Annotated in this window: 52 protein-coding genes and 1 other RNA gene (1 of these 53 running past the window's edge); 12 read left to right on the top strand and 41 right to left on the bottom strand. The window is 36.1% G+C overall.

Annotation, left to right across the window (positions count from 1 at the left end):
• Positions 1-135 carry the start of a ParB/RepB/Spo0J family partition protein gene (locus BUC12_RS17540; protein WP_062178568.1) on the bottom strand. Its footprint begins 774 nt before the window's first position, so the window shows 135 of its 909 coding nt (coding positions 1-135); it begins with the start codon at positions 133-135; the stop codon falls past the left edge of the window.
• Between the two features lie 125 nt (positions 136-260).
• Positions 261-1,025 carry a ParA family protein gene (locus BUC12_RS17535; protein ID WP_062178565.1) on the bottom strand — a complete coding sequence of 255 codons (765 nt, stop codon included), beginning with the start codon at positions 1,023-1,025 and terminating at the stop codon, positions 261-263.
• Positions 1,026-1,328: 303 nt separating this feature from the next.
• Here BUC12_RS17535 and BUC12_RS17530 point away from each other — a divergent pair, with 303 nt between their 5' ends.
• The gene (locus tag BUC12_RS17530; RefSeq protein WP_073357333.1) at positions 1,329-1,865 is read left to right on the top strand and encodes a methylated-DNA--[protein]-cysteine S-methyltransferase; all 537 of its coding nucleotides are present in this window, start codon (positions 1,329-1,331) and stop codon (positions 1,863-1,865) included.
• A 4-nt stretch (positions 1,866-1,869) separates the two neighbouring features.
• Here BUC12_RS17530 and BUC12_RS17525 read toward each other — a convergent pair whose 3' ends face one another.
• The 5 genes from BUC12_RS17525 to BUC12_RS17505 all read right to left on the bottom strand — a co-directional run bounded on the left by BUC12_RS17525 (position 1,870) and on the right by BUC12_RS17505 (position 5,743).
• Positions 1,870-2,724, bottom strand: a complete 855-nt coding sequence (locus BUC12_RS17525; protein ID WP_062178562.1) for an alpha/beta hydrolase — start codon at positions 2,722-2,724, stop codon at positions 1,870-1,872.
• A gap of 11 nt (positions 2,725-2,735) precedes the next feature.
• Positions 2,736-3,572 carry an alpha/beta hydrolase gene (locus tag BUC12_RS17520; RefSeq protein ID WP_062178559.1) on the bottom strand — a complete coding sequence of 279 codons (837 nt, stop codon included), beginning with the start codon at positions 3,570-3,572 and terminating at the stop codon, positions 2,736-2,738.
• 7 nt (positions 3,573-3,579) lie between these two features.
• The gene (gene ybeY, locus BUC12_RS17515) at positions 3,580-4,002 is read right to left on the bottom strand and encodes an rRNA maturation RNase YbeY (protein ID WP_062178556.1); all 423 of its coding nucleotides are present in this window, start codon (positions 4,000-4,002) and stop codon (positions 3,580-3,582) included.
• A gap of 80 nt (positions 4,003-4,082) precedes the next feature.
• Positions 4,083-5,315, bottom strand: coding sequence for a nucleoside recognition domain-containing protein (locus BUC12_RS17510; RefSeq protein WP_062178553.1), 1,233 nt, complete (start codon positions 5,313-5,315; stop codon positions 4,083-4,085).
• Between the two features lie 98 nt (positions 5,316-5,413).
• Complete coding sequence (locus BUC12_RS17505; RefSeq protein ID WP_139262110.1) at positions 5,414-5,743, bottom strand: hypothetical protein; 330 nt, start codon at positions 5,741-5,743, stop codon at positions 5,414-5,416.
• 377 nt (positions 5,744-6,120) lie between these two features.
• On the opposite strand from BUC12_RS17505, the gene rnpB reads away from it, so the two are divergent.
• The 3 genes from rnpB (at position 6,121) to BUC12_RS17490 (ending at position 8,850) form a co-directional block, all read left to right on the top strand.
• An RNA gene (rnpB, locus tag BUC12_RS17500) (RNase P RNA component class A) lies at positions 6,121-6,491 on the top strand.
• A 322-nt stretch (positions 6,492-6,813) separates the two neighbouring features.
• Positions 6,814-8,133 (top strand): YihY/virulence factor BrkB family protein, encoded by a 1,320-nt coding sequence (locus BUC12_RS17495; protein ID WP_062178548.1) that lies wholly within the window; start codon positions 6,814-6,816, stop codon positions 8,131-8,133.
• 21 nt (positions 8,134-8,154) lie between these two features.
• Positions 8,155-8,850 (top strand): type 1 glutamine amidotransferase, encoded by a 696-nt coding sequence (locus tag BUC12_RS17490; RefSeq protein WP_062178811.1) that lies wholly within the window; start codon positions 8,155-8,157, stop codon positions 8,848-8,850.
• A 68-nt stretch (positions 8,851-8,918) separates the two neighbouring features.
• Here the strand turns inward: BUC12_RS17490 and BUC12_RS17485 are convergent, their stop codons facing one another.
• From BUC12_RS17485 to BUC12_RS17370, 24 genes are all read right to left on the bottom strand, one after another.
• Positions 8,919-9,773 (bottom strand): NAD(P)-dependent oxidoreductase, encoded by an 855-nt coding sequence (locus BUC12_RS17485; RefSeq protein WP_062178545.1) that lies wholly within the window; start codon positions 9,771-9,773, stop codon positions 8,919-8,921.
• A 9-nt stretch (positions 9,774-9,782) separates the two neighbouring features.
• Positions 9,783-10,805: an NAD-dependent epimerase gene (locus BUC12_RS17480; RefSeq protein ID WP_062178542.1), complete on the bottom strand. Its 1,023-nt coding sequence runs from the start codon at positions 10,803-10,805 to the stop codon at positions 9,783-9,785.
• Positions 10,806-10,926: 121 nt separating this feature from the next.
• Positions 10,927-12,111 (bottom strand): glycosyltransferase family 4 protein, encoded by a 1,185-nt coding sequence (locus BUC12_RS17475; RefSeq protein ID WP_139262109.1) that lies wholly within the window; start codon positions 12,109-12,111, stop codon positions 10,927-10,929.
• A gap of 48 nt (positions 12,112-12,159) precedes the next feature.
• Positions 12,160-13,296, bottom strand: a complete 1,137-nt coding sequence (gene wecB, locus BUC12_RS17470; protein WP_062178536.1) for a non-hydrolyzing UDP-N-acetylglucosamine 2-epimerase — start codon at positions 13,294-13,296, stop codon at positions 12,160-12,162.
• 7 nt (positions 13,297-13,303) lie between these two features.
• Entirely contained in the window at positions 13,304-14,446 is a 1,143-nt protein-coding gene (locus BUC12_RS17465) for a polysaccharide biosynthesis C-terminal domain-containing protein (protein WP_062178534.1), read from the bottom strand.
• A gap of 9 nt (positions 14,447-14,455) precedes the next feature.
• Entirely contained in the window at positions 14,456-14,890 is a 435-nt protein-coding gene (locus BUC12_RS17460) for a WxcM-like domain-containing protein (RefSeq protein ID WP_062178531.1), read from the bottom strand.
• Positions 14,891-14,894: 4 nt separating this feature from the next.
• Positions 14,895-15,908: a polysaccharide biosynthesis protein gene (locus tag BUC12_RS17455; protein WP_062178528.1), complete on the bottom strand. Its 1,014-nt coding sequence runs from the start codon at positions 15,906-15,908 to the stop codon at positions 14,895-14,897.
• A 47-nt stretch (positions 15,909-15,955) separates the two neighbouring features.
• Entirely contained in the window at positions 15,956-17,083 is a 1,128-nt protein-coding gene (locus BUC12_RS17450) for a glycosyltransferase (RefSeq protein ID WP_062178525.1), read from the bottom strand.
• Positions 17,084-17,131: 48 nt separating this feature from the next.
• On the bottom strand, positions 17,132-18,313 hold the full coding sequence (locus BUC12_RS17445; RefSeq protein ID WP_062178522.1) for a hypothetical protein: 1,182 nt from the start codon (positions 18,311-18,313) through the stop codon (positions 17,132-17,134).
• A 42-nt stretch (positions 18,314-18,355) separates the two neighbouring features.
• Positions 18,356-19,600, bottom strand: coding sequence for a lipopolysaccharide biosynthesis protein (locus tag BUC12_RS17440; RefSeq protein WP_062178519.1), 1,245 nt, complete (start codon positions 19,598-19,600; stop codon positions 18,356-18,358).
• Positions 19,600-20,841 (bottom strand): polysaccharide pyruvyl transferase family protein, encoded by a 1,242-nt coding sequence (locus tag BUC12_RS17435; RefSeq protein WP_062178516.1) that lies wholly within the window; start codon positions 20,839-20,841, stop codon positions 19,600-19,602. The genes BUC12_RS17440 and BUC12_RS17435 overlap by 1 nt, the downstream gene beginning before the upstream one ends.
• Complete coding sequence (locus BUC12_RS17430; RefSeq protein ID WP_062178512.1) at positions 20,838-22,454, bottom strand: hypothetical protein; 1,617 nt, start codon at positions 22,452-22,454, stop codon at positions 20,838-20,840. The genes BUC12_RS17435 and BUC12_RS17430 overlap by 4 nt, the downstream gene beginning before the upstream one ends.
• Before the next feature lie 126 nt (positions 22,455-22,580).
• Positions 22,581-23,276: an acylneuraminate cytidylyltransferase family protein gene (locus tag BUC12_RS17425; RefSeq protein WP_062178509.1), complete on the bottom strand. Its 696-nt coding sequence runs from the start codon at positions 23,274-23,276 to the stop codon at positions 22,581-22,583.
• On the bottom strand, positions 23,276-24,319 hold the full coding sequence (locus tag BUC12_RS17420; protein WP_062178506.1) for a nucleotidyltransferase family protein: 1,044 nt from the start codon (positions 24,317-24,319) through the stop codon (positions 23,276-23,278). The genes BUC12_RS17425 and BUC12_RS17420 overlap by 1 nt, the downstream gene beginning before the upstream one ends.
• Complete coding sequence (neuC, locus tag BUC12_RS17415) at positions 24,316-25,476, bottom strand: UDP-N-acetylglucosamine 2-epimerase (protein WP_062178504.1); 1,161 nt, start codon at positions 25,474-25,476, stop codon at positions 24,316-24,318. The genes BUC12_RS17420 and neuC overlap by 4 nt, the downstream gene beginning before the upstream one ends.
• A gap of 10 nt (positions 25,477-25,486) precedes the next feature.
• Complete coding sequence (neuB, locus tag BUC12_RS17410; RefSeq protein ID WP_062178501.1) at positions 25,487-26,494, bottom strand: N-acetylneuraminate synthase; 1,008 nt, start codon at positions 26,492-26,494, stop codon at positions 25,487-25,489.
• Between the two features lie 2 nt (positions 26,495-26,496).
• Positions 26,497-27,123: an acetyltransferase gene (locus BUC12_RS17405; protein WP_062178499.1), complete on the bottom strand. Its 627-nt coding sequence runs from the start codon at positions 27,121-27,123 to the stop codon at positions 26,497-26,499.
• A complete protein-coding gene (locus tag BUC12_RS17400) occupies positions 27,120-28,262 on the bottom strand; it encodes a LegC family aminotransferase (RefSeq protein ID WP_062178496.1) in 1,143 nt (380 codons plus the stop codon). The genes BUC12_RS17405 and BUC12_RS17400 overlap by 4 nt, the downstream gene beginning before the upstream one ends.
• Positions 28,255-29,232 carry an NAD-dependent 4,6-dehydratase LegB gene (locus BUC12_RS17395; protein WP_062178493.1) on the bottom strand — a complete coding sequence of 326 codons (978 nt, stop codon included), beginning with the start codon at positions 29,230-29,232 and terminating at the stop codon, positions 28,255-28,257. Before BUC12_RS17395 ends, BUC12_RS17400 begins: the two co-directional genes overlap by 8 nt.
• Before the next feature lie 7 nt (positions 29,233-29,239).
• Positions 29,240-30,304: a dTDP-glucose 4,6-dehydratase gene (rfbB, locus tag BUC12_RS17390; protein WP_062178808.1), complete on the bottom strand. Its 1,065-nt coding sequence runs from the start codon at positions 30,302-30,304 to the stop codon at positions 29,240-29,242.
• Between the two features lie 16 nt (positions 30,305-30,320).
• Positions 30,321-30,890 carry a dTDP-4-dehydrorhamnose 3,5-epimerase gene (rfbC, locus tag BUC12_RS17385; protein WP_062178490.1) on the bottom strand — a complete coding sequence of 190 codons (570 nt, stop codon included), beginning with the start codon at positions 30,888-30,890 and terminating at the stop codon, positions 30,321-30,323.
• Positions 30,891-30,950: 60 nt separating this feature from the next.
• Complete coding sequence (locus BUC12_RS17380) at positions 30,951-32,024, bottom strand: Wzz/FepE/Etk N-terminal domain-containing protein (protein ID WP_062178487.1); 1,074 nt, start codon at positions 32,022-32,024, stop codon at positions 30,951-30,953.
• Positions 32,025-32,028: 4 nt separating this feature from the next.
• Positions 32,029-34,434 carry an SLBB domain-containing protein gene (locus BUC12_RS17375; RefSeq protein WP_062178805.1) on the bottom strand — a complete coding sequence of 802 codons (2,406 nt, stop codon included), beginning with the start codon at positions 34,432-34,434 and terminating at the stop codon, positions 32,029-32,031.
• A gap of 31 nt (positions 34,435-34,465) precedes the next feature.
• Positions 34,466-35,785: a UDP-glucose dehydrogenase family protein gene (locus BUC12_RS17370; RefSeq protein WP_062178484.1), complete on the bottom strand. Its 1,320-nt coding sequence runs from the start codon at positions 35,783-35,785 to the stop codon at positions 34,466-34,468.
• A 192-nt stretch (positions 35,786-35,977) separates the two neighbouring features.
• Between BUC12_RS17370 and porZ the strand changes: the two genes are divergently transcribed.
• The 4 genes from porZ (at position 35,978) to BUC12_RS17350 (ending at position 41,708) form a co-directional block, all read left to right on the top strand.
• A complete protein-coding gene (porZ, locus tag BUC12_RS17365; protein ID WP_157257507.1) occupies positions 35,978-38,320 on the top strand; it encodes a type IX secretion system anionic LPS delivery protein PorZ in 2,343 nt (780 codons plus the stop codon).
• Between the two features lie 155 nt (positions 38,321-38,475).
• Positions 38,476-38,823, top strand: coding sequence for a hypothetical protein (locus tag BUC12_RS17360; RefSeq protein ID WP_062178478.1), 348 nt, complete (start codon positions 38,476-38,478; stop codon positions 38,821-38,823).
• Positions 38,824-38,966: 143 nt separating this feature from the next.
• Entirely contained in the window at positions 38,967-41,249 is a 2,283-nt protein-coding gene (gene tamL, locus BUC12_RS17355) for a translocation and assembly module lipoprotein TamL (protein WP_062178475.1), read from the top strand.
• Positions 41,250-41,360: 111 nt separating this feature from the next.
• The gene (locus BUC12_RS17350) at positions 41,361-41,708 is read left to right on the top strand and encodes a cupin domain-containing protein (RefSeq protein WP_062178470.1); all 348 of its coding nucleotides are present in this window, start codon (positions 41,361-41,363) and stop codon (positions 41,706-41,708) included.
• 9 nt (positions 41,709-41,717) lie between these two features.
• On the opposite strand, the gene BUC12_RS17345 is transcribed toward BUC12_RS17350, so the two are convergent.
• A complete protein-coding gene (locus BUC12_RS17345; RefSeq protein WP_062178465.1) occupies positions 41,718-42,164 on the bottom strand; it encodes a GNAT family N-acetyltransferase in 447 nt (148 codons plus the stop codon).
• Between the two features lie 546 nt (positions 42,165-42,710).
• Here BUC12_RS17345 and guaB point away from each other — a divergent pair.
• The 3 genes from guaB to BUC12_RS17330 all read left to right on the top strand — a co-directional run bounded on the left by guaB (position 42,711) and on the right by BUC12_RS17330 (position 45,866).
• Positions 42,711-44,186 (top strand): IMP dehydrogenase, encoded by a 1,476-nt coding sequence (gene guaB, locus BUC12_RS17340; RefSeq protein ID WP_062178462.1) that lies wholly within the window; start codon positions 42,711-42,713, stop codon positions 44,184-44,186.
• A gap of 170 nt (positions 44,187-44,356) precedes the next feature.
• On the top strand, positions 44,357-45,196 hold the full coding sequence (gene dinD, locus BUC12_RS17335; RefSeq protein ID WP_175552647.1) for a DNA damage-inducible protein D: 840 nt from the start codon (positions 44,357-44,359) through the stop codon (positions 45,194-45,196).
• A 25-nt stretch (positions 45,197-45,221) separates the two neighbouring features.
• The gene (locus BUC12_RS17330) at positions 45,222-45,866 is read left to right on the top strand and encodes a WbqC family protein (RefSeq protein WP_062178454.1); all 645 of its coding nucleotides are present in this window, start codon (positions 45,222-45,224) and stop codon (positions 45,864-45,866) included.
• Positions 45,867-45,906: 40 nt separating this feature from the next.
• Here the strand turns inward: BUC12_RS17330 and BUC12_RS17325 are convergent, their stop codons facing one another.
• The 4 genes from BUC12_RS17325 to BUC12_RS17310 all read right to left on the bottom strand — a co-directional run bounded on the left by BUC12_RS17325 (position 45,907) and on the right by BUC12_RS17310 (position 50,249).
• On the bottom strand, positions 45,907-46,512 hold the full coding sequence (locus BUC12_RS17325) for an outer membrane beta-barrel protein (protein WP_062178450.1): 606 nt from the start codon (positions 46,510-46,512) through the stop codon (positions 45,907-45,909).
• A 325-nt stretch (positions 46,513-46,837) separates the two neighbouring features.
• Entirely contained in the window at positions 46,838-48,061 is a 1,224-nt protein-coding gene (locus BUC12_RS17320) for a M16 family metallopeptidase (RefSeq protein WP_062178448.1), read from the bottom strand.
• Positions 48,062-48,075: 14 nt separating this feature from the next.
• On the bottom strand, positions 48,076-49,533 hold the full coding sequence (locus BUC12_RS17315) for a glycosyltransferase family 39 protein (protein WP_062178445.1): 1,458 nt from the start codon (positions 49,531-49,533) through the stop codon (positions 48,076-48,078).
• 8 nt (positions 49,534-49,541) lie between these two features.
• Positions 49,542-50,249 (bottom strand): DNA alkylation repair protein, encoded by a 708-nt coding sequence (locus BUC12_RS17310; RefSeq protein ID WP_062178442.1) that lies wholly within the window; start codon positions 50,247-50,249, stop codon positions 49,542-49,544.
• A 111-nt stretch (positions 50,250-50,360) separates the two neighbouring features.
• Between BUC12_RS17310 and BUC12_RS17305 the strand changes: the two genes are divergently transcribed.
• Positions 50,361-50,690 (top strand): hypothetical protein, encoded by a 330-nt coding sequence (locus BUC12_RS17305; RefSeq protein WP_062178437.1) that lies wholly within the window; start codon positions 50,361-50,363, stop codon positions 50,688-50,690.
• A gap of 43 nt (positions 50,691-50,733) precedes the next feature.
• Here the strand turns inward: BUC12_RS17305 and cysS are convergent, their stop codons facing one another.
• The 5 genes from cysS to dapB form a co-directional block, all read right to left on the bottom strand.
• A complete protein-coding gene (gene cysS / locus BUC12_RS17300; RefSeq protein WP_062178435.1) occupies positions 50,734-52,206 on the bottom strand; it encodes a cysteine--tRNA ligase in 1,473 nt (490 codons plus the stop codon).
• Between the two features lie 71 nt (positions 52,207-52,277).
• The gene (locus BUC12_RS17295) at positions 52,278-53,843 is read right to left on the bottom strand and encodes a glycosyltransferase family 39 protein (RefSeq protein ID WP_062178433.1); all 1,566 of its coding nucleotides are present in this window, start codon (positions 53,841-53,843) and stop codon (positions 52,278-52,280) included.
• Positions 53,844-53,899: 56 nt separating this feature from the next.
• Entirely contained in the window at positions 53,900-54,856 is a 957-nt protein-coding gene (gene lepB / locus BUC12_RS17290) for a signal peptidase I (protein ID WP_062178430.1), read from the bottom strand.
• 74 nt (positions 54,857-54,930) lie between these two features.
• Positions 54,931-56,523: a signal peptidase I gene (lepB, locus tag BUC12_RS17285; RefSeq protein WP_062178427.1), complete on the bottom strand. Its 1,593-nt coding sequence runs from the start codon at positions 56,521-56,523 to the stop codon at positions 54,931-54,933.
• Between the two features lie 91 nt (positions 56,524-56,614).
• The gene (dapB, locus tag BUC12_RS17280; RefSeq protein ID WP_062178423.1) at positions 56,615-57,328 is read right to left on the bottom strand and encodes a 4-hydroxy-tetrahydrodipicolinate reductase; all 714 of its coding nucleotides are present in this window, start codon (positions 57,326-57,328) and stop codon (positions 56,615-56,617) included.
• Positions 57,329-57,671 lie beyond the last annotated feature (343 nt).

The following is a 57,671-nucleotide window of genomic DNA, read 5'->3' as shown; positions in this document are numbered from 1 at the left end:
ACGTCTAGGCTGGTCAGGATTAGGCTGAATTTGAGATAAGGGCACCTCACTGATAGACGACGAACCCGAAGTTGTCACTTCGTCCATAGTAATAAGCGCATCCAATCCTCTCCCTAAAGCAGGTTTTTTTGCCATAATTTAATTAAGTAAAAATAAGTATTAATGATATAAACCTATATCTATACTTTAAATATCTGTATTTATTCTCTGTCTAAATAAATCCTCAAGATACTTCTAAAATATTGAGGATAACGACAAAGTTACGAATTTTTTTCGATTAGTTCTTTCGCTAACTGCATGTAGTTGACCGTTCCGCGTGACGCTGCATCATAAGCAAGCACAGGTTGAGCAAAACTTTGCGATTCACTCAGTTTGACATTACGCTGTATAACAGTAGTGAACACTAGTTCCTGGAAGTGTTTTTTCACCTCTTCGTATATCTGGTTTGCCAAACGCAGACGTGCATCATACATTGTCAGTAGAAATCCTTCGATCTCTAGTTGTGGATTCAGTTTAGACTTGATTATCTTAATAGTATTCAACAGTTTACTAATACCTTCCAAAGCAAAATACTCACATTGTACAGGAATAATCACCGAGTCGGCAGCAGTCAGTGCATTTACAGTAATCAGGCCCAGTGAAGGAGAACAGTCTATCAAAATATAATCATAATTTCCTTTTATTGGAAGCAAAACAGAAGCAAGCCTTTTCTCACGGTTCTCGATATTCAGCATTTCCAGTTCAGCACCCACTAAGTTGATATGCGAAGGAATAATATCCAGCCGTTCGTATTCTGTTGCAACAATAGCTTTTTCGGCGGTAGACGCCCCGATCAAGCATTCGTAAATAGTATTTTTTATTTGCTTAATATCCAGTCCCAAACCCGAAGAGGCGTTTGCCTGAGGATCAGCATCTACTACCAGAACTTTTTTCTCGAGAGCAGCCAGAGATGCCGCCAAGTTGATTGTAGTAGTAGTTTTTCCAACCCCACCCTTCTGATTTGCCAAAGCAATTATTTTACCCATAGTAGTTGTTATGTTACTCTTTTAAGATTTCTATATTATATATAAGTTACAAAGAAACGAATAAATTACAGCACATCTAAAAATGGCTACCGAAACTCTAAAGGAATTGTTGATAACTTGGCTTTTATGTTAATAAAGTACACATTACACTATATATCAAACAAGTACAAATAAAAACCTATAAAATATCCGGTATTAACGACCAAATATTCGAAAACAAATTAAATAACTTTGTTTCAAAGATTTCGTTAATTAAATATCTTTATAATCGAGTTACATTTTATAACAAAAACTAACGATCAATTGGCACAAGAACAAACTACAATCACCGCTTCGGATACCATAGATACACCGCTTGGAAATATGATAGCATATGCCAGTGAAAAGGGTATCTGCTTTCTCGAATTTAATAACCGAAAGAATTTCGAAAAACAAGTACTGAACTTGGGAAAAATGGCTGTTTCAGATATTCGTGAAGAAAAAAATCCTCATATCGAACTTCTGAAAAAAGAGTTATCCCGTTATTTTGAGAAAGGAATTAAAGAGTTTACAGTTAGTATTGATATGATTGGTACGGATTTTCAGAAAAAAGTATGGACACAACTTTTACAAATTCCTTATGGTAAAACAGTATCCTACCTAGAACAGGCAAAAGCGATGGGAATACCATTGGGAGTAAGGGCTGTAGCAAATGCTAACGGGGCTAATAAAATCGCCATAATTATCCCATGTCACCGGGTAATAGGCACAAATAAAACCCTCACGGGCTATGCCGGAGGGTTGGAAAAAAAACGATATCTTTTGGATCTGGAATCAGGCGAGAAAAGGCTTTTCGACTAAAACTTCAAAACTTAGTTTCCTCAATCCAGGTTTTAAGTAAACGAAGCATTTCATCATGATATTTGAAATCCGGTCTCATCCCCCAGCCATGTCCTCCGATCGGGAATATATACATAGTAGCCGGCACTTTATTTTGCTTCAACGCCGAGTAGTACATAATACTATTCATCGATGGAACGGCTCCGTCGTCATCACTCAGTAGCAATATTGTTGGAGGTGTAAATTCGGTCACCATGGTTTCGTTCGAATAATACATAACATCACTAGCCGAAGGATTTTCTCCCAGCAAATTATCTTTCGATCCTTGATGAGTATATTCACCCATCGTAATTACAGGATAAAACAGAATAGAGAAATCCGGACGGGTTTCCTTATCATCTAAGTGGGTAGAACCTGTAGAAGCCAAATGCCCTCCGGCTGAAAATCCTGCAACACCGACTTTCAACGGAGAAGACGCATTTTTCGCCAATTTATTCTTTGCGAACCTCATTGCCTGTTGCAGATCTTCGAGAGGTACGTTTTTATGCTTATTCGGAAGGCGGTACTTAAGAATAACACCGGTGATTCCGATAGATTGAAGCCACTTTGCAAAGTCATGTCCTTCGTGGTCCATAGCCAGACGGGTGTATCCTCCTCCGGGACAAATTACAACAGCAATATTCCGGTCATTCAAGGGGTTCGCCTTATAGATAAATAACTCAGGTGTATTGACATTCGATATACGGCTATTTACATCTATTTCATCACCCATTATCTCATTATCAGTAGGCGGGTTTCCCGGCCAAAGTTTAACTACTTCCTGCGCATTCATCGTAGTTATGGATAAAATTGAAAATAATACTAACAATAGTTTTTTCATGATACAGTATTTTATTTTATATAAGATTCCATCCAGGTTTCGAGTAAAGACATTGTTGGCTCGGTATATTTATATTGAGGAAGCAAAAGCCACCCATGATCTCCTTCGGAAAAAATATGCAGACTCGCCGGAATATTCTTTTCCTTCAATGCCCGATAATACATAACACTATGTAAGGGAGGGACAGAGCCGTCTCCATCTGCCGTAAATATTATGGCCGGAGGAGTATTTTCCGACACCTGTTTTTCCGGAGAATAGGCAAGTATATCCTCTTCCGATGGCTCAACCCCCATCAGATTATCGCGGGTCTTTCCTTTTGTAACAGTTTCCATCGTTATCACCGGATAAAATAATATAGTAAATGCAGGGCGCGGGCATAACTCGTTATTAGTGTAATAGGTCGATAATGTCGCTGCTAAATGACCTCCGGCAGAAGAGCCTGCAACACCGATTTTAGAAACATCGATATTCCACTCTTTCGAATGATTCCTTATTATTTGCAGCGCCTGACAAGCATCGTCGAAAGGAACTTCCTTATGCTTATTCGGCAAACGGTACTTCAATATCACCCCTACAACTCCCTTCGATGCCATCCACTGAGCCAGTCCATGCCCTTCGTACGGCATACTCAAGCCTGCATATCCTCCTCCCGGACATATAAGCACCGCAGGAGTCGGAAGCTTCGACATTGTTTTAGGTTTATAGACAATAATCTCGGCTTGATCGGATAATCCGTTACTTGTAGGAGGATTACCTTCCCAAACTTTCATTGTTACAGGCTCCTGATTCTCTTTACAGGCTAAAAGTGCAAATACAACGAAGAAAACAAGAAATAAATACTTTTTCATTTTTATCTTAATAAGATGCTAATATATCCAGTGCTTTATTTTCACATTCGGTCATATGCTCCCTTTCTCCGGGCCCTTTATCATTTATTCCGCAAAGGTGGAGTATGCCATGAATAATAATGCGATGCAGTTCATCCGCATAATTTGTCCCGAATTGCTCCGCATTACTCTTAACGGTATCGAGGCTTATAAAAATATCTCCACCAATTATATTTCCTTCGGTATAATCGAATGTAATTATATCGGTGAAATAGTCATGTTGAAGGTATTGATTATTGATTTCAAGAATCTTCTCATCCGAACAGAATATGTAGGATATATCACCCACCTTTTTTCCGTATGAACCGGCCGTATCCTTGATCCATTTATTGATTGTACGCTTTTTAATCTGAGGTTCTTTTACATCCTCTGTCTGATAAATGATTGCCATAATTTATGATTAAGGTCACAGACCTTTTTATTGGTTTCGAAAACAAAATAACAACAGTTAATTATCTACTGAATGTATCACTACCCGAAAAATATATAGGCCACCCAGATAGCGGTTATTACTCCGACTAAATCGGCTAAAAGCGCATAAGGTACAGTATAACGGCTATTCTTTATATTGACGCAACCGTAATAAACGGCTACTACATAAAACGTCGTATCTGTTGAGCCTTGAAAGATACCGGCTAAACGCCCGGCAAAAGATTCCGTTCCGAAAGTAGACATCGTTTCGGCCATCATCCCGCGTGCTCCGCTTCCACTCAAGGGTTTCATCAAAGCTGTGGGCATAGCATCTACCCAACGGGTATCTCCTCCGAAAAAAGCGACAGCAGACTTCAAGCCATCCACCAGAAAATCCATCGTACCCGAAGCTCGGAACATTCCTACTGCAACTAAAATAGCGATCAAATAGGGAATTATACGCACTGCTGTCGAAAATCCGTCTTTTGCTCCTTCGATAAAAGCATCATAGACATTTACCTTTTTCCTGACCCCACTCAGTATAAAAAAGATAATTACACCGAACAAGATAAGGCTGGCTATGAGGCTTGATACTTTTTGAGCCCTCACGGGCCCCATCTCATTAAAGGCCCAGATAACACCGCCTATCAGAAGAGCAACTGTACCAAATGTACCGAGTATGACTTTATCGAAGATTTTTATCTTTTGTTTGATGCAAACCGCCAAAACACCGATCATAGTGGATACAAAGGTCGCTATCATAATCGGCACGAAAACATCGGCAGGATTTGCCGCTCCCATCTGAGCGCGTATTGTCATTACCGAAACGGGAATAAGAGTCAGACCCGACGCATTCATCACCAAAAACATGATCATCGGATTAGAAGCCTTGTTTTTATCAGGATTTATTTCCTGCAATTCTTTCATTGCCTGTAATCCGGCAGGAGTTGCCGCATTATCAAGCCCGAGAATATTAGCGGAAAGATTCAGAAGTATCGAACCTCCGGCAGGATGATTTTTCGGTATATCGGGAAAAAGACGGCTAAACAACGGATTGATCGCGCGGGAAAACATCTGGATAACTCCTCCTTGCTCGCCAATACGCATCAATCCCATCCAAAGAGTCAAAACACCGGTTAATCCGATCGATATTTCGAATCCTGAACGTGCTGATGAGAATGTAGAGTTGACTGTGGTATTGAATGTCTCGTAATCACCGAAGAAAATAAGGCGAGCCAAAGCTACTACAAAGGCTATAACAAAAAAGGCTATCCAAATATAATTTAAAATCATTGGAGCAGATTTATTTAGAGGTCTCCGACCCTTCTATAGGTTTTGTAAGTAAAACAACAGCTACACATATTCTGAAAACACGCATTCAATATTTGCTCTTACTTACTTACTGTATTCGTATTCACAGGAGCAGGGTATTCAGGGATAACCTCCTTATTCCATTCCGTTAATATTCCGTTTTCGAATCTCATAACATATGTCTCGTTGTAATTACGCTTAAATCCAAGCATTTCAACATACGTACTATCCTCTAACCTGAAAGAACCTACCCTCTGATAATTGCTACCCATAATAGCAATTACTTGCTCTTTGGTCATATCCAGTTCAACTTTCTTCATATTCGAATCAGCACTCAACATCTCACTATAACTGGAGCAACCTGTAAGAGCAATGATAAGAAAAACAAAAAACAAGCATTTTTTCATCATGACTTTTATTTTAAATAGTTGTAAGCATTTAATGAAAGACTTTTGAATCATGACAACTTATCGTTATTTCAATAATTAAAATAACAAACAGGTCTGAAACCTTAGTTAGAAATGTGATACAATATTACATTTTTTGAGCGACAATGACAACGTTTACGAATTAAGAATGAAAAATTAAGAATTAAGAATGGACGTAAAGCAATAGTTGACAGGCATTAATCTGTTAGGAGCTCTGGTAGGGGCTAATTGCATTAGCCCTCTCGTTGATTATTTGATTAAGGGCTATTGCAATTAACCCCTGTGGCCACCAATCCACAATTCTTAATTCTTAATTTTTCATTCTTAATTCCTTACTTTTACTACCTTTGCCACCGATTACAGTCGGACGGTTTGTCGCTGAGCGTTTCCTTCGGGAAATGAAAAGAGGAAAGTCCGGGCAACACAGAGCATCATATTTCCTAACGGGAAGCTGTTCGCGAGGGCAGAGTAAGGTAACAGAAAATAACCGCCACGGCTTGCCGGGGTAAGGGTGAAAAGGTGAGGTAAGAGCTCACCGGTCTCCGTAGCAATACGGAGAGCCGTACTACTTATGAGTTGCAAGACCATGTATACCGACGCATGTAGGGCTGCTCGCCCGATGTCGGGGGGTAGGTCGCTAGAGCCTGCCGGCGACGGCAGGTGTAGATAAATGACAAGCACTTTGTTTCGATACAAAGCACAGAACCCGGCTTACAGACCGACTGTAATTTTTTTCTTCTAACTTGACCTTCTCTCAACGATTAACACCCTCTCTTTTTATCTATTCAGAAAACAAATGGGCAACCTAAGAAAACTTGAATTAAAAAATGGATGTCACTTTTGTAACCTTTGTCACCTTTTTCCCTATAATAAACAAATTATCAATATCTTAATAAGGTGACAGAAAAGTGACAATCTCTACAGAAAGGTAACAAAAAGTACTACAAAAAAGTGACAGATTCAAAAAAGCAGAAGAAATAAGCCTCTCTGATTGGAGAACATTTTATCTTTGTTTTGGTTTCTAATAAATAGGACCGGATTATAAGCTTACTATGATTGATAAACTGACAAAATTATTCCAGAGAATACTCCACTTTCTACAAATCGGTATCTGGAAAGTAGATACAAAGCAAAGTGGAAAGCCACGGGCATTTATATACACTGCGATCAAATCGTTTATACTTGCCTATCGCAATATGGACTGGAGCCAAATGAACACAAAAGCGGCTGCCCTTACATATAACACGCTTTTATCGATAGTTCCGCTGCTTGCGGTACTATTTGCAATAGCACGCGGATTTGGATTTCAGAATATCGTTCAAAGCGAATTATTCGGATATTTCGAAGGACAAAGGGAAGTTCTGGAAAAAGCGATGGTTTTTATCGATAAATCGCTCGAATATGCTCAGAGCGGAATCTTTTTGGGTATTGGCCTTATACTACTCCTTTATACGGTGCTAAATCTGATCGGAGGTATCGAATCGAACTTCAATGCTATCTGGCGAATTAAGAACGACAGGTCATATTACCGCCAATTCACCGACTATACAGCTCTGATACTTATTGCACCTGTGTTTCTGGTCTGTAATGGAGGCCTTTCTATATTATTGAACTCATCGGCCGAAACAAAGCTCGTAGGACTGGTTATAGGCCCTTTCGTCGAACTTCTTCCATATCTGATAACTATATTGCTCTTTACTTTTATCTACCTATACTTACCCAATACTAAGGTAAAGTTCAGTAGTGCGCTTTTTGCCGGATTTATCGCAGGTTTAGCCTTTCAATTATTCCAGCAATTATACATTGGCGGGCAGATATGGATATCGAAATACAACGCTATATACGGTAGTTTCGCCGCTTTACCACTTCTGCTTCTATGGTTGCAACTCTCTTGGCTGATTGTTCTGATAGGGGTTGAGATCAGCTTTGGTTATCAGAATGTAAAGAAATTCAGCTACGAGAAAGATACTAAAAATATCAGTCGCCGTTATAAGGATTTTGTGATACTGCTTATCATCACCCTTATAGTAAAACGGTTCGAGAAAGGCGAAAAGCCTTATACAGCAAGTGAGATATCCGAACGCTTCAAGATACCCACCCGTGTGACAAGTGACTCTCTCTACTTATTGCTCGAATTGAATATCATTCGCGAAACCCCATCTGACGACAATATTGTTCCGGCATATATTCCGGCTTTGGATATAAACAAAATATCGGTAGCCTATCTATTCAATAAAATAGATACATTCGGGATGGAAGACTTTTTCAATATCGATATAAATGGCGAATTCTTCGAAGAATGGAATGTGATTCAGGATATACGCCGTACACTGTTTGAAAAAGAAAAAGATACCCTGATTAAAGACCTGTAACATCATATGAAAGCCAATAGAATGAGTTTAAAGATACATTGCCTTCAGCATGTCAGTTTCGAGGGAATCGGATATATCGAGACTTGGGCAAATAAGAACAATCATAAGCTGACTTTTTCTCATTTATACAAAGGAGATCCACTTCCGGCACTAACAGAGTTTGACTGGCTCATAATTATGGGAGGCCCGATGAATATCTACGAAGAAGAGAAGTATCCATGGCTTATTGCCGAAAAACAATTTATAAAAGAATCAATAAAATCGGATAAAACCGTGTTAGGATTCTGCCTTGGCTCACAATTGATAGCAGATGTATTAGGAGCTAAAGTAAGCCGGAATAAGGAAATCGAAATCGGTTGGTTCCCTATTTCTCTAACAAAAGCAGGTGAAAAAAATCTGTTGTTTGAAGGTCTAGACGTAAACAATCCGGTCTTTCATTGGCACGGGGATACATTCGACATTCCAACTAAATGTGATCATATTGCATCTAGCATTGGTTGTACGAACCAAGCTTTCATATACAAGAAAAATGTAATTGGGTTTCAATTCCATTTGGAGGTAACTCCCGAATCTATAAAAGATATGGTTCAGAATGGAAAAGAGGAACTAGTAAAAGGCGCGTATATCCAATCCAAATCGGAGATATTAGCTAAAGACGAATACATAAAATCATGTAACCAAGTTTTGGATACTATTCTCAACAGGCTCACCTTATAAGAACAAAAGGCAGAAAAGCCCTTTTCAGCGACTTTCTGCCTTCTTGTGTGCATTTTATTGGAATTATATTAAAATCTCGATTTTACCGCTTTTATTACAGCCATAAGGTCATTATCTCCCAGTTCAGCTTTCATAGCTTCTCCAAAAATTTTAGCCATAGCAGCAGAGGTTTCTGTATTCAGTCCTTCATTCTGTGCTAAACGAATATCTTTATCCATATGTTTCAGCGGGAATGCTGCCGGATAACTATCCTGAATAATACCCGGAGTTTTCATTTTAGACATAGCACTACCACAGGCACTCTCGTTTACAATAAACATCATCGTCTCACGATCAATACCATTCTTCTCGGCAAAAAGGACAGTTTCGGCCAACCCTTCCACAACTACCGACATATAATAATTTATGGCTAATTTGGCTTTCGCTCCTAATCCGGCCTCACCAAGATACAATGAAAACTTACCTAGTTTCTCAAAAAACATGGTTGCGGCCTCATAATCTATCTCACGTCCTCCCACCAAAATGATCAGGGTTCCATCGGTAGCAGGCTTTACGCTTCCTGATACAGGAGCATCGAGATAGTTACCTCCTTTAGCTTGTATTTCGTCAGATAAGCGTTTGGTCAGTTCGGGTGAAATCGTACTCATGTTTATGAATAACTTCTTCGATATATCCGATTTCATCAGATCATTGTAAACAGCAGTAACCGCCGTATCATCCGAAAGCATCGTAAAGATTACATTAGAATTCGGAACAACATCTTCAATAGAAGTAAAAGTTCTTGCTCCGGCTTCAGCCAGAGGTCTGATTTTCTCTGCCGAGCGGTTATACACTGCTACATCGAATCCACCTTTTAGTAGATTTGTTGCCATCGGGGCTCCCATATGCCCCAATCCGATCCATGTAATTTTTGGTGATAACATAATACTTAACTATTTAGTTACTTTATAAAAATCAATATACCAATCAATAAACGACTTCACACCATCCTTTATCGATGTATTTGGCTTAAAGTTTACATCATTTTCCAATTGTGAGGTATCTGCATAAGTCTGATAGACATCCCCTGGTTGCATAGGTAAGAACACCTTCTTAGCCTCTTTGTTTAATGCCACTTCTATTTCATTTATAAAATCCATCAGTTTTACCGGTGTAGAATTACCGATATTATAGATTTTGTATGGAATATCCTGCTGTGGAATATGTGTCAGGACCTTGATTATCCCATCCACAATATCATCGATATAGGTAAAATCCCGAAGCATATTTCCATTGTTGAATATCTTGATTTCATCACCATTAGCTATTGCTTTAGTAAAGAGGAAGGGAGCCATATCAGGTCTTCCCCAAGGCCCATACACTGTAAAAAAGCGCAACCCGGTTGTAGGAATTTTATATAAGTTGCTATAGGCATGAGCCATCAATTCATTCGATTTCTTAGAAGCAGCATAAAGACTCACAGGAGAATCTACTTTATCCTCTTCCGAAAAAGGAACCTTCTCATTCATTCCATACACACTGCTTGAACTTGCATATACAAGATGTTTAACAGGATTATGCCTGCAAGCTTCTAATATATTCAGGAATCCAACAATATTAGAATTAATATACGCATAAGGATTTTCTATTGAATAACGTACCCCAGCCTGAGCCGCAAGATTACATACTATATCGAATTTCTCATCAGAGAATAACTTATCAAGGTTAGTTTTATCTTCTAAATCGAGTTTTACAAAAGACAAGTTAGGAAAGATAGAACTAGAAGCTTTTTTTCCATGTTCAATATCTTTACCATTAATCCCCAATTGGTGTAAACGTCCATATTTTAATCTAACATCATAATAATCATTGATATTATCTAAACCTATAATTTCTATATTAGTATTAAGCTCTAACAACTTTCTCGTCAGAACATACCCAATAAAACCCGCAGTTCCCGTGATTAATAACTTCATGAAATAAGATTCCAAATGCTTCTTAATAACTCATTATAGAATATAGTATATATTTTCCAGTTGAGAGAATACTTCAATAAAGAAACCGTTACTTTTGATTAGATAGATACGATATCGACCCTCACTTTTCAATAATAGATATTACCCTATCTATTATCAGTTCTCTATTAAATCTTTCTTTGATTAACCTTTTTGATGATAAAGCAATTCTCGAATAATTCTCTAACGCATAAGGAAGAGAGTTTCTAAATTTCTCAGCTATATCAGTAATATCAGTCGGACTACTACATAAGCCTAATTGGTTATCTAAGATAATACAACGCCCAGCACCTGCTATCACCCCTAATATAGGTTTTCCTGATTGGAGATAAGACTGAATTTTAAATGGCTCTGTCTTATCTATACCATGATTAGGAATGAGTGATAATACCAAGGTATCACTTTGAGATAATATATCAGCAATCTGATTAGAAGGATATCTACCAAATAATTTTACATTCTTAATCTTTCTTTCTTCTATTATTTGTTTAAGTGTCTGCAAAGATGAGCCATCACCTACAATATTCAATATAGCATTATCTAAATCTGCTAGCTCCCATCCTAGCAGTACATTTTCCAGATTCTGAGATACTGATATATTCCCCGTAAAAGTAAAATTAAATTTACCCCTATCAAGTCGTAATGGGCAGACCTCCTGTTCTTCCTTGATCATCCAATTAGGAGAATATAGAATCTCTTTATCTGGAACATATTTCTGAATAGACTTTATAAATCCTTCACTTGATACTAAAATATTATCACAAGATGAGTATATCTTCTTAATAAATCTATCCAAACAATATGTTAAAGGGAATATCTTAGGAAATCCATATGCATAAACTGTATCAGGCCAGATATCAAACGTCCAAATTGTAAGAGCCTTTCTGAACTTCTTTTTTATTTCAACAGCCGGTAATCCTACAGTTAACGGACCTGTTTGATAAACCAAAATATGATCATACTCATTTCCAATCTTTCGTGCGATTTTCTTTCCGACTTTTACAAAAGTCCAATAATTTAAAATCTTCTTAATAATACTGTTTTTATAACCCTCAACAAGTTTAAACCTATGAATAGTTACTTCGCCCCATCTCTCTATACTATAATACTCATTCTTATATCCCGGAAAAATTACACTTTCTGGATATGAAGGGTATTGTGTAAGAACATCCACTTTATATCCTCTCTCCTGTAATTCTTTTACAAAATCATTAATAAGTCCATTTTCAGGATAAAAAACTTCTGTTACAATAAGTATACTCTTCACTTTCAAACTAAAATATACGTAAATTAATATGAATTAGACATCTCTAAATTATTTCTCACCCCAAACTACTCTCTTTATATAATCTGTATAAGAAATAATAATCCTTACTACTTTATCAGAAACATTAGGCATACTATAATCAGCAACAAGTCTAAAGTTTCGTCCTTCCCCATCCTCTTGAGAGTTCAGTTGGATGAGACCTTGTAGGACTCTATCTTTATTTAAACCAACCATCATAACAGAAGCTTCTTCCATAGCTTCAGGGCGTTCATGAGCCTCTCTTAAATTTAATGCTCTGAAATTCAATATCGAGGATTCTTCGCTTATAGTTCCGCTATCTGATAGTACTATCTTAGAATTCATTTGAAGCGCAATATAGTCTGTTAACCCTAATGGCTTCATAAGGTTAACATTCGGATGAAATTTCACAGCTAATTTCTCTATCATATTACGAGTACGAGGATGAGTGGAAACAATCACTGGATAGTTATAATCCTCCGCAATAGTATTCAAAATATCCACTAAATTAAAGAAATGTTCTTGAGACGATATATTTTCTTCCCGATGGGCAGATACAACAAAATATTCACCCTTCTCTAAACCCAGAGAGGATAATATTAGAGATTCTTTTATCTTCGGCAGTTGTTTCATAAGCACTTCAAACATAGGACTTCCTGTTTTAATGACCCTATCAGGACGTAATCCCTCTGCTAATAAATACTCTCTTGCAATATCGCTATATGTCAGATTAATATCTGATGTATGGTCTACAATCTTCCGATTAGTCTCTTCCGGAACCCTCTGGTCAAAACATCTATTGCCTGCTTCCATATGAAAAATAGGTATATGTCTTTTTTTTGCAGCAATAGCGCACAAACAGGAGTTAGTATCCCCTAATACAAGGAAAGCTTCGGGTTTTTCCTGTTCTAAAACATTATCGACATTAATGAGAATCTGACCCGCTGTCTGTGTAGCGTTACATCCAGCAGCATTCAAAAAATAATCCGGTTTTCTAAGTTGTAAATCTTCAAAAAACACTTCATTTAATTCATAATCGTAATTTTGTCCGGTATGTACAAGGATATGCTCAATGGCATCCGATTCATCTAATTTATTGAGAACACAAGATAATCTGATTATTTCAGGTCGTGTCCCAACGACTGTCATTACTTTTAGCTTTTTCATGTCATTCTTATTGATTAACTAATTCAGAAAATGTATCTCCATCATTGGAATCATACCACTCATTAATCCAAAACTGAGTGTACAAATCTTCTTTTCCTATATTTGTAATATTGTGTGTGTACCATATAGGCATATCCACATAAGAAGGGTTCTCTCCATCCAAAACAAAGTTCAAAACTTCATTCGTTCCTATCTTACGGAGTTGGATTCTGGCCTTACCCTTAATTACAGTAAATCTCTCTATTTTTCGACTATGATAATGATTCCCTCGAGTAACCCCTTCTTTTGTCGTTGAAAAAGAAACCTGACCGCCAAGTCCAAGCTTAATTGTTTCAACAAAAATTCCCCTATCATCACTATGTTTAACCAGCTCAAACGGAAAATAGGTTGAATAATCAATATAGCTTCGGAACGTATTAAATATATTTATATCATTTCTATCTGATAAATATGGAATTATCCCAGAATTAAAATATTGTTTTGCAAAGATACGAAGTTGATCCAAAATCTCAGATACTGACCTTTCAAAATCGAAAGGAACAGCGACCTCTTCAACACAAGGTACAGAGACAGTTTCATTCCATAAGTTTACTTTATTAATAATAAACTTACATAAAGAGCCGACATATATTAATTTTACAGGACTATCAGTGAGGATAGTAGGCTCTTCTCCATGAGTTAGTTTATAAGAGAATGTTGCTATAAAAGAGTTATAATTAGGCTTTCCGAATGGACCAAATACATTTGGGACAACTAATCCGGTAAATGATGCACAATTCTTTTTAGCCCACTGCTCGAATAAAGTGCGACCTTCTTTCTTTGATTTCCCATACAAATTATCCAACTCCTCTTGTGTCGAAGAAGAAAACAAAATATAAGGTTTCGAGTTTGTTCTTTCACATGAGTCAATTAAAAGCTTACACAATGATATATTTGTTTCATACAACACTTCAATATCATTATGTCTGTTTACAGCTGCCAAATGGACTATAACATCACATTGCTGAACGAATTCATCAAGAATACTTGAGTTTTCAAAAAAAGCATCTTCAAATAAAATTCTTTCAAAAGAGTCTGTTAAAAGACCTAACTCATTAAATAAATGGGTTCCAACAAAACCAGCCTGACCTGTTATTCCAATTTTAATCATTATTCTGAATTAATATTTAGACCAATCAACCCATAACATACTATCGTAGCGCCATGAGTCGTTTAATGCATCTTCTAATTTTTTCCCTGAGAACACAAGTAGTATAGAATCCACTTCATTTGCTTTTATACAATTAGCATAACCTTGAGGTAAACAGATTATCTCACTCTTCGATTGAGATAATCTAAATATTTCAGGTTTCAAATTTGTCGAAGGGTTTTCCCAGTTATCTATTTCCACAAAAGCTAAAGTAAAAGAACCTTTTAAACAATAAAACCACTTAGCTTCATACTGATGACCGTGCCATCCTCTCAGAGTAATTGTATCAGGATGATGGATAACGTAATACCTTTTTACTCCTTCGAAGGAGAATTTATTTAAAGATGATATTATACCCCTATCATCTGTATATATTTCACCTTCTATAACCTGTATCTTCGACATATTATTATAAATTTAAATCTTCTTTTATCAAATCAAGTTTCAACAATAATTTAGTCATTCCTTCTACATCTAAACGTGCAGTATTATGAGAATGATAATCATCTATCACAGAAATTTTCGACTCTCCTTCAATAAAAAATTTATCATAATTTAGGTCTCTATTATCAGCAGGAATTCTAAAGTAGTCACCTAAATCCTGAGATTTAGCCATTTCTTCGCGAGTGACCAATGTTTCGTATAACTTTTCTCCATGCCGAGTTCCTATTGTTAACACTTTATTCGTTGAATGATAAAGTCTTAAAACTGACTGCGCAAGAGTTTCAATTGTAGCTGCCGGAGCTTTTTGAACAAATAAGTCTCCATTATTCCCATGTTCAAAAGCAAACAAAACTAAATCGACAGCATCATCCAAAGTCATCATAAAACGAGTCATATTGGGGTCAGTCACAGTCAAGTCCTTTCCAGCCTTTATTTGATCAATAAATAGAGGAATTACAGACCCCCTACTAGCCATTACATTCCCATAACGTGTACAGCAAATAGTAGTTGAGGCATCTTGTCCTAAAGAGCGAGCTTTCGCTATTGCCACCTTTTCCATCAATGCCTTACTCATTCCCATTGCATTAATTGGATAGGCTGCCTTATCTGTACTTAAGACTACAACACGTTTTACACCATGACTTACTGCAGAGTCCAATACATTCTGCGTTCCTAATATATTAGTGTTAACAGCCTCAATAGGAAAAAATTCACAGGATGGAACTTGCTTTAATGCTGCTGCGTGAAAAATAAAGTCAACCCCTGACATCACATTATCAACACTTCGCTTATCCCTTACATTACCAATGTAGAATTTCACTTTCGGGTTTTGTAATGCATGACGCATATCATCCTGTTTTTTCTCATCTCGACTAAAAATTCGAATTTCTTTTAAGTCTGAATCCAAAAATCTTTTTAATACAGCATTTCCAAAAGAACCGGTTCCACCAGTAATCAATAAAGTTTTATCCTTAAACATAATATCTCATTAATTATAAATTACATTAAACTATCTAATCAAAGTCCTCATTTTAGCGATATTTGACGACATATTTTCAGGTATTCTCCTGCTCTCTCTTTAGCTGTTAGAAAATCTTTTAATCTTCTTTTCCCATTTTCAACTAATTTCTCTTGTAACTGTCTATCTCCAATGATATTAATAATTTTCAGACTAATATCTTCTGGATTATCAGAGTCAAAATACAATGCAGCATCTTCACAAAGCCCTCTGGCAAAAGGCAAATCTGACGTCAAAATAGGTTTATTCATCTTCATTGCCTCCGGATAATTAGCTGAAAAGCATTCTATCAATGTTGGTAAAAACAGAAAGTCACATTCAGAATACAACTTAGGACAGTCTTTCGCAAGTACAGGACCTATGTTATACATATAACATTTTGCATCTTCAGTAAATTTCTCTTCATATACCTCCCGAGACAATGTTGTTACAAATTCGACATTATCTATTCCTTTTTCTCGCAAAATTGGAATAACTTTATTTAATATATCCAAATTTTTATGGGAATAATATGCTGACAAAATTAAAAACCGAATAGTATTTTCGCGTTTATCCCTCAAAATATTTTCTTTTTTCAATGGATAATTAAAGAATGGGCTATAAGTATTAGAAACAACAAAAATATTATTCGGAGAGGCTCCTAAGAAAGGGGCAAGCCGCTTTTTGGCATCATGTGTTTCTATATGAAAAAACTGAGCATTTCTTTTATAAAAGAATAAATGTAGTCTTTTTTTCAACTCCCATTTAATCCTATCGAAAGCCGATATCTTTTGAAAAAATGGAGATTCCGGATATATATAGTGACCAGTAGCAAAGCCTAGCAGATGGGGCTTTTTGGGGGTCCAATACGATGGACCGAATATAGTAAAAACACAATCGGGATTAATCTCTTTTTCTAGCTTAGACAAAATCTTTTGTAAAAAGAGGATATTTTTAATTACATTATTTTTCCTCTCTATTAAATAGAATTTAAAGTTATCAGGATAGCTCGATACATCTATTTGATCATTAATAGATGTACATACAAATACATAATATTCATTTTCTGTATACAATTTACATTCTTCAAGAAAGGATAAGGCAACCTGTACCCCTCCTCCTGCAAACAAAGATGATGTATTAACTATTAATCTCATATTAAATATATTATCTCTAATATCTATTTGAGAAACTTAGGTATATCTTTAATCCCACACTACTCTCTTCCGATTCTCACTAGCTAATGAGAAAAAGAAAATGCTTAAGAGTAAAGCAAAAAAGATACTTCTATTAGCCAAATAGTTTCCAAAAAAGGCAAATAACAATAAACTTAAAATAAAAACGTAGCATCCCAAAAAATTTATTGATCTAATAATATAAATCAATATACCCAAGATCAACGCAAAAACTACCATTTCTATAAAATAGAAAACCCCAAAATCTTTAATAAATTGACTAATAAATGTTGATGCATTAAAACCATTTATTCCAGACTCAGGTTCAGAGTCTGCGTCACTTCCCGAAAACAACTGTTCAACTACTGTTGGTTTTTGAGTTGGAATTTCGTCAAAATACGCTCTAACAACATCATAATTTATAGCAACATATCCGTATACCCACGATAATGCAGGGGAAGCATCTTTAATCCCAATATTATTTGACAAACTATCAGAACCTCCTCCCCTAGCCTCTTGTCTAAGATTCCCAAGAAGGACAAAGGATAAAAAAACTAATAATCCTAAACAGACATATTTTAGCATTTTTTTATTTAGTAATCCTGATAAATATATCTGTTTATAAACAAAATAGCAAAGTAGGAATGAGAATAGTCTAAGTATATCTCCTCTTTTAACATGCAATACAGCAAAAACTATAATTCCAACAAAAGCAATCACCACATATTTCTTTTTGACATAAGGAGAGAAAATAAGTAGCATCCATTGCAAAATTCCTACCAGACCTGATATTCCAGGAATGCTATACTCTTCTCCTGACACAAGAAAAGTACTGTAAAATAGAGATTCTATTCTAAGACCAACAACAGAGACAATATACAGCTTAAGCCCCAAAAATCCGATTAAGAGACATATATATAGAAAATCCAAATTTACAAGAGAGTATTTCACATCTGTTTTTAATTTAGGCAGATGTTCAAACAGAAATAAAATAAAAGTAAAAGCTAATGGCCCGACCCCAAAATAGTATAAATCAACAAATGTTTTATCTGTCTGAAAAATACTTAATTTTAAACAATTAAAAGTTAGTCCTAAATAAAATATGACGAAGTATAAGTTATAAGATCTTAGTTTACATCGCCATATACTATAAAAGGCAATACATACATTAAAAAGGCCAAACAAAAAAAGAATCAGATTCCAAACATCCATATATATACTGTCTTACTTTTAAATAAAAGTAATCTTTTATTTTTAAGATAGTTGCTGTTTTCTAAAAAAAGCATTCTCTTGTTTATGTGCTATAACGATTGATAATACAAAAATTAGAATTGTCGATATTAGTGATGAATATGCAGCAAATATAATACCTCCATCTTTTAGGAAAAAAAACAGTAAAACAATGTTTAACATTGCACTAGTCAAATAAATCAAAAGATTGAGAACCGTTTTCAATACATATGTCAGATACATCAAGAAAAAAGAAGATACAACTCTCACACATTCAGCAATTAACAATACTCTAAACAAACCTAAATCATTGACGTAGGCTTTTGCTCCCATAAGAATATAAACATACTTTGAGAAAACAAATAATAGTAAAGCAAGAGATAATACGAGAAAAATCATGATATAACGGCTTTTTCTTATTAACGTCTGATTGCCTTTTGCTATTTCTCTATAATACATCATTGGATAAAACATCAATAAAAGTCCCGTAAAAAGTTTTATTGTCAACAAAGCTCTTTGGCTTACTGCATAACGCGCAACATCAAAATAACCAAAATGTTCTTTTATGAAAATTTGAGCTGAAAAATTTAATATCCAATCAACTAGTACAAGTAACATAGCAGGAATACAAAATTTAAGAATAGTCTTTGTTGGAATTATATCAAATTCTTGCTTCTCGATAGTTTCTTGCCCAGAACCTTTCAACAGTAACAGACAAACAGTATATCCTATTCCGTACGCTCCAATAATCATATATCCTGTTACCAAATCTTTAAAAAATAAGAAGAGACCTGTAATGATTAAAAAAGTTAGGAATACAGGTAAGATTCTTGCTATATTTAACTCCTTCATTTTCATTAACGACCGAAAATAGTACATTCTTTCATTATAAATGATAATAAAAGCAAAAGGAATACAGATGAAACTTTTTGTAAAAAAGAAAATAAAGAAAACCAGAACAACAGTCGAAAATAGGACAACACGATGTACGAGTCTCTTTACATGAGGGTTATCCCCTTTAATATTAAACCGAAGATAGCTAGAATATATATTTACAGATAATACTCCATAAAGCAACTCTAATATTGATTTAATATAGGAAAACCGGCCTAATTCTTCTGGTTGCAGGTATTTATTAACAACCACTATAGACAAAAGTGATAGAGCGGAGGCTATAATATAGCCTATCGAAAAATTAATAAAATCAGCTTTATAGGAAGACTCTCCTATACCTATTTTTTTTAATATTCTCAAAATATAACTTGACATTACCTAAACACTTCCTTAAATGTGACTTCAAAAAGTTGTTTTTGCAACATCAAGCTAGTTTCCAATACTTTACGTTGTTCATCTCTATTTTTATAAAGTAAGTCTATTGTCATATTTAATACAACATCATCATATTCTTCAACAACATACTTTAAACTATCTAAATTATTAAAAATACCTTGTGATTTGGTTCCATGATATGATATACAAACACAAGGAACATAAACCCCCATAGCAAATATTGTAGAATGAAGCCGAGTTCCTATAAACATATCCATCTGTTTATACATATATTTCAATTCACCTCCTTCATAATTATCACTAAAAACTGTAACAAAGGGCTTATATTTATCTGGTAATTTATTATATATTTCATAAGCTGCATGTAAATCATTATCAATAGTTACATGAGGAAATATAAATATATCACAGTTATAAGCATCTATACAATACATTATAGAATTCAGCATCATCTGCTGGAATTTGAAATCCTTATCTGCAGAAACATGTTTCACGGTCATTCCTACTCTGAATCTATCAGATAAAAGAAAGGAGCAATTAAAAGGAGTTGGTTCAAAGAAAAAAGCAATATCATTTAAATAATAAACTCTCTCTTTGGGTAGAGTCAAATAATTATATTTCTTAATACAAAAATCTTCCCTAAGAACAACAGCATCACATCTAACCAATATCTTATTTAACAAATATCTACTAAATTTCCCATAAACAGGCCCTAATGATTGACATAATATAACCACTTTTTTCTTCATCTTTATACATAGAAAAAATATATAAAGAAATCTAATCAATGCTATTTTGGATCTCAGATCCTTTTCATTACATAAAAAACTTCCTCCTTTACTGACTACATAGTCTGACGATTTAATTTCATCAATAGACCTCTTTTCGGCTTTACTAAACAAAATACTTAGCCCTATTCTTTGAGGCAAAATCATCAGTAATAGAATTCTCAAAGTATCGAAAGCAAACCTTAGCATCTTCAAAACAGCATTTTTCGAAGACCCGATATTCAATTCTCCAAATATAGCTGGAAACATCGGAATATTAGTTTTTAAAATTTCATGTTCTGTTTCAAAATAAGGATCTGACTTATTGTATGTTGACACACCAATAATCTCAGCATTCTTATCTGTTTCCTTCAAAAAATCTATTGTGGATAAAATGATCCCTAGATCTCCTTTGTTGTTGTCTGAGTAGCAATTAATTAAAGTATATTTCATTTTTTTATCACTTTACTATTCGATATAATCTTGTTATAAACAAATTCTAGAGTTTGGTCCTTTATAAGTTCCTCCGAATTTGAAAAATTAAAACTTTGGAAGAGTAATTGCTTCAGATTAACTGAGGAATCCTCTATATGTCGTTGTTTTATCCAGTAGTAACCATATTTTAAAGCATTGTTATACATATCTTCTGAAACCTGAAGATTGGAGACCCTCACTCTATCAAGTAACTCATAGTAATCAGATTCATTCTTGGCATCAAATACAATTCCTTTGTAAGAAACATTGTTTTTACCAGTCTGAATTATAGGCAATTTTTTCAGAGCTAACTCTAATCCCATCGTAGAACCATAAATAGTAACAGCATCAATAAGTTTTGCAACCTCATAGCTTGTGATTGGGTTATCTGGTTTTAAAAAGAAAACATTAGGAGGTAAAATACTATATTCGTTAAATAAAAGTTCCTCAAAAGTTTCCGTCGACTTAGCTGTTTTTCTAGATTTTTCTGCAGGATGAGCCCTTATTATTAATGCACAATCCGGATTTTCACTAAACCACTTGATAGTGCTTCTTACATAAGAACGTACAGAAGGAAAGGCTTCTGTCTTATTTAGCATTTGCCCATCCCAAGGTATATTAGTAAACATTCCGTATTTTTTCGTGTATTGAGTAATATTATCAAAGAAGGCTTTAACATCAAATTCTCCGGGAGAAAGACCTTTATAATAATTTACATAATCGACACCGCTATTTGGATCTGATTTTCTAGTAAAATAATCATTTACTATATTAATTTTCTCACCATCTAACACTATGTCCGAATAAACCTCAGCTGTCTCTTTAACAAATTCTTCTGCATAAGACATATTATGTCCAAATATTAAGTTACCTTGCCCAATATATCCTCTTCCCCAAACAAGAGAAGGTATTTTATGTTTTTTGAAGACTTCTAACACAGTCCCCCAAGTACCGTATATTCCATGAGAGATAATCAATCTATCTATTTTATACAATTTTATTATATTAGTAGTCGCTCTGGCAAATAAAAAAGAAGTATATGCAAACTGCTTAAACAGAGGCTCAGAATATGATGGTACCTCACTTCTAAGTCTATACCTCATATAAGCTGATATAATATATTCTTTTAGGTTGACCCCGTCAAACACAAAATCGTCATCAGTAACAAACTCTTTTTCATTTATAATTGCTCGTATTTTTTTTCTTTCCTCACTTGATACATAATCTGTAGCTTTTATACTTTCTATACCTAAAAAGCTTTCAAATTTACGCTGTTCTTTTAGACAAAGAGCACAGGTCAAATACTTATTTCGGGTTTCCTGAATATTCTCACATTTTATAACTAGCTGATTACACATAAAAGATTTAACAGTATATCCTTTTATCTGAAAATATTTACCAATAAGAGCTTCAAACAAGTTTGATGTAGGTGAAACCCTCAAAGGAGCAATCAATATTAACCCCTTAGTATTTTTCTGATAATCAGAATTTTTACCCAAAATTTCAGATAAAATTTTAAATGGATTCTTCTTACTACTATAACGAATCTTAAATAGTAATGGAGAAATCAGATTTATAACCTTTTGCAGCATTCTATACGAATTAAATAATTATACATAAATGAACTATATAAATTCCTGAAATTTACCTACATGTCGTTCTAAAATAAAAATATGGTCAAAAACATACTGCTACCTAAATACAATTAGGAGTATTAATTAAACTTCATTTTTTTGATGTAAAATATATTCCACAGTAAACCAATCAAATAAAGTATCAATATCGATCGAACGTTCTGTAGGCATGACATATTTTCTTTTTTTATCGAAAGAACTCAATCCTTTTGTTAACAATGATTCTACATTTATTAGATATATAGACCCATTATATTCATAATATTTTTTGATTTCCTGCCTACGTAATGTCCCTTTGTTAAAGATCGACTCAAGAAAACCCTCGTCATTGTCTTCACATAATACAACTGCGGCATGAGATTCCTTTACTGAAACAACCATATCAATACTATCATCATATAACGACATTGCACTCTTTATATCTTCTTCGGTTCTTAAAGGAGATGTGGGCTGCAATAACAATATTCTATCATATTCCTTTCCCTTCGATCTATAGAAATCTACAGCATGCAAAAGAACATCTTGTGTTGTAGCGGTATCTGTAGCGAGAATATCTGGCCGAACAAACGGAACAGGCAATCCATAGTTTTCCACAGCACTAATAATCTTAGTATCATCTGTTGAAACACAAATATCATCATCTGAAAACAAGAGCCTTGCAACACCTATTGAATAATAGATCAATGGCTTGCCTCCTAATTTTTTTATATTTTTATATGGAATACCTTTACTTCCTCCACGAGCTGGTATAACAACTAATGTTTTATTTCTCTTTTCCATCACAAGTGTTTAATTAGTTCTTGAGCTTTCTTATACTCTTCATGCTTACCTATATCTATCCAATAGCCTGTTAACGGAAATCTTACAACCTTACATTTATTCTCAATCATAGAGTCAATAAGATCTGTCGCATTAAAAAATTCACTATCCGGAATCAAATCTAAAAACTTCTTCTTAAACAAATAAATTCCAGCATTTGCATAATAATTGAGGATGGGTTTTTCCTGCACTCCTTTTATATTCCTCCCCTCTAAGTCAAAGATTCCATAAGGAATAGAAATTGTATAGGGAACAGCAACAACCGACATATCTGCATTATGCTCTAAAAAGTGGAGAAATAATTCCTCGTAATTGATATTAGTAAATAAATCAGAATTCATCACTAATATATAATCAGAAGCAAAATGACTTACAAATTTTATAGACCCCATCGTTCCCAAAAAACATGGTTCCGACACACAATTGACCTTCACTCCATTTGGTAGTGGGTTTCTAAAATGCTCAATTAACTGCTCTTTAAGATAGTTAACCGTAACATTAATATTATCAACCCCATAGTCTATCAATCGGTCAATATTATGATCAATAATAGACTTATCTCCGACTTTCAAAAGAGGTTTAGGTATTTTTTCAGTCAGAGGCCTTAATCTTTCCCCCTTTCCTCCAGCCATTAAGACTACATCAATAGGTAGTATTGATTTTTTATTTTTCAGGTTTAATATTCTTTGGATTTTATTAGTATCATCCAATACAGGGATCAGCACAATTCCTTTATTTTTCAGCATTTTAAGGTAAGGAACATCAATCTGCCCTTCACTTATGTAGTGGTAATGGGAATTCATTACTTCCAACACACCCGATTCAAGCGTGTATCCATCTATTAATCTACGCCTAACATCTCCATCTGTTAATGTACCAAGAAGTACACCTTCCTCATTTACCACAAAGAGAGTAAGTACATCATTCGAAAGTTTGTTTAGAGCTACAAGAGCATCTAGTAAAGAGGCTGTATTCTTAATAATAAATTTATCTTGATCTATCATGATGGCAAATCGTAAAACGTTTTTTGAATAATATTAGTTAAAGGATAATTTTTCAGAATATCTAATATTTGAAACGATGTTTCCTTATGAAAATAAGGATTCTTCGTTATTTTAGCCATCATCTTAGTTTCCTCAGACAATACTTTTTGCATGCCTTCATTTATCTCATTTAACGAAGCCTCGCAATTAATAACACTGAGGGCAGCTATTCGTCCTTTTTGCCTATCCCCAATATTTAGGGTAGGAATACCAAAACTAGGTACCTCTATAATACCACTAGACGAATTTCCAATAACAGCAGAAACATAATTTAGTGCCGAAAAATATCTTTGTCGACCTAACGAAGCGAAAGCAATAGCCCTGCCTTCATTCTTAGAAACAAAATCATCAATAAGTTTCATGATTACTCTTCCATTAGTATCCGAATTAGGCATCGTAAATACTATCTTATAATCTTTATATTGATTGAGAACGAATAATAAATCTAAAAATTGTTGCTCAGCTGTATTATTTTCCAATGTAACAGGATGATATGTCACTAATAAAGATTTATCACCTAAGTTAAAATTCAAACTTTGCTCAAGTTCTTTTTTAGATAATATCAGTGTATTTGTGATATTCTCCACGCCCAATGCACCTACATTATACACTTTTCCGGGGGCTTCGCCTAATTGAATTACTCTTCGTCTGTAAGCCTCCGTTGATGTAAAATGAAGATGACTCAATTTAGTTATCGCATGTCTGATAGAATCATCATATGCCCCCTCCGTAATTTCTCCTCCATGCAGGTGAGCCACAGGTATTTTAAATAATAAAGCAGCAGATACTGCTGCCAGTATTTCATAACGATCGCCCAATACCAGAATTAAATCAGGTAGAAGATCTTCATATGCATCGGCAAACCCAATTGTACCCAACCCTATTGATTTAGAGACAGCATTAGGGGTATCTGAAGAAACCATCATATGAACCTTTTTATTTATAAAGAAGCCATCTTTTTCTATTTCCTGATAAGTTAGTCCAAACTCAGGAGATAGATGCATATTAGTCGCTATTATTTGCAAATCGAGCAAAGCATCCTCTTTTATCAGTTTCATCAAATTACTCAGAATTCCATATTCAGCACGGCTTCCTGTAATAACACAAATCTTTCGCATGCATTTTTTATTAAATCTCAATCAAATCATCTTCTTCAAAATCCTTTATTGCTTTTCGTCCTATAATCTCTTCCCATTTCATAGGAGATATTCCATTTCCAGGCCTTTTAACCGCAAGATTGTCCTCGGTGAACACTTCACCTTTCTTTATCTTTGCCAAAGCAACAATACTCTTTCTGGCAACTGCTATATTTTTTAATTCAGAAGCCGATGCAACCTTTTCGCTAGAACCTAAAGCTTCTTCAATATTACGAATAGAATTAACCATTTGTTTCAATTCTGAAGGTTCTACCGAAGCCTTATGATCAGGCCCCTCCATTGTACGATCTAATGTAAAATGTTTTTCAATAATCTTTGCACCTAAAGCAACCGCTGCAATAGGCACTTCTATTCCTAATGTATGGTCGGAATAACCTATTTTAACATCAAATTCACGACCAATAGTATTCATTGCGTTCAGATTTACGTCTCCATAAGGTGTAGGGTACTCCGTATTACAATGCAGTATAGTTATATTATTTTTAGAAACTCCATTCGAAATAAAAACGTTCAAAGCATTCCTGATATCCAACATATCACACATGCCTGTTGACAGTATAATAGGCTTACGTGTTGTTGCAATACGTTTTAAATACGGATAGTTTGTTATCTCTCCTGATGGAATTTTCCAGATATCTAAATTCAGCTGATTCAAAAAATCAATACTATCCAAATCAAATGCAGTCGAAAAAAACTTAACCTTTTTTTCTTTGCAATATTCGATTAACTCGTAATGACTCTCCTTACTCAATTCGAGTTTACTGAGCATATCCTGCTGAGAATCGCCTCCTTCCGATGTGTTTTTATTTTGATAATCGGCTTTTTTACTATTTTTCGAAGCTAATTTTTTAGCATTAAATGTTTGAAACTTAACATAGTCAACACCTGCTTCAGACGCAGCATCTACTAGTTTTTTGGCAAGTTCAATAGAGCCATTGTGATTGACTCCCGCTTCTGCTATTATAATTGTTCTACTCATGTCTATTTAATTTTTCGAATAGGGTTCCCAGCATATATACCACTCGATACTATATTCTTCCTAACAAAAGAACCTGCACTAATTATTGAATAATCAGCAATAGATACTGCCTGCGAAAGTACGCTTTGGCTACCTATAAAAACTCCTTTTCCGATCTTACAAGCACCATTTACCATAACTCCTGTTGATATGTGGCTGTAGTTATCTATCGAGGCCTCATGATCTATATTGGCAAAAGTATTGATTATGCAACCAAACCCAATATTAGCTTCTGCATTGACACATGCGTGCTGCAAAACGACAGTTCCGTCTCCGATATTGGAATGCTTAGACACATAAGCGGAAGAAGCGATTATTGTAGCAAACCGTCCACCCTCTTCTATCACTTTTTGATGTAAGCGTATTCTGACATCGGGGTTCGAGATAAAACCGACAGAAATAACAAACAGAACTGAGTCAACAAATTCCGGAATCATCTCATCAGTACCAATGACAGGGTATCCGAGAATTATTTCGCCTACTTTTTCGACAACATCTAAAATCCCGATTATTTCAAAGCCTGCGCTTTCTGCTGCATCAATTACAGATTTACAATGTCCACCAGCACCAATAAGAATTAATTTTTTCACACTCTTACTCCGCTTGGTATATTAACAACTCTATCTGCAAACCACTTTGTATTGGTTAAATCATCTGTTTGACAATTTCTAAACATCTCCAGTCTATTCATCAATTCCCAAATAGGTCGAGTCATTACATTATGGTCATTCGTGTATTCCAAAAATGCAGTTTGAGCATTTTTATCCGACAAAAGGACAACATTCAACCAATAATTGGACTTGCTGGTTTTCGGTTCTTCAAAAAATTTTATACTTTCATTATCTCTGAAGTATTCCTTATACATTTGAGCTGTTTTACGCTTATTTTCGAGAATCATACCCAAATTTTCCATCTGAGCACAACCCAAGGCCGCATTTATATTTGGCATTCGGTAATTATATCCAATATGATCATGCACAAATTCCCAGCGATGAGGAACTTTGGCTTGAGTTGTAAGATGCTTAGCATAAGTTCCTAATTTTTCATCCTGAAACAAAAGCATTCCACCGCCACCAGTTGTAATTGTTTTGTTTCCGTTATAGCTCAAAACACCTACTTTTCCAAAAGTACCGGTATGTCTGCCTCTATAAAAGCTACCCAAACTTTCGGCAGCATCTTCAATTAATTCAATATGGTACTTTTCACAAACTGCAACCAATTCATCAAGATGCACAGGAAATCCGAATGTATGCATCGGGATACAAGCTTTTATACGGCGTCCTGTTTTTTTATTAAAAGTTTCGCCATGCCTGATCTCGGCATTTTCTTTCAACCAATTTTCAACAGCTACGGGTGATAACCCCATGGTATCTTTATCAACATCCAGAAATACAGGATGCGCAGGAATATAACTAATTGCATTGGCTGTAGCTATAAATGTCAATGCCTGTGTTAATATTTCATCATCTCGCTTTACGCCAACAAGCTCCATTGCCATATGAAGAGCATTGGTGCCATTCACACAAACAACAGCTTTTGTCGATCCAGTATATGACTTCGTTATTTCTTCGAATCGATCTACAAATTCACCTACACTTGATACAAATGTAGTATCAATACATTCCTCCAAATACTTTTTTTCGTTACCGGCAAAGTACGGAGCATGAAGTGGTATAAAGTCTGAGCTATTATAAATAGTTCTAACAAATTGAACAAACTCGTTATACATTGTATATATTAGCTTTATATTTCTTTAAATTCTCAGGTTTAGTAAACCAAGTAATTGTTTCTCTTAGACCTTTTTCAATATCATATTCAGGTGTAAATCCTGTTAATGACTTAATTTTAGAGTTATCACCCCACAATCTAAATACTTCCGAATTTTTGGGACGTAAGCGCTGCGTATCTTCTATAAACTTAACATCAGACTCCATTATCTTAGCAATGAGTTCTAAAGTATCCCTCATCGAAATCTCATAATTACTAGCAATATTTACTTCTTGCCCTATAGCTGCATCACACTTAAACAATTCGATGAACCCTCGACAGGTATCTTTTACGAAATTAAAGTCTCGTGTTGGGGTCAAATCTCCCAGTTTTATTTCCTTCATTCCTGAAGCTATCTGAGCAATTATTGTAGGTATAATGGCTCTTGCCGATTGTCGGGGTCCATAAGTATTAAAAGGTCTAACAATAACAACCGGAAGTTCAAATGCATTATAAAAGCTCAAAGCCATAGCATCAGCTCCGATCTTAGTGGCTGAATATGGCGACTGTGGCTGCTTTGGATGTTTCTCATCAATAGGAACGTACTGTGCCGTACCATATACTTCCGATGTAGATGTTACCAAAATACGCTGAACATTATTTTCTTTAGCAGCCTGGCATATATTTAACGTACCTTTTACATTGGTATCAACATAACTGTCAGGTGCCACATAAGAATAAGGTATAGCGATCAGGGCAGCCAGATGAAAGATAATATCAACATCTTTCGTTATATGCTTGCAATAATGAGGATCTCTAATATCCCCACTCAGAACTTCAAGATTAGGATGCACAATTCCTTCCAGCCATCCCCAATCATTAAAAGAGTTATAATAGGACAAAGCTTTTACTCTATACCCTTGTTCTAAAAGCATTTCTGTCAGATGAGATCCGATAAAACCATCAGCTCCTGTTACTAGTACATTTTTCATATTATTTTTATCTATTCTTATACATTTTCTTATAATACTCCTGATAATCCCCTGATGTTACATTATCCATCCATTCTTGATTATCAAGATACCATTGCACAGTCTTTTCAATACCTTCTTCAAACTGAAGAGATGGTTCCCACCCCAACTCATTCTTAAGTTTATTAGAATCTATTGCATATCTTAAGTCATGTCCTGCTCTGTCTGTCACATAAGTAATTAGAGAATCAGATGTTCCCTCGGGATTTTCTAACAAACGATCGACTGTCTTTATTATTACCTTGATAAGGTCTATATTTTTCCATTCATTAAACCCTCCGATATTATATGTATTGGCTATTTTACCTTCATGAAAAATAACATCTATTGCCCTAGTATGATCTGCTACATAAAGCCAATCCCGCACATTCTCACCCTTTCCATATACAGGTAACGGCTTTTTATGTCTAATATTGTTAATAAACAATGGTATTAATTTCTCAGGAAATTGGTAAGGTCCATAATTATTGCTACAATTCGTTACAATCGTAGGCAAACCATAGGTATCATGAAAAGCTCGGACGAAATGGTCACTGCTAGCTTTACTTGCTGAATACGGGCTATGTGGATCATACTTTGTATCTTCTGTAAAGAATGTACCATCAAACTCTAAAGTACCATAAACCTCGTCTGTTGAAATATGATAAAAACGATTATTTGTATATGGAGTGTTCCACAACTCTTTTGCCGCCTGCAATAAAGACAAAGTACCCATCACATTAGTCTGGGCAAACGTAAAAGGATCCTTTATGCTCCTGTCAACATGACTTTCTGCTGCGAGATGAATAACATTATCAATCTCATATTTTTTGAAAATATCCAATATCTGATCAAAATCACAAATATCCGCTTTTACAAAAGTATAATTAGGTCTTTTCTCAATATCAGCTAAGTTCGCCAAATTCCCTGCGTAAGTAAGTTTATCTAAATTTATGATGCGATATTCCGGATATTTGTTTACAAATAAACGAACTACATGAGACCCAATAAAACCGGCACCTCCAGTTATCAATATATTACGAGTATATTTCATTATTTCATTATTTATATTAATATAAAACATCGTTGTAGGAGAAAAGCCAATTCGCTTCAGCTAAAGTAGGATGATTGCTGTCTTTTTTTGATAAGATTATATCAGAAAAAGGTATTTTCCAATCGATATTGAGGTCTGGATCATCCCAAGCTATAGCTCCTTCATGTTCTAATGAATAAAAATTGTCACATTTATACTGAAATATAACTTCTTCACTCAAAACAACAAATCCATGGGCAAAACCTCTAGGAACAAATAGTTGACGTTTATTGTCTTCTGTTAATTCAACAGAAACGTATTTTCCAAATGTAGGAGAACCTTTGCGTATATCAACTGCAACATCTAAAACCGATCCTTTTACAACTCTAACAAGCTTAGATTGGGCAAATGGTGGCTTTTGATAGTGCAACCCTCTTAATACACCATACATCGACTGAGACTCATTATCCTGAACGAAAGGTGTGTTACAAACCTCTGTATTAAAAAACCTTTGAGAAAAAGATTCCATAAAGTACCCACGTCCATCCTTAAAAACTTTAGGCTCAAGAATAATAACTCCCTCTATATCTGTTCTTATTATATTCATATAGTATAACAAATTTATCCAACAAATTAGAATATAATTTTCTAAAACAAAAAAATTAGGTTATGATCTTAAATTCTTTAAAAGGTCTTTTCCTAAAATCCAACCACAAGCTCCAATACCAAACAGAAAAATAAAACCAATAACTATTAACTTTTTATTAGGTTTAGCTGGGATTAATGGTATAACAGCAGGTTGAATAACAGTATACACAGGTGTTTGATCCTGTACTTTTACTTTCGCTACTTGAAGTTGTTGAGCTACCTGATTATAAACATTATAGGCTAATGAGGCTTCATTTTGCAATTTTTCCTGATTGACTCTATAACTAGCTAAAATTACATTCTGATTCTTATCTAAATAATCAGCATATTTTTGTTGAGCTTTTGTATAGTCATCTTTAGATTCATTATAAAGTTTTTCTGCAAAAACGAGGTCAGCCCGAGCCTTTTCTGTTCGATATTTTATTATATAAGACTGCAAATAAGAGGTCAAGGTATCAGCTATAAATGCTGATATTTCAGGGCTTTGCATCGTCGAAGAAAGAGTTATCACAGATGTTTTTTTATCTACGGAAACGCTTATACGAGTTCTTATATTTTCAATAACACTAACTTCATCTTTAGTTAAAAACAGACTATTCCGCTCTATATTTTCAGAACCTGTATCTCTAGAAGAGAATACATTCAGAGCTAGCCTAGGTAAGCCTAAAATATATACCCACCAACTCTCCTTTTGCTCATCTTTAATATACATATATAAAGTTGTATCTATCCCAGCCTTTTTATCTCGTACATTTACAGATGATAAACCTAATACAAAAGGAGTTGACCCCATGATATTAGGATAAATATCACTTGATAAATCCCCAGAATTACTACTCCCATCTAAATTTATTCCAGCCATTGCAGCAAGGGCACTAGCACCACCTAATGAGCTCCCAGATGATGACTCTGGAGCTAAAATAACAATTGTTGTATATTCTTTCGGGATACTAAATGCAACAATAATGCCTAATACAAATCCTATAGCAGAAATCTTTAAGATAAATTTACGCTTACTCCACAGCTTCTGCCCTAATTCAATAAGGTCTATTTCTTTTTCCTCTGTAGTATTTTTATCAATTTCAGTTGCCATACCTTTATTTCATTGTATTAATTAATACACCAATAAGACTTGCCATAGACGTTACACTAGAGCCAAGGCTTAACATCTCAGCCATTGACATACGCCTAGCCTGTTCCTTGCTTGGCACTATTATCTCACTCCCAGGTTGTATCGCATTACGGTCTGATCCCTTTATTTTACTAACCGTTCCATTCATATAAATAACAAAAGATTTATTCTTTTTTGCTGTATCATTATAGCCTCCGGCTTGATTTATATAATAAGACAGTTTTTCTCCCCTTTTATACACAACTGTATTTGGATACATAACAGCACCATTAATTTTCACCGTATTATCATACTCCGGGACAATCAATCGATCTCCCTCGCGCAAAACTAAGTCATAATCAGATCCGGGATTAGACAAAGCCTTATCTAATTCTATCCCGACATTATAAGTTGAGGCCAAGTCTAATGTTCTAACAGAAATTGAGTCCTTCCCTCCCTGATTAGCGACCTTCAATGCGGCCTCTGACCTAAACCTTTCTTCATCTGAACGTTGTCGTACCAATCTGGCACCACGGGCATATGCATCAGGAGTTAAATTTCCACCCCTTTTCACAAGATCAGATATTCTTTCTGCTTTTTTATTTAAAGCATAAGTGCCTGGGAATAAAAGCTCTCCTTGTATATATACATTTTCTTGGGCACGATACCCAGGGCTTCTTCTTACATATATTTGATCATATGGTTTCAGTATAAAATCGGGGTTTCCATCAATTACAAATCCATCCTTAATACCAAATGAATAATTTTCAGATATGGTTCGAGTCTCAGTCATACTATTAGGGTCTATAATACGACGTGCAATGTCTACTCTTACAACTGATGCCGACTCTAATAGTCCGCCAGCCTGAATAATCAAATCTTCTAATGTTGTATTATCTGAATATTTATAGCTACCTGGACGCGCAACTTCTCCATAAACGACAAAATCACCAAACTCTTTTAGATCGCTTAAAGCTGGTATATATAGAATATCATTCTTACGAAGAACTATATCTGTACCATTCTCATATAATAATTTCCGAATATCAACCGGAATAACCTCCGTCGTCAAATCCTCTCTTTCACGAGTTAATACAGCCCGATTAAGGAATGCATCTCCCCGTATACCATCGGCAGCAGCAATAAGATCTTTCACTGTATTGATTTCTCCTATCTCATAATAGCCTGAACGATAAACAGCACCTTTTATTTCTACACGATTATCATATAAATCCAAACCTGTAGCAATAGTCACAATATCCTTATCTTTCAGTAAGAATGAACTAAACTCATTTTCATTTACAGTAAAAATCTTCTTTTCTGTACCAGTACCTCTGACCACTCTCAACTTTTTAGTATATGCATCACCCGTAAAGCCTCCTGCATAATTCAATAAGGTTGAGATAGATTCTTTTGAAGTCATTTCATAATACATCGGACGCTTTACGTTTCCGGATATATTAACTAATGACACATATGGAGGAACAACAATAACATCGTTATCCATTAAACGAATATCATCATTTAATTTTCCATCCAATATATATTTATAGATATCGAGTTCTTTTAATAATTTATTATTTCTAAACAATTTAACGGAACGTAAAGAACCGATGTTGTTAATCCCTCCTGCATTATATAATGCATGAAATACTGAAGAGAGAGAAGATAATGAATAAGTTCCGGGTACAGATACTTCCCCCCAAACATTCACTTGAATAGTTCTTATTTGACCTAAAGTCAATTTTATCTGAGATGCTCCACCATCACTACCTATACCAGCATAAATAGTGGCAAACTTCCTTTGAACAAAATCATTTGCATCCTTAATTGTCATACCATTAAGATAAACCGGACCTAAACGGTCAACAGTAATATTTCCTTCTGACGATATTGTTTGTTGAACGGTGGTTTGTGATGCTCCCCAAATATTAATAATCACCTCATCTCCAGGACCTAATCTATAATCTAATGGAGTTGGTATATTCACATTTGGATCGAAAGATAATTTTCTATTATTAAAAATACTGCGACCAAATATCTGATTTTCTGAAGAAACTTCTCCTACAGTACTAATCCCGTCACTTACCTCGTCAAATGCTCCTACAGCAATATCTTCCTGAGGATTCTCTCTCCTTTCACGTTGCAAAGCAGCTGTACTTTTAGAACTGACAGCTGAAGAAGATTGGTCTTTTTCATATTGTTGCTTAATTCTTTCTAACTGGGGCTTAGTTACTCCTCTTTGTAACAAACTTGTTGCAATAACTTGTTGTGAAGTACCCTTCTCATACTCTTGTTTTACATAATCAGTCACTTGCTGATCGGACATCTGAGCAAATACAGAAACTGTACAACTCAATAAAAGGAAAAAAGAAAAAATGATTTTCTTCATTTGATTCATTTATATATAAAACTATTCTATTTTATTTTGCACCGATACAATAATATTCAAATCCAGCTTCTCTAACGTCACTACCGTTATATATATTTCGTCCATCTATAATCAGTGGATACTTCATAATCTTTTTCATAGCAACCCAAGAAGGTAATCTGAATTCATTCCATTCCGTTACTAGAAATAAAGCATCAGAATCAATAATAGCGTCATACATATCTTTTGCGTATATTACAACGTCACCTATCCTTTTTTTAATTTCATTCATAGCTACCGGATCATAAACTCTAATGTTAACTCCAGCTTCAATAAGCTTTTTAATCAGAACCAAAGATGGCGCTTCGCGTACATCATCTGTTTTTGGCTTGAATGCCAACCCCCATATCGCAACAGTCCTACCTGCTATATCTCCGTTATAATAATTGACAAATTTTTCAAACAAAATTCCCTTTTGATACTCATTAACAGATTCAACTGCTTTTAGAAGTTGCATATTATATCCCTTATTAGTAGCGGTTTGGATCAAAGCCTTCACATCTTTTGGGAAACAACTTCCTCCATAACCACATCCCGGATATAAAAATTTTTTCCCTATTCGGTTATCTGCGCCAATGCCCATACGAACCATATTCACATCCGCTCCTACGATATCGCAAAGATTTGCAATATCGTTCATAAAACTGATCCGTGTAGCAAGCATAGCATTAGCTGCATACTTGATCATTTCAGCAGACGAAATGTCTGTGTATATAATACGGTAGTTATTCAAAGTAAATGGTTTGTATAATCTATCCATAACCTCCTTTGCCCGATCTGATTCTATACCAACCACCACACGATCCGGGCTCATAAAATCGTCTATTGCAGCTCCTTCCTTCAAAAACTCGGGATTAGAGGCCACATCAAAAGCAAGATCAGATTTTCCTCTTTTATTTAACTCTTCCTGAATTGTTGCCCTCACCAATTTAGCAGTTCCCACAGGGACAGTACTTTTAGTAACAACTAAAATATATTTATTTAAGTTTTGTCCAATAGTTCTAGAAACCTCTAGCACATACTTTAAATCAGCGCTACCATCCTCATCCGGAGGTGTCCCTACAGCGCTAAATACAACATCAACTTCATTCAGAACGACACGAAGGTTCGTCGAGAATTTCAAACGACCTGCTTTATAATTTTTTAGCACCAGATCTTCCAAACCCGGCTCATAAATCGGTATGATACCTCGTTTCAAGTTATCGATTTTCTCTGAATCGACATCAATACAATAGACGTCAACACCCATTTCAGAGAAACATGCGCCTGTTACTAGCCCAACATAGCCTGTACCGACTATTGCTATTTTCATAAATTATACTCCGGTCTATATTAAAAATCACACAAAAGTAAGACATAAAAAAATAGCATACAAAGATTTACTAAAAATCAAAGACTTTACCGATCTTTATAGAAAAGAATAATTCTTCGATTAGCGAAGGATTATTATATCTTTGCTTCCTATTCGATTATGTTCTCATTAAACCCTTTAACTCAAAAGGTCATGAATAATAAACGTCATAAGCTCCTTTTTATTATTTGTTTCTTCTTTTTTATGGGAGAATCTTTGCTTGCAGCCTCGTATTGGAGTAATCATATATCATATTCAGCTAAAATAGACAAGATAGTCAGGAACGGAAATATCATTTTTGCTCTAACTGATGGTAAATTATTTAGCTACAATTCCGAGGATAATAGTTTCGAAACTTACATAAAAGATAGAAGCAATACCGATATCAGGCACATTGCATATAGCGACAAGCAAAAGTGCCTGCTACTAACCCGTTCTGATGCAAATATCGAAATGTTGTATGAAGACAAATCATATGCAACGATTCCTTACCTGAAAGATTATTCGCAGAATATCGACAAAACAATCAATAGCATATTTATTGAGGGGGACAGTGCATATTTGTCTACAAACTTCGGTTTCCTGATTATAGATATAGCTAAAAAAGTGGTTAGAGAATCAGGGGTTTTTAATTTCCCATTCCACTCTATAACATCTTTTGACGGTAAATTTTATGCTGCGACATCAAAAGGAATATACAGTATTGATAAGAAAAAAAATTTGATCGATTTTTCGAACTGGGAATCTTTTCCACTAAGTACGCTTTATGCAGGAACAGAAAATCAATTTAAAGACACGCAGGTTAATCAAATAACGGTTTTCGATAATCAACTGATATTTTTAGTACCCGACACAGCAGTGTATTATGTCGAAAATCTATCGACAGTAAAACTTTTACTGGCTAACAATACCCTGAACAGGATAGAGACAACAGTAAATAGCCATCTCTTTGTTTCGGGAAAAGACAACTTTTGGGACTATTCAAGTTTAAACCAATCTGTCAAATTAAATATCGAGAACCTTACTTATATCACTCCTAATGGAAACAATACTTTAGAGTACTGGATGTCTTCGGAAGGTAACAACCTATGCTTAATTAAGCGTGACGATAACGGAGCATATGATTTTTCCGAAAGATGGCTGGTACCAGCCGGCCCGACTACCAATTATCCTTTCTCACTGACATTCCAGAACAAACAACTGATAGTTACAGGAGGAGGGTTTTACTCTGTAAGATATAGCTTTGGTGCCAGCCTATCGATGTTCAAAAACTCAAGATGGACAAACATATATCCCAGCGATATCAGTTCTCAGGCAGGATTCAATGCTCTTGATATTGTATATGCCATAAGTGATCCGGCAGATCCCGATCATATATTCGCGTCCAGCTGGGGAGAAGGACTTTATGAATTTCAGGGGACAACTTTAAAGAACAGATTTGACGATACCAACAGTACAATAAACTATCTGGAAACATCCGATGGTTGGAGAACAACACGTGTCAGCGGAATGGTTTACGACAAAAATTCGAACCTATGGATATTAAACTCAATGGTAGAAAATGTCGTTAAAATATATCAGAAAAATGGAGTATGGGCAGAAATACCCTTCTCTGCCATATCAAAAGATAATACAGACACCAATACCAAAACAATTATAATTGATAAATATTCGAATAAATGGATTTGCAGTATAGTCAATCCGTATATCTTCATTTTTAATGATAATGGTACTATAAGTAATACTGCCGACGACAAATCGCGGATAATTACGTCATTCAAAGACCAATATGGCAATAGCTTAGAGATAGGTGCAATATACGATCTGGCAGAAGACAATGCGGGCAATATATGGGTTGCTACCAATATAGGCCCTTTCACAGTCAAAAGCAATAATATTCTCGCTTCAAATGCCGATGTTACCCTATATAAGGTAATGGTTGCCAAAGAGGACGATAGTAATATAATAGTACCACTACTGGAGAATATACCCATTAATGCCATTGCAATAGACGGTGCAAACCGGAAATGGATAGGAACAGAAACAGCCGGAGTATATCTGGTTGACTCTCAAAACAGCACTCTCGAACATTTCGATATAGACAACAGCCCTTTGCCATCTAACAGTATCTTATCACTAGCAATAGACCAGCAAACAGGAACTGTCTATATCGGCTCGGAAAGAGGGCTTGTTTCATACAAAAGCGGAGCAACTCAGGGCGCCGACAATTTCTCGAATGTATATGCTTACCCTAATCCTGTAAAACCGGAATACACAGGAGCCATATCCATCACCGGTTTAAAGCAAAACTCTACGGTTAAAATCACCGATGTAAGGGGTAACCTTATCAACCAAGGAAAATCTTTAGGCGGACAATACAGTTGGGACGGGCTGAATGCTAAAGGTAGAAGAGTAGACACCGGTGTATATATCGTTTTCGGTTCATCCGAAGATGGTTCGGAAGGCGTTGTCACCAAAATTATGGTCGTAAATTAAGATCCCCTCAATATTTCAACCGGACAACTGTTATATAACAGTTTGTTAAATAATTGCTTACCCGGATGTTTTATTTCTAAATTTATTAGTTTTGCACAGTATGTAAAATACAGGGACAAATTTTTTTTTGAAGTACAACACTGGATTAACAATTTATGGAAATTAAGAACATCGAAGGATTATCTATCAACGATATCCAAAATGAGCTGGACCGGGGAGCGCGGTTCGTCATATTCAACTATTGTGTGTCATTATTAGTTATCACATTCAAAAGGGGAAGCAGCATATATTTCATTAAGTCGAACGAATCTGCCTTCGCTCATCACTGGAAACATACAGGCCTGTCCCTTGTTATGGGATGGTGGGGTATCCCCTGGGGGCCGATTTATACCATACAATCGTTATGGAAAAATATGACCGGAGGAACAGATGTAACAAACGAGGTTATAGCAGCATTAAATCCTCAACCGGATCTTGATAATCTGAAAAGAGTTCCACAATAAAGGAACTTCACCACTAAAAAAATAAAAGACTCTTTTGCTTACGTTAAAGGGTCTTTTTTATTGTTTACATTTGCGAATTACTATTTTTGTAAACAAAACCCGGATGTAGTGCGTTTGTTTCTATTGAAGGATAATTGAGTAACATGAAAAAAATAGGTATTGGCATAGCATTATCAATTTCGTTATGGTCGTGTAATTCGACGAAGCATGTACCCGATGGGCAATACATGATGAATGGTTACGAAATTAACGCTGACACAAAAAAAATAGACGTCACTTATCTCGAAGATTTCGTTCGTCAACAACCTGCATCAAGCATCAGGTTGGGGATATATAATCTGGCAGGACAAGACACCAGTAAGTGGCTCAACAGAACTATACAAAAAATGGGACAAGCGCCTGTAATATACAGTCCGCAACAAACCCAATTATCAGCAAGGCAAATAGCCCAACAATTAAGCAACGAAGGATACCTGAGAGTAGAGGTAGATACCATACTGAAACCGAAAGGGAAAAAAATGAATATCACCTATGATATACAGAATAATGGTATTTATACCATCCGCAATTACGAATATGATATACACAACAAAACGATAGCCAGAAGTCTGGCACCGGCTAAAAAATACACGAGTATTCAACCCGGTACGGTTTATAACCAGGATAATATAGAAGCTTCCCGCGAGCATCTTACTTCATATCTGCGTAATATCGGATATTACCAGTTCTCGAAAGAATATTTATACTTCAAGGTCGACTCTACACTCAATTCGCATCAGGTGGATATGTACCTGAATCTGAATCCGTCTAAAGACAGCACCGCCTTTAAACGCTTCAAGATAAGGAATGTGACCGTACTAAGTGGATTTGACCCATCGATACGTGGCAATAAGCGGATTTTTCAAGATCCGGACACTACATATTACAAAGGCATGACCTTCGTACACGGGTCTAATAACTTTTTACGTAACTCGACTCTTTACCGCAACAACTTTATCCGTTCAGACAGGTACTATTCCGATATGGCTTACACTCGTACCACAGGAGCATTAAATGGTATCGGGGTGGTAAAGAAAACAGATATCACATATACTCCCGTCAGTAACCCTAATGATAGTGTTCAGTTACTCGATGCCTTAGTAACAGTTGTACCGGGAAATACACATTTCTTCCAGACCGAAATTCAAGGAACCAACTCTGCGGGTGACTTAGGTATTGCACCCAGTATTACTTACCAGCACCAGAACTTATTCAACGGAGCCGAAATTTTAAAGATCAAACTCAGAGGAGCCTATGAGTTTATCTCCAATTCGAATAAAAGCAGTGTTTCTAACCAAAACTATTACGAATATGGTATAGATGCTTCCCTGTCATTCCCCATGTTCCTATTCCCTTGGTTGAAACGGAGCTGGCGCGAAGCACCTTCAGCAAGTACCCAAATTTCGGTGGGTGTTAATAACCAGCACCGGAAAGAATATACCCGTCAGTTTTTCAATACAGCGCTTACTTACCGCTGGGCTAGTAATAAAAACAGGTTCAACCACTCATTCAGCCTATGGGATGTGAACTATGTGCGTATGCCATCGGTGACGGATGAATTCAGGGAAAATTATCTCGAAAATAAAAATAACCCCATTCTTGCCGAAAGTTATAAAGACCAGTTGATATCAAGCCTCAAGTATGGGATTACCTTTACTAACCTGAATACCGGATTTAGCAGAAAAGTACCCAAAAACAAAGTAACGGTAAGAGCTAATATCGATTTAAGTGGATTGCTTCCCCGTTTGGTTACAAGTTTCTACGATGCCCAAAAAGACAGTACAGGCCAGAAAAAAATAATGGGTATCGCATACGCCGAATACATCAAAGGAGATGTTTCGTACTCTCAAACACATACTCTGGACAGGAACAGTTCTTTCGCGTTTCGTATCGGATTGGGAGTTGCCAAACCATTCGGTAATTCGACTATTCTTCCATTCGAGGTACGCTACTTCTCAGGAGGAGCCAATAGTGTAAGAGGATGGAGTACCCGTGACTTGGGTCCCGGATCATATGTCCCCAACGATACAACAGCCAATGACTTTGCCAATCAGGTAGGAGATATCAAACTCGACCTCGGCATCGAGTACCGCAGAAAAGTATCGGACTATATCGAACTTGCCGGATTTGTTGATGCAGGGAATGTATGGACGATCAATAATTACGAAGGGCAGCCCGGAGGGCAATTCAAATTCTCTGAGTTCTACAAAGAAATAGCGTTATCATACGGAGCAGGCTTACGTTTCGACCTCGGATTTCTTCTTCTCCGTCTCGATCTTGGGGTGAGGGCATATGATCCCGAAGAGCAAAAAGACAGTAAATGGGTGATAGCTAAACCTCGCTTCAACCGGATGGCATGGCACTTCGGTATCGGATACCCATTCTGATAGTATAGTATTTCCTGAGACAATAAAATACATTCCCCTGATAGCAAAATTCAAAACAATTTCATCTGCTATCAGGGGAATTAATATATTTGCATTTATAGATTTAGAATTATGGCAAAAAAATTATTGAAAGAAGAAGTAAAACATTACATCTGGGGAGACAATTGCGACGGATGGATTTTTGTAGATACAAATGAGTTATCAATTAAACAAGAAGCAATGCCACCCTCTACAAAAGAAAAGAAACATTATCATACAACTGCCCAACAATTTTTTTACATACTAAAAGGAAGAGCGACATTTTATATCGAATCTGAAAAAATAGAAATCAATAAACACGAAGGAATAACCATTACTCCAGATAAAGAACACTATATTGCGAATGAAACAACAACTCCGATAGAGTTTATTGTTGTATCTCAACCATCAACAAATAGTGATAGAATAAATATAGAATAATTGCAAGCATTATAGATTTATCTCATATATCCGTGATTCGTCTTCCCATGGATGGTAACCATTGCCGATATACCTGAAACCGAATCTCTCATAAAAGCCGATATGATCCGTAGAAAGATAAAGATTATCGAATCCGGCTTTCTTTGCATCATCCTTTGCCTTCTCTATCAATAGCCGGCTATAGATATTGCCTCTATGGCTTTCTTCTATAAATAATGCACAAATCCACGGATACAAATCCATCCTGCTGATAAAATCATTCGTGATAAGGCCTGCACAGCCTATTATCTCTCCATCCTTTTCTAAAAGATACCATTGCGGTAATGGAACCGGAGCTGTGATGCAGTGGGTAATACAATCTTCATAGATCACCTTCGGGGCACTCCATTTGCTACTGATATAGTCAATAGCCTTATCCTTCATTTCGGGATTTTCCCTTACCGATATAATTTTCATTGCTATTACTTTTTGAATAAACGTTACATAAAAATCTATACAATTAAGCAGACCATTAGTTGGAAAAAGTTTTTTTTGTCGCATATACAACTCCATGTGTACCCGTCAGGCGAAGGTACGCATTAGCGGACAATCAAGAGTTAAAGCATTTCTCTCAAGTATAAATCGACGCCATTTTTATCTATTAAATATAAAGAGGGTTCTTTGATATTTTGAAACTAAAGATGAAAAATGGAAAAAAAATATTCAAAAATGGTGTCACTTTTGTCACCTTTGTCACTTTATAAAGTATAAAAAACTGATATTGAGAAAAATAAAAGGGTAACAAAAGTAACAGCCCGATGTCACCTTTGTTTAGTTACTGCCACCCTGCTGTAAAGGTTACAACAACAGAAGAAAGAACGTTTTTTTAAATACTAACTGATATACTTAATATCCTTTTTTCATAAAAATAAACTTTCAATTCATTTTTAATGAAAAGTATTTCATCAGAACGCCTAAAAATAAGTACATTTGCGTGCAATAAAAATTTAAGCCTAATAGTTTATGTCATTTATTGCAGATAAAATCGTTCAGGATGGGCTTACGTTTGACGACGTATTATTGATCCCCGCCTACTCCGAAGTCCTTCCCCGCACAGTCGACCTATCGACAAAGTTCTCACGAAATATTAATTTGAATATCCCTTTCGTTTCGGCAGCTATGGATACTGTTACCGAAGCCAAATTAGCTATTGCCATTGCACGCGAAGGTGGTATCGGGGTTATTCATAAAAATATGTCGATAGAAGCACAAGCTCAACAAGTAAGGTATGTAAAACGTGCCGAAAACGGAATGATCTCAAATCCGGTAAGCATTCATAAAGACAAAACCGTCGGGAATGCATTGGCTCTCATGGCCGAATACAAAATCGGAGGTATACCTGTTGTGGATGAACAAAGCAAATTGGTGGGTATCGTTACCAACCGCGACTTACGTTTCCAACGGGATATGACAAAACTGATTGCAGATGTTATGACCATCGAAAACCTGATCACGACTCAACAATCAACCGACCTCGAAGCTGCAGCAGACATATTACAGCACCACAAAATTGAAAAACTACCTGTAGTAGATGCCAACAACAAACTGATAGGACTGATCACATACAAAGACATAACTAAAGCCAAAGACAAACCCAATGCCTGCAAAGACGAATTCGGACGTTTGCGTGTAGCAGCCGGTGTAGGTGTTACATCCGATACGTTGGAAAGGGTAAAAGCACTTGTCGAAGCCGGAGTAGATGCTATCGTTATCGACACGGCACACGGACATTCGAAAGGAGTTGTCGACATGCTTAAGCGTGTAAAACAATCATACCCGAATGTTGATGTGGTTGTAGGAAATATCGCAACAGGCGAAGCAGCCAAATATCTGGCAGACGCCGGAGCAGATGCTGTGAAAGTGGGTATCGGACCCGGATCAATCTGTACCACACGCGTGGTAGCAGGTGTAGGTATGCCCCAGTTATCTGCCATCTATGATGTAGCAAAAGCATTAGAAGGCACAGGTGTACCATTAATCGCCGACGGTGGATTGCGTTATTCAGGTGATATTGTAAAAGCCCTTGCTGCCGGAGGATATTCGGTAATGATGGGTTCGCTGCTTGCAGGAGTAGAAGAATCTCCGGGAGAAACGATCATTTTCAACGGACGCAAGTTCAAGTCATACCGGGGTATGGGTTCGCTCGAAGCCATGGAAAAAGGTTCTAAAGACCGATATTTCCAAGATATGGAAGCCGATATCAAAAAGCTGGTTCCCGAAGGTATTGCCGCCCGCGTGCCATTCAAAGGATCGCTCTATGAAGTAGTATACCAGATGCTAGGCGGATTACGTGCAGGTATGGGATATTGCGGAGCAAAAAATATAGATACTCTCCACGAAGCTAAATTCACCCGTATCACCAATGCAGGAGTAGCCGAAAGCCATCCGCACGATGTAGCGATAACAAGTGAAGCCCCTAATTACAGTAGAGGCGAATAATAAATAGAAATAGCTGTATTAAATAAAAAGAGAATAGCTATCCAAAATTTCAGGGTAGCTATTTTTTTTGAATAGAACTGGATTTTTCTAAAAGCTATATTATTTCATACATTTGAATAAGCAAATAAATTCGAAAAATTAACAATACCAACATCAAACTTATAAACACTATGGAACATAATCCTGAAAAATCACATAATCCAGTATTCGAACAAATAAAAAGAATCGATGAAAATGGTATTGAATTCTGGTCTTCCCGAGATTTAGCAAAAGTATTAGAATATAGTAACTATCGTAACTTCGAGAAAGTTATAGAAAAAGCCAAAGAAGCCTGCACAAAAAGTCAGCAAGAAATAGACAACCATTTCGTCGACTTCGACGAAATGGTAGATATTGGTTCGGGGGCAAAAAGATCTATTGAATCAATAAAACTTTCACGTTATGCATGCTATCTCATTATTCAAAGTGCGGATCCAGGCAAAGAAGTCGTAGCATTAGGTCATACTTATTTTGCTGTACAAACCCGTATTGCCGAAATTAAGCAATTGGATGAATACAATAATTTATCCACAGAAAATGAACGCCGATTATTTCTACGGAATGAGTTAGCCAGACATAACATACAATTAGCTGACGCTGCAAAAAATGCAGGAGTCATAGAACCTGTAGATTATGCAATCTTTCAAAATCATGGATATATGGGCTTATATGGAGGACTCGGAGCCAAAGAAATCCATACAAGAAAAGGTTTGAAAAAAAGTCAAAAGATATTAGATCACATGGATAGTACAGAACTGGCTGCAAACTTATTCAGAGCCACTCAAACAGAAGAAAAACTCCGCAGAGAAAATATTAAAGGAAAAACAAAAGCAAACAATACTCATTACGAAGTCGGCAAAAAAGTTCGTCAAACAATTGAGGAATTAGGAGGAACAATGCCCGAAGATATACCAGCTGTTGAGAGTATAAAAACAATTGAATCTTCACAAAAGAAGTCAAACAATAATTAATAAAACTATCACCGCTATTCAAAAAATGAGTATTCTCTTATCCACAGCATATCTGGCACCCATACAATATTATTCGAAATTGATTTCGGATACACCCGTATTGATCGAGCAACACGAAAACTATATCAAGCAATCGTACCGTAACCGTTGTACGATTTTATCGGCAAACGGACCGATGCCGCTCTCGATCCCGATCGAGAGCGCAGGAGGCAAAAAATGCCCGATAAGGGATGTTCGTATAGCTGAACACGGAAACTGGCGGCATTTGCACTGGAATGCGCTAATTTCGGCATATAACTCTACCCCATTCTTCGAATATTACGAAGATGACTTTCGACCGTTCTATGAAAAGAAATATAAATTTTTATTCGATTTCAACGAAGAAATACGGCTAAAAGTTTGTGAACTACTTACTTTGGATATTTCGAATATATACTATACCGACGACTACATTTCTGAGATACAAAATACGGATACAGATCTTAGAGAAACATTGTCCCCCAAAAAAGACTTCAAGATATTCGATACCGGTTTTATATCCATACCCTATTATCAGGTATTCGATACCCGGTACGGATTCACTGAAAATTTGAGCATAGCAGATTTGCTCTTCAACATGGGGAATGAAAGCCTGTTAGTATTAGAAAAAAGCACAAAAAAAATCTCCTGAAAAACTCAGGAGATTTTTATTTATATTCTGTGTAAGAATATTAGAATTTAACTACTGCACCAAATTCGATGTTTCTCATATCGAAATCGAATCCGAAGCTGTTTGTTGTTGCTTCTTGTTTAGCGTCTCCAGTACCTTCAGTTACTTTAGCAGTTTGGTATCCTAAGAAACCGAATTTGCTAACTAGAGCAACTTTGCTAGATACATTAAGAGCTACACCTGGACGAAGACCAGCTTCTAGCATGTGACCTTTAAGATCAACACCACAAGCTTTTTCCCAAGTATATCCAACTCCAGCATCTACGAAAAGACCACCAATGTCACCTTTCAAAAAAGTATAACGAAGGAATGGACTTACTTTGTAAGCATTAGTAGCTTGGTCAGAAACAACAGCAGCGCCATCATATTTCAAATTGTTAGAACCATGGTCGTGAGCAGCACCGATAACGATACCTACAGCCACATTGTCAGTTACATTGTAACCTAGTTCAGGAAGAACTTTGAAGCTTAGTTGGCTATCGCCACCTTTAACTTTGCTTGACCAAAGACCTACTGTACCTCCGGCCCACATTTGTCCGGCTTCTTGAGCAGCTGCGCTTGTAAATACCCCTAATGCAACAGCTAGTGTAAAAAATAACTTTTTCATAAACACTAAATTTAATTAGAATTGATTTGAAATCTTTATTTAAAAAATTTTAGTTAATCAAAATCGGGGGACAAATGTATTCTTATTTTTCAATATCCCCATCACTTTTAACCTTTTTTTTGTTAATGCCAAAAACAATATGTTATTAAACAGTTCAAAATACTAGTATTTTCGCTGCTATTTTTTTAAGTAAAAGCGATAAATACAACAGGTTCAGTATCGGAACGATAATTTACGCTACCGACAACATATAAATTGCGAAATGGATAGGGAATTAATATTATTAAAGCCTTAAGCCTGTTTAAAAGATTTTATCAAGAATAGATTAAACATAAAACAAACTAAATAAATTCTCTTCGGTAAAAATTTCATTCGCTGCATCCCGGATATCGGAAGCTGTAATTTTTTCAATCTTTTGTATCGTTTCTTCGATACTATTAAAATGATTGTAATGCAAATAACTTTTACCTAGGGCTAATGCCAGATTTTCGTGATTATCACTGGATACTCCTATCTGCCCGATCAGTTGCTTTTTTGCAGCAGCCAGCTGTAAAGTGGTCAGGCTCGTATCACGTAGCTTTTGTAATTCTTTCTGGATAAGCTTTACACACCGGTTGGTATTACGTTTATCACAACCAAAGTAAATAGCAAACAAACCTGTATCCGAATATAAAGTCGTATTCGATTCGACATTATACACATAACCTCTTTTTTCCCGTAATGAGATATTCAGCCGGCTATTCATTCCCGGCCCGCCCAGAATATTATTAAGGAGATGTAAAGTATTGCGTTTGGGATCATACATATCATAGCATCTACCTCCGATCAGAACATGAGATTGCGATGTATCTTTATCGCTTTCAATTTCTTTCTTCGATATCCGGTTTGGTATAATTCTTGGTGTTTTTTCGGTGCTTAATTGTATTTCGGAAAGGTATTTTTCAGCCAGTCGTACAATTTTCCTGAAATCGGTTTTTCCGGTCGAAAAGAAAACCATATTATCAGCCCGGTAATGTTTCGATACAAAATTCGAAGCTTTTACCGAGTCGAAACATTTGAGTAAATCGGGCTCTCCCAATATATTGTGCCCTAACTGGGAATCATGAAAAACCAAATTTTCAAATTCATCGTAAATAAGCTCCGACGGACTGTCTTCATAAGAGTTTATTTCGTCGAGTATAACATCTATTTCTTTTTCAATCTCATTAGACGGAAACACCGAATGGAAAGTCAGGTCTGTCAATAATTCGAATGCCCTCTCGAAATGTTCTTCAAGAAAAATAGAATAAATAACAGTTTCTTCCTTGTTCGTATATGCATTAATCTCGCCACCAACCGTTTCCATTCGATTGATTATATGATAAGACTTGCGCTTTTCTGTTCCTTTGAAAAGCATATGTTCTACAAAATGTGCCATCCCGAATTCATCAACATTTTCGTCCCTTGTTCCGGCATCTACAATAAAGCCACAATAAGAAACATGCCCGACAGAAGGCAGGTGAACAATCCGTAATCCGTTTTTGAGTATATGTGATTGATAAAGATTCATTTCTATTTTTTAATTTAATACTTCTGAAGTAACAATATTGTTTTTTTGCTCAACACCAATTTATCTGTAACCCTATAATTACCCCCCATCTCGGGAATAGTATCGGGCGTTACCAGAAAAAAGGAGTCAAAGCTTTCGATAGAATCAATGGTTTTAATAGCAAAGGGGCGATAATTCGTCTCATCGGCCGGCGAACATAGCAAATATTCGCGATCAGGCAAAATAAGAGATAATTTAGCCAGCTCCGGATATGCCTCTATGTACGAAATTATAGTTTTAGGTTCTCTTGATCCTCTGTGAAAAAAACGGCTTATTTCGGACAGTTCTCTATCTTGATCCTCATTATATTTTGTTTCCGAAATCAAACGTGTAACAGATAAGAGTGTAAGAAAACAGAAAGAAACAATAACCAAATATTTACCTTTCGATTTCCACAATTCACCGCAGTATATAGCTATCCCGAGAAGTAAAGGCCCAAGCATACATGTAGTGTAACGTGGGGTACTGATCGGTTTTACCAGATAAGTAATCAGAAAGGTTATCAATAACGTGGCGACATATACCAGAACAAAACCATCGCCGGCAGACAATCTTTTGTCTCTAGGTAACCTCCAAACATATATCGACCCGGCAAAGATCAGCACGAACATTATCGAAAGCGCTACCGACATCACCGGTAACGTGAATATTGTATAAGGATGGGAAGGTTCTTTCGGTGAAAAGAAATAATAAAGAAACAAAAGAAACTCTTTCGCTGTAGGAATCTTAATCCAAAAATGATGCTGCACACTTTGTATCTGAGAAATAAAGGCAGGTATCCAGGGGCTGTATGCAAGAAGTACTATCAGGCTGAATAAAATAAGCCTCACCACATTCCTCCCCTTACGGAGCAAAGCGATAACCAGCAAAATATAGATAAACCCTACAGAAACTAATGCATAATAATGTGTATAAGCAGCTGCTATGGCAAAAAGAGCCATAAAGATATAATTGGTAAATACTTTTTTGAGATAGACCCTGTAAGCAAAAACAGAACATCCGAGTACAAAAAAGAGAGCCCACGAATACATCCTGATTTCTGTAGCCAGATATTGAGTTACGGGCATAATTAAGACCAATATCATAAACATTAATGCTGTTCTTTCGCCAAATAACCGTTTTAGAGGAAATATCCCTATCAGAAGAGTAGCGATTATCCCTAATCCCGAAAATATACGCAGGTCAAATATAGAACCACCGAAAATACCGCTAAATATCTTCAGCATATAATAATACAGAGGCGGATGCACATCCGATGCCGTGATGAGCCAGATATCGGAAAACGAATATTTAATCAAAGCAATAGAATATGCCTCGTCATACCAAAACGAATGGGTGATGGAAGCATTATATACCGAGACAAAAGCCCCGATAAGTATCAATAAAACGGCCGGTATATAAAAACGGGCAATACTTTGATTTTCCTTTTCCACGGTCAGATTTAGTTTTTCTTCATATAATAACTCTTTTCGTCTGCCGAAAGTTTTTCGATAGAGTATCTTAACATTGTCCTAGGCATTATCCGGTAGTGTTTATCAAGAAAAGAAATCAGTACCGACTTATCCCGTTTACCTGCTTCACGCAGCATCCAGCCTACAGCCTTGTGCATTAAATCGTGTTTGTGGGTAAGAAATTGTTCCGATAACGCGATTATATCGGTAAAATCATTTTCGCGAATAAAAGCAAATGCAGATATAACCGCGATCCGCTGATCCCACAAAAGATCGCTATCCGCCAACCGATAAAGGATTGACCTGTCTTCTTTACCGGATAGATACTCTCCTACAATATCCCTGGCACTCAAATCGACCAGATCCCAGTTATTAATACGATGTGTGTAAGACAGATAAAAATCTACAACCTGTTTCTTCTCAACTTCAGATTTAAGTTTTTTGAATTGTTCCACAAGTATCAATAAGGCACACATACGGCACTCATGATACGGATTATCCAAAAGCCTACCCAATTCTTCAAAGCCGGTATTTTTATTAGCCTTAGCTACTTTTCTTATATCGGGCACTACTACCCCGATAAAAAGGTCTCCTTCGCCATATTGCCCTTTTCCGGTCTTGAAATAGTAAGGAAGAAATTCTTTCTTCTGAGGATTGGATAAAGCCTCCAGCTGTTTTTGGATATCTGATTCTGTCATATGTAAAACACATCTTTAATTAAGCAAATATAGCATCTTTCTTCCATCTACAGAATTGCAACAGAATTGGATTATACTTTTGAATCAAAATCAAATTTAAACAGTCGGATTATGAAAAGTTTTTTATTTATCGCAGTTTTATTATTCGGTTGTGCTACAATGCAAGCCGAAAGTTCTTTTGCTACCGGAAACTCTACAGAATTCGTAACCGGAAGATACGACAGAGGAAGATATTACCAGAAAGGAAATATGGATGCACGAAACCTGCCATCCAATATCACAAAATATTTGAAAAAGAATTATGGCGACTATGATATTATGGTTGCCAAAAGAAAAGGCAACGGATATTATTATTTAAAAATCAGTTATCCCGGTAATAACTACAGACCATATTACAGGAGCCTTGTTTTCGACGAAAAAGGAAAGATTGTAAAAGGTTGATCAGCAAAAAGTCTCAAGAAATTCTTGAGACTTTTTTATTTTTTTATTTCAATTTCCATTCGGCACCGTCTTTTCCATCCTTTATTTCGAAGCCTATTTCGTTAAGTTCATTCCTGATTTTATCGGAAGTAGCCCAGTCTTTTTTAGCTTTTGCTTCAGCTCTGATCTCGAGTAAAAGATCGACAGCTTTCGAAAATGCTTCGGTTCCTGTATCACTCATCGCAGCTTCATTCTTTATACCAAGTATGCCGAATAAGAAAGTATCAAATAAATTACGTAATTCTTCAATATCCGGTTTAGTTAATGAAACCGTACCTCCAATAGCTGAGTTGATAATAGTAGACACTTCGAATAAGTTGGATATCACCATAGCCGAATTAAGATCGTCATTCATCGCATCGTAGCATTTCCGGCGAAGTCCGGAAATATCGACAGACGAAGAACCGGACTCGGGAACTTTCGGTATACGTGCATAAGCATCCATTAAACGAGTCAATCCTTTTTCGGATGCCTGTAAAGCCTCATTACTAAAATCAACCGTACTCCGGTAATGAGCCTGCAAAATGAAAAACCGGATAGTCATCGGTGAATACGCCTGAGCGAGCATTTTGTGCGAACCCTCAAAAAACTCATCCAAAGTAATAAAGTTGCCTAACGATTTACCCATTTTCTGTCCGCCAATGGTAATCATATTATTATGCATCCAATATTTTACAACCCTCTGTTTTTCAAGAGCCGTATTTTGGGCGATCTCGCATTCGTGGTGAGGAAACATAAGGTCGAGCCCTCCGCCATGTATATCGAATTCTGTTCCTAAATACTTAATACTCATAGTCGAACATTCGATATGCCATCCCGGAAAACCATCGCTCCAAGGCGAAGGCCAACGCATTATATGCTCAGGCGAAGCCTTTTTCCAAAGCGCAAAATCGACTTTACACCGCTTCTCATCCTGCCCATCGAGTTCGCGGGTAGTATTCAGCATTTCTTCGATATTACGATGCGACAGGATACCATAATTGTAATCCTTATTATATTTTTGGACATCGAAATAAACCGAGCCATTACTTTCGTAAGCATACCCGTTTTTCAATATTTCTTTGATAGTTTCTATTTGCTCGATAATATGCCCCGAAGCATGCGGTTCAATAGACGGGGAAAGTACATTTAATGCATCCATCGCCTTATGATAACGGTTTACATAGTATTGTACTACTTCCATTGGCTCCAATTGTTCGATACGGGCTTTTTTAGCAATTTTATCCTCACCTTCGTCGGCATCACTTTCCAGATGTCCCACATCTGTGATATTGCGCACATACCGAACCTTATACCCGATATGAGTCAGATAACGGAACAGCAAATCGAAAGTTATCGCCGGACGGGCATGTCCTAAATGTCCGTCGCCATACACGGTAGGCCCGCAGACATACATCCCTACAGCAGGTGCATGTATTGGTTCGAAAACTTCTTTTTCGCGCGAAAGAGTGTTGTAAATCACTAACTTCTGTTCCATAGGATAATATATTCAATTAAGATCTCTGATCTTTTTTACTAAATCGATACAAAATTAATAAAAAGTTTAAATTACTCAGATTGTACAGCTCTTTCTCTATGCACAGTCCTGAAACGGTAAATACTTTTTTCCTTCTGCACAAGAGAATCTACAACTACAAAATCGGGTTGTATGCTTGTCCGGAAAAATCTATCCTCACCGTCACTTATTTTATTTTGCGTTGCATAGTTATTCTTGACATAAAAGAAATCAAAATCACGGGGCAACTTGTCTACCTGTACCAGCTTAAAAGGCAAATATGTTCCGGTGTTTTCCCTCTCAGTATACACAAAGAATAAATTACCAGGGTGATTGACCGAGAACATTCCTAATGTTCCTGCCCCATCCAATGTTGACATAAATACGGTTTTCTCCAGATTCTTTGCTTTTATATAGCCGGCCATTTCCATATCGTCTTTTGCTTCCCCTTGAGTATATTTTCTTTCAGAAAAAAAACGTGTTATACCCAGTAAGGCGAGCAAAGCAAAACATAGGGTAATAAAATATTTTCCCTTAGTGCTATTTGTGAAAATTTGAGTACAGGCAATTGAAAAAGCAATCAGCAAAGGACCCAAAACTGTGGTTGTGTAGCGAGGTATAATTACAGGAGCTTGTATATACGAATAAATCACCGCAAAAATAACAGGTAGAAGAGCAACCAGAGAGAAACATAAAGCTGTAAGAATTGATATGCGCTTCGGCTCTTCTTTGAACAGTTTTACTGACCAGATAATAATCGCCGCAATAAAAAGAAGCATAACCGAAAGAGCAGCACCCATCATCGGCAATGTAAAAATCGTATAAGGATGAGTCGGTTCTTTCGGAGAAAAGGTATAATATGTAAATAATAAAATATCTTTTGCAGTAATACTTGTTATCCAGAAATGCTGATTAACAGCCCCTATCTGACTCACAAGTGCAGGAATCCATAAACTGAATCCGGCAAGGAAAAGTATAAAAAAGAAAATAAGCCATATCCAATCTTTTTTCCTTTTGGATATAATAAGAATGGTAAACAATAGCCCAAAAATCACCAATACACCCAAAAACGCATAATAATGGATATAAGCACTACAAAGGGCAAAAAACGTAAGTACCAGGTAAGAGTAGACCGAAGCTTTAGTATATATCCAATAGGCGGACAGCGATGCAGCCGTAACAAAAAACATAGACCACGAATACATACGGATATCTATTGCCAGATATTGCACCACCGGAAGGAAAGCAAGCATCAGCACAAAAGCAAAAGCAACCTTTTCGCCCCAGAAACGACGTACGGGAAACAAACCCAATACAAACATCAAAGCTATACCTAACAACGAAAATACCCGTGCAGCTGTCATGCCCGAACCAAAAACCGCAGTAAATATCTTCAGCATAAAATAGTAGAGAGGCGGATGTACATCAATCGAAGTGATTCTCCATATCCCTTTGAAAGAATATTGCACAAGTGCCATAGTATAAGTCTCGTCAAAGGAATAATATGCATTACCGCATAAGATCAAATAAAAGACGCACAACGAAAAGAACGATAGAATAACCGAGACTAAAAATGTTACAGATATTCCCTTTTGAGGGACAGTCGGATCATTAACCATAAACAGTGCTTATTAAAAAAACGGATGAAATAATAAATCAATAAAAACCAAGAATGTTACTTAACCGAAGTAAAACATCTACTACCCCGTCTTTTCCCATTTTCATCGGAACTATACCAGATAAAAGACGCACGGCCAATAATATATTTTTCGGAAACAAATCCTACTATCCGGGAGTCCGTTCCTTCTTCGGGATTATCGGAGAGTAACCAATAATAATCGTTTTTGAAGATATAATGGCCATTCTTAACATCATCGCCCAATTCATCTTTAATTATTGAAGCGTATAACATCCGGTTTTCATCGGTCAGATTTACGGTCATACCTTTTGACGGAACCAATAATTGATAAGAGTAATTTTCGTCAGTGTTAAGCTTTATCTGTAACGAATCCGATAATCGTTGATTAACAAGAAATGCTTCATATTTACTTTGTACCAGATAGCCCCGGACAGAATCGACCGAAAGGTTGCGCGGTACAATGTTCATTTGTTTAAAAACAGAAAGAAGTGTATCCTTCGCCAAAAGAGGAAAACTATACGGAAGTAGCAAATCGGGTGAGGTAATATACTGTTTTCCATTGATAAAAAAATCAGCACCTTTTACCTCAATCGTATCTCCCGGAACAGCGACACAACGGCTTAAAAATAAGGTCCGCTTGTCGAAAGGTTTTTCCGTTTCCACCGGATTATTGTACAGAACCACATCATTACGTGGTATCTGTGACGAGAACCAGCGGTGATACCCTAATTGTAAAGCTCCCGAATAAGATTTCATCCCCAAAAACGAATCGAAAGTAAATGGTATCGACAGTAGTGTCGAAGGCAATCTAATCCCATAAGATAATTTATTTACAATCACCCTGTCACCATACAACAAAGCCGTTTCCATCTGCGGAGACGAAACAGTGTAAGATTGTGCAAAGAAAGCTCTTACAATAAACACAACAAGTAGGGCAAGTATAAATACCTTGCCCCACCACTTTATTATTTTTGCCTTTTTCAAAGCCATCATTTCAATAATCTATTAAAGGATTTTTCGGATCCTGTTTTCAGGCTCAGAATATTCAACCTCATATAATCCTTAGTTTATTTCTTTTTTGCACTGGTAAAAATCCGGTTCCATCTGATTTTTCCGCTGAACCAGCCTTTATCTTTATCCAGCGATAACCAAACAAACATAGGTTGACCCACAATATGGTTTTCGGGAACAAATCCCCATGAACGGGAGTCTGCCGAATTATGACGGTTGTCACCCATCATAAAATAATAATCCATTGTGAAAGTATACGAATCGGCTTGTTTTCCATTGATATATACTTTACCATCACGGAAAGTGAAATCGTTTCCTTCATAATTTTTAATTACCCTTTCGTAAGCAGCCACTTTATATTCAACATCTTTATCGAAAGTAATAGTAGCACCTTTTTTCGGAATCCATAGCGGACCATAAGCATCACGACTCCATCCGGTAGGATAAGTAATCGGATAGTAGAAAGGAAAATCAATCAAAGTTCCATCCGGAAATTGTCTCTTTTCGATCCTTTCTTTTTGTTTGAAAACTTTCAGGATAAAAGGTTTCGCATTAAGTTCAGCAACCATTTTCTTAGTCAACGGCAAAGAATAAACAATTCCAAAGTTTTTACCTTTTGCAGCAAATCCCATCTGGGTCAACTGCAAACTGTCGGCAGTAAACTTCATATCGTCCGCTATTCCTTTATTCAGTAATGGATTTGCATTTCGCATTTCCTGCATCGGGTCGAAATAATATGGAATATATCTGCCAGTCTGATCCATAACAGCATAATCATCCATACTTATACCCAGATCATTAAAAACCGTTTCCGAAATTTGCGTTCCATCAGTTTGTACATAATAATTCAACTGCATATTTTCAGGGTCAGCTACTTTTTGCCCGTTTATATATACATCGTCATCTCTTAATTCAATTGTTTCGCCGGGAAGTCCCATACAACGTTTCACATAATTCTCGCGACGGTCGACCGGACGGTAAACTATATCTCCGTATGCAGACTTATCACTCCATACTCCGGTACGACCCTGAGGGTTCATTCTACAAAGCGAATAGTAATCGGCAGCTTGCTGGTTGATAGCTACTGTATCTCCTGCCGGAAAATTGAAAACTACAATATCGCCTCTTTCTATCGAGCCGAATCCTGCAAAACGCTGATATTTTATTTGAGGCTTATCGATATAAGATTTGCAATTGAGTATAGGTAAAGTATGTTGTGCCAACGGAAACGACAAAGGCGTCATCGGCGAACGGGTTCCATAACTCATTTTACTTACGAAAAGGAAATCGCCAACCAAAAGAGATTTTTCTAAAGAAGACGATGGAATCTGATAATTCTGAAAAAAGAATGTATTGATCACATATACCGCAACCAATGCAAAACCAATAGCATCTACCCATTCCATAACTTTTCGAAGAGCCGAATTTCCCGAAGTTTTCCAAAAACCCCAAGGAATATATTTGAGAATATAACTATCGAAGAAAAGAGGAATAACTATTAAAACTCCAACATACCCTGTCCATATAACAAAAGCAATGGTCAGTACTGCCATTATTATAAACTTAATCCATTTCGCCCGGGGAGCACTTTTGAGTCTTTCCCCGAAACTCTTTTTCTTCACTGAACCACTCTGGTTATTTGATTCCATAAAATATCATTAATAAATTTTGATCAAATATCAGCTTAAGTAACCTAAATATCTGATATATTGTTATATAAAACAAATACTATTATAACAGTTAAAAGTGAAGCATGTCCTGCATACCTAAAAATCCCTTTTTACCGCAAGTAAACTCGGCAGCCAAAACAGCACCTAGCGCAAAACCTTTTCTGTTCTTAGCATCGTGTTTGATACTGATAATATCGGCTTCCGATTCGTAAAAAATTTCGTGGATACCCGGTACCTCGCCTTCGCGGATACAATGAATAGAAATATCTTCGGGTTTTGTTTCTGCTTCCAAGTGCCAATCAGTCTTTCTATCGATGTTTTCGATAATCCCTTCGGCCAGAGTAATAGCGGTTCCGCTTGGAGCATCCAGTTTATGGATATGATGAATTTCCTCCATTTTAACGGAATAATCCGTAAACTGATTCATTATCTTAGCCAAATACTTATTCACAGCGAAAAATATATTCACGCCCAAACTATAATTAGACGCATAGAAGAACGTTTGTCCATCTTCGCAAGCCTTCTTTACTTCCGACATATGTTCCAACCAGCCCGTCGTACCTGCTACAACAGGAACATTTGCTGCGAAACATTTCATGAAATTATCCAATGCACTCGAAGGAGTTGTAAATTCAATGGCAACATCGGCACTCTTAAATTGCTCTGAGTCAAATCCATCCAGATTATTTTCATCTATTATTGATACAATCGAATGTCCCCGGCTCAAGGCAATCTGTTCAATCATTTTGCCCATTTTCCCGTAGCCGATAAGCGCTATTTTCATATTATAAAGTTTTGATATATACTATAAAAGTCCAAATTACTACAAATGTAAGAAAAAGTAGCCATTTCAATAACTAAAATACAGAAGCGATATTGATTGGAATGACAAATATTGTAAGATTAGTCGCCACAATACATAAAAGATTACACAAACACATGTTAAAAATTGACAAACAGAATCTTAGCATTTGAAGTAGGAAATAAAACAGTTAAAACGATCCTTTTTACCGGACAATCCACTCTTCCAAATAATACAATGATAATGAACAATATAGAGCATAAAACAGATCGAAAATCAGAAATAAATAAAGTAGATACCCTATACATAGTTTCCTATATATGAA

This window comes from Indolivaga macrotermitis, assembly GCF_900128985.1.
GTDB lineage: Bacteria > Bacteroidota > Bacteroidia > Bacteroidales > Dysgonomonadaceae > Dysgonomonas_A > Dysgonomonas_A macrotermitis.
This window is presented reverse-complemented; position numbering and strand designations above follow the sequence as displayed.

Coding starts and splice junctions, on each gene's coding strand:
- BUC12_RS17460 (WP_062178531.1), bottom strand. CDS start 14,890: ATGTCGAAGATACAGGTTATAGAAGGTGAAATATATACAGATGATAGG.
- BUC12_RS17420 (WP_062178506.1), bottom strand. CDS start 24,319: ATGATAGATCAAGATAAATTTATTATTAAGAATACAGCCTCTTTACTA.
- BUC12_RS17535 (WP_062178565.1), bottom strand. CDS start 1,025: ATGGGTAAAATAATTGCTTTGGCAAATCAGAAGGGTGGGGTTGGAAAA.
- BUC12_RS17375 (WP_062178805.1), bottom strand. CDS start 34,434: ATGAAGAAAATCATTTTTTCTTTTTTCCTTTTATTGAGTTGTACAGTT.
- BUC12_RS17505 (WP_139262110.1), bottom strand. CDS start 5,743: ATGATGAAAAAATGCTTGTTTTTTGTTTTTCTTATCATTGCTCTTACA.
- BUC12_RS17350 (WP_062178470.1), top strand. CDS start 41,361: ATGGCAAAAAAATTATTGAAAGAAGAAGTAAAACATTACATCTGGGGA.
- BUC12_RS17305 (WP_062178437.1), top strand. CDS start 50,361: ATGAAAAGTTTTTTATTTATCGCAGTTTTATTATTCGGTTGTGCTACA.
- BUC12_RS17400 (WP_062178496.1), bottom strand. CDS start 28,262: ATGTATAACGAGTTTGTTCAATTTGTTAGAACTATTTATAATAGCTCA.
- BUC12_RS17325 (WP_062178450.1), bottom strand. CDS start 46,512: ATGAAAAAGTTATTTTTTACACTAGCTGTTGCATTAGGGGTATTTACA.
- rfbB (WP_062178808.1), bottom strand. CDS start 30,304: ATGAAATATACTCGTAATATATTGATAACTGGAGGTGCCGGTTTTATT.
- wecB (WP_062178536.1), bottom strand. CDS start 13,296: ATGAAAAAGCTAAAAGTAATGACAGTCGTTGGGACACGACCTGAAATA.
- rfbC (WP_062178490.1), bottom strand. CDS start 30,890: ATGAATATAATAAGAACAGATATAGAGGGAGTTATTATTCTTGAGCCT.
- dinD (WP_175552647.1), top strand. CDS start 44,357: ATGGAACATAATCCTGAAAAATCACATAATCCAGTATTCGAACAAATA.
- cysS (WP_062178435.1), bottom strand. CDS start 52,206: ATGGAACAGAAGTTAGTGATTTACAACACTCTTTCGCGCGAAAAAGAA.
- neuC (WP_062178504.1), bottom strand. CDS start 25,476: ATGCGAAAGATTTGTGTTATTACAGGAAGCCGTGCTGAATATGGAATT.
- BUC12_RS17345 (WP_062178465.1), bottom strand. CDS start 42,164: ATGAAAATTATATCGGTAAGGGAAAATCCCGAAATGAAGGATAAGGCT.
- lepB (WP_062178430.1), bottom strand. CDS start 54,856: ATGATGGCTTTGAAAAAGGCAAAAATAATAAAGTGGTGGGGCAAGGTA.
- BUC12_RS17465 (WP_062178534.1), bottom strand. CDS start 14,446: ATGATTAAAATTGGAATAACAGGTCAGGCTGGTTTTGTTGGAACCCAT.
- lepB (WP_062178427.1), bottom strand. CDS start 56,523: ATGGAATCAAATAACCAGAGTGGTTCAGTGAAGAAAAAGAGTTTCGGG.
- neuB (WP_062178501.1), bottom strand. CDS start 26,494: ATGAGTAGAACAATTATAATAGCAGAAGCGGGAGTCAATCACAATGGC.
- BUC12_RS17480 (WP_062178542.1), bottom strand. CDS start 10,805: ATGAAGTTATTAATCACGGGAACTGCGGGTTTTATTGGGTATGTTCTG.
- BUC12_RS17430 (WP_062178512.1), bottom strand. CDS start 22,454: ATGCTGCAAAAGGTTATAAATCTGATTTCTCCATTACTATTTAAGATT.
- BUC12_RS17525 (WP_062178562.1), bottom strand. CDS start 2,724: ATGAAAAAACTATTGTTAGTATTATTTTCAATTTTATCCATAACTACG.
- BUC12_RS17440 (WP_062178519.1), bottom strand. CDS start 19,600: ATGTCAAGTTATATTTTGAGAATATTAAAAAAAATAGGTATAGGAGAG.
- BUC12_RS17520 (WP_062178559.1), bottom strand. CDS start 3,572: ATGAAAAAGTATTTATTTCTTGTTTTCTTCGTTGTATTTGCACTTTTA.
- BUC12_RS17485 (WP_062178545.1), bottom strand. CDS start 9,773: ATGTTATCACCAAAAATTACATGGATCGGATTGGGGCATATGGGAGCC.
- BUC12_RS17450 (WP_062178525.1), bottom strand. CDS start 17,083: ATGAGATTAATAGTTAATACATCATCTTTGTTTGCAGGAGGAGGGGTA.
- BUC12_RS17310 (WP_062178442.1), bottom strand. CDS start 50,249: ATGACAGAATCAGATATCCAAAAACAGCTGGAGGCTTTATCCAATCCT.
- ybeY (WP_062178556.1), bottom strand. CDS start 4,002: ATGGCAATCATTTATCAGACAGAGGATGTAAAAGAACCTCAGATTAAA.
- porZ (WP_157257507.1), top strand. CDS start 35,978: ATGAATAATAAACGTCATAAGCTCCTTTTTATTATTTGTTTCTTCTTT.
- BUC12_RS17495 (WP_062178548.1), top strand. CDS start 6,814: ATGATTGATAAACTGACAAAATTATTCCAGAGAATACTCCACTTTCTA.
- BUC12_RS17320 (WP_062178448.1), bottom strand. CDS start 48,061: ATGAATCTTTATCAATCACATATACTCAAAAACGGATTACGGATTGTT.
- tamL (WP_062178475.1), top strand. CDS start 38,967: ATGAAAAAAATAGGTATTGGCATAGCATTATCAATTTCGTTATGGTCG.
- guaB (WP_062178462.1), top strand. CDS start 42,711: ATGTCATTTATTGCAGATAAAATCGTTCAGGATGGGCTTACGTTTGAC.
- BUC12_RS17295 (WP_062178433.1), bottom strand. CDS start 53,843: ATGGTTAATGATCCGACTGTCCCTCAAAAGGGAATATCTGTAACATTT.
- BUC12_RS17510 (WP_062178553.1), bottom strand. CDS start 5,315: ATGATTTTAAATTATATTTGGATAGCCTTTTTTGTTATAGCCTTTGTA.
- BUC12_RS17395 (WP_062178493.1), bottom strand. CDS start 29,232: ATGAAAAATGTACTAGTAACAGGAGCTGATGGTTTTATCGGATCTCAT.
- dapB (WP_062178423.1), bottom strand. CDS start 57,328: ATGAAAATAGCGCTTATCGGCTACGGGAAAATGGGCAAAATGATTGAA.
- BUC12_RS17445 (WP_062178522.1), bottom strand. CDS start 18,313: ATGGATGTTTGGAATCTGATTCTTTTTTTGTTTGGCCTTTTTAATGTA.
- BUC12_RS17490 (WP_062178811.1), top strand. CDS start 8,155: ATGAGTTTAAAGATACATTGCCTTCAGCATGTCAGTTTCGAGGGAATC.
- BUC12_RS17425 (WP_062178509.1), bottom strand. CDS start 23,276: ATGGAAAAGAGAAATAAAACATTAGTTGTTATACCAGCTCGTGGAGGA.
- BUC12_RS17370 (WP_062178484.1), bottom strand. CDS start 35,785: ATGAAAATAGCAATAGTCGGTACAGGCTATGTTGGGCTAGTAACAGGC.
- BUC12_RS17360 (WP_062178478.1), top strand. CDS start 38,476: ATGGAAATTAAGAACATCGAAGGATTATCTATCAACGATATCCAAAAT.
- BUC12_RS17455 (WP_062178528.1), bottom strand. CDS start 15,908: ATGTTTAAGGATAAAACTTTATTGATTACTGGTGGAACCGGTTCTTTT.
- BUC12_RS17330 (WP_062178454.1), top strand. CDS start 45,222: ATGAGTATTCTCTTATCCACAGCATATCTGGCACCCATACAATATTAT.
- BUC12_RS17380 (WP_062178487.1), bottom strand. CDS start 32,024: ATGGCAACTGAAATTGATAAAAATACTACAGAGGAAAAAGAAATAGAC.
- BUC12_RS17435 (WP_062178516.1), bottom strand. CDS start 20,841: ATGAAATATACTTTAATTAATTGCTACTCAGACAACAACAAAGGAGAT.